Raw genomic sequence first — 55,834 nt, 5'->3', positions numbered from 1 at the left:
CTCCGGGTCGGACATCTGCCGCTCCAGCTCGGCGTACTCCGCCTTGAGCGTCTGAACCGCCTCGAACATTGCGCACTCCTCCTCTCGGGGAACTCCTGGACAGACAAACCGCGCGCCGGTCCACCCCCGTGAGGGCAGACCGGCGCGCGGTAGGACGCCTACTTCTTGGCGTAGCGCTTCTCGAAGCGAGCGACCCGGCCGCCGGTGTCGAGGATCTTCTGCTTGCCGGTGTAGAACGGGTGGCACTGCGAGCACACGTCGGAGTGGATCGCGCCGCTCTCCGCGGTGGAACGCGTCGTGAAGGACGCGCCGCAGGAACAGGTCACCTTGGTGTCCACGTAGGTCGGGTGGATGTCGCTCTTCAAGACAATCTCCTAGGAATCAGGTGCTCCGGGTCGTCCACGGCGTGAACGTGAACCGGAACCGACGTACCAGTTTGCCACTTTGCCGTGGCAAACCGGTAATCGGGGGCAAATATCAGTCGCCGTTGGTGGTGCTGTGGGTCGAACCGGCCGACGGGGTGGTCTTGTTGACCTGGAGCAGGAACTCGATGTTCGACTTGCTCTCCTTGAGCTTGCCGATCAGCAGCTCCAGGGCGGCCTGGCCGTCCAGGGCGGACAGCACCCGGCGCAGCTTCCAGACGACCTGGGTCTCGTCCTTCGACATCAGCAGCTCCTCGCGGCGGGTGCCGGAGGCGACGACGTCGATGGCCGGGAAGATCCGGCGGTCGGCGAACTCGCGGCGCAGCCGGAGCTCCATGTTGCCGGTGCCCTTGAACTCCTCGAAGATCACCTCGTCCATCTTCGAGCCGGTCTCGATCAGCGCGGTGGCGAGGATGGTCAGCGAGCCACCGTCCTCGATGTTGCGGGCCGCACCGAAGAACCGCTTCGGCGGGTAGAGCGCCGAGGAGTCGACACCGCCGGACAGGATCCGGCCGCTGGCCGGGGCCGCGATGTTGTACGCGCGGCCGAGCCGGGTGATCGAGTCGAGCAGCACGACCACGTCGTGGCCGAGCTCGACCAGCCGCTTGGCGCGCTCGATGGCCAGCTCGGCGACCGTGGTGTGGTCGTCGGCCGGACGGTCGAAGGTGGAGGCGATGACCTCACCCTTGACCGTGCGCTGCATGTCGGTGACCTCTTCGGGCCGCTCGTCCACCAGCACCACCATCAGGTGCACTTCGGGGTTGTTCGTGGTGATCGCGTTCGCCAGCGCCTGCAGAACCATCGTCTTACCGGCCTTCGGCGGCGAGACGATCAGGCCGCGCTGGCCCTTGCCGATCGGGCTGACGATGTCGACGATCCGGGTGGTCAGGACACCCGGCTCGGTCTCCAGCCGGAGCCGCTCGGTCGCGTACAGCGGGGTCAGCTTGTTGAAGTCCTGGCGCTGCTTGGCGATCTCCGGGTCCGACCCGTTCACGGTGTCGATCCGGACCAGCGGGTTGAACTTCTCCTTGCGCTCACCCTCCTGCGGCTGCTTCACCGCACCGGTGATCGCGTCACCCTTGCGGAGGCCGTACCGCTTGACCATCGAGAGGGCGACGTACACGTCGTTCGGGCCGGGCAGGTAGCCGCTGGTCCGGACGAACGCGTAGTTGTCCAGTACGTCGAGGATGCCGGCGGCCGGGACGAGCACGTCGTCCTCGCTGATCGTCGGCTCCGGGTCGAACCGCTCGCCGCGGCCGCGGTTGCGGCCGGAATCCCGGCCCGAGTCCCGACCGGTGTCGCGGCCCGAGTCACGCCCGGACGTGGCCGGCTGGCCGTCGCGGTTGCGGTCCCGGTCGCGGCCCCGGCGGCGACGACGACGGCTGTCGCCCTCTTCGCCGCTCTGCTCCTGCTGCCGGTCCTGCTGACGGTTGTCGCGGCCGGAATCCCGGTTCTGGTCCCGGTTCCCATCACGGTTGCCGTCGCGGTTCTGGTTGTTGCGGTCCCGGTCGCGGCCCTGGTTCTCGCGGTCGCCACCCCGGTTGTCCCGGTTGGAGTCGCGGTTCTGGTTGTCGCGCTGGGCGTCCCGGTTGCGGCCCTGGTTCTCGCGGTTGCGGTCCCGGCCCTCCCGGTTCTGCTCGCGGTCGGCCGGCTGCTCGGCGCGGGCCTCGACGGCCGTCCCGTTCTGCGCAGCCTGTACGGCGGGCGCCTCGGCGGCCGGAGTCTCCACGGCCCGGGGCGCGGCGGCCTGAGTCTCGACCGGCGCCTTGCGCTCGGCCGTCTTCGGGGCCTCGGCCACCGGAGTCTCCTCGGCCGTGGCCGCGGCGGCGGCGCGGGTCCGGCGGCTGCCGCCCTCACGCTTGGCCGGAGCCTGCTTCGCGGCGGGCGCCTCAGCCCCCTCGATGGTCGACTCAGTCAGGGTCGGCTGGGTCGCCTTCGCCCTGGAAGAGCCGCCCGTCTGGGCGGCCTTGATCGCCTCGATCAGCTGGCCCTTGCGCAGTGCGCCGGTGCCCTTGATGCCGAGCGTCCCGGCGAGCTGCTTGAGCTCGGGGAGCAGCATGCCCTCGAGGCCGCCACCAGCCTTGCGGCGACGCGTCGCGGTACCAGCCGCGGCGTCGGAGCTGGAGGCTTCAACAGTTTCTGTCACGTGAGGTCCTTCCCACACGGATCGTCGAGGTGCGACAGCACCATCGACCGTTTCATCGCCCACGACCGAACGAATTGGCACGTGGGGTTCAAGAGGCTCTCGCTCGATCTGAGTCCCCCCGGACATCCCCGGCGCAGGCGGCGCAAGATCACGTTCACAGGGGGTCGCCACACAACACAGGGTGCCGGGAGCACAGCCCGGATCGTGACGAGAGTTCGCCGATCGCCTGGAGGGGATCGGGTGAGTCGAGACTAGCACCCCGCAGGGTCGTCCGCCTGACTCGAGGGGTACAACGCGTGTCAGTTCCTCGCTATTCCCTGCCTCACCCGGCCTCCATCGACCAGACCTGTACGCCCACTGGATCGACGCGCAGGTCGTGCCGCTCCCAGCCGTCCGGCGGTACCGGACAGGTCCGCTCAGGGCCGCCCACTACCAGGACCGTCGGCCCGGCCCCGCTGATGATCGCGGCCAGCCCACTCCCCCGCAGCTTGTGCACGAGCGCCAGACTCTCCGGCATCGCCGGCTCCCGGAACTCCTGGTGCAGCCGGTCCTCGGTCGCCGTCAGCAGCAGATCCGGCCGCTGCGTCAGCGCGACGACGAGCAACGCGGCCTTGCCAGCATTCGCAGCTGCATCTCCATGCGGTACGGCGCTCGGCAGCAACCCACGCGCTTCTTTCGTCAACACGCGGTTCGCCGGAACGTACGCGACCGCGCCAAGACCGTCCGAAGGGTCAAGCCGGACTGCCCGACCGCCTGCTTGATCAGACACAGTCCCATCGAGCCAGGCAACGGTGAATCCGCCGTACACGGCCGCAGCCACGTTGTCCGGATGGCCTTCGATCTCGTTCGCCAACCGGAGCAACCGCTCCCGATCCACCGGCTCACCAGCCAGCCCGTACGCCGCGGCCAGTCCACCGACGATCGCGGCCGACGACGACCCGAGCCCACGCCCGTGCGGAATCCGGTTCTCACACCGCAACGTGAATCCGGGGACCTGCACTCCGAGCGCGTCGAGACCAGCCCGGATCGACCGCACCACAAGGTGCGACTCGTCCCGCGGTACGTCGTCCGCCCCTTCCCCGGTCACGTGGACCGTCACCCCGGATCCGCCCGGCGTCACGACCAGTTCGTCGTACAAGCTGAGGGCGAGCCCAAAGGCGTCGAACCCCGGCCCGAGGTTGGCACTCGTAGCAGGAACCCGCACCCGCACCTGGTCACAGGGACGGCCACCTTCACCCATGTCAGACGAGTCCCGCGACGCGGGCGACCGCATCGGTGTCCGGTGGTGTGACTGGAGTCTCGTTCACCTTGGCGTGGTCGAGGGCGGTGTCGATGTCCTTCAGGCCGTGGCCGGTGACGGTGATCACTACGGTTGAGCCGCCGGGCAGCCAGCCTTGGGCCTTCGCGTGCAGGAGACCGGCGACTCCGGCCGCCGACGCCGGCTCGACGAAGACGCCCTCGTTGGCGGCGAGTTCACCTTGCGCAGTGAGGATCTGGTGGTCGGTGAGCATCTCGATCCGGCCGCCGGACTCGTCGCGAGCGGCTTCGGCGAGCGTCCAGGAGGCCGGGTTGCCGACGCGGATCGCGGTCGCCACGGTGTCCGGCTTCTCGACGATCGCGCCGCGCACGATCGGCGCCGCGCCCTCGGCCTGGAAACCCCACATCTGCGGCTTCTTCGTGGCCAGCTTGTCCTTCGCGTACTCCTGGTAACCCTTCCAGTAGGCCGCGATGTTGCCCGCGTTGCCCACCGGCAGCAGGTGCAGATCCGGAGCGTCGCCGAGCGCGTCACAGACCTCGAATGCCGCGGTCTTCTGACCCTCCAGGCGAACCGGGTTCACCGAGTTCACCAGAGCGACCGGGTAGTGCTTGCCGAGCTCACGCACGATCCGCAGGCAGTCGTCGAAGCTGCCGTCGATCGAGACCAGCTTCGCCCCGTGGACGACAGCCTGGGCCAGCTTCCCCTTGGCGATCCGGCCGGCCGGGATCAGCACCAGCGGCAGCATTCCAGCCCGGACGGCGTACGCCGCGGCTGACGCCGAGGTGTTGCCCGTCGAGGCGCAGACGACCGCCTTGTCGCCGGCCTGCGCGGCCAGCGAGATGGCCATCGTCATCCCGCGGTCCTTGAACGAGCCGGTCGGGTTGTTCCCCTCGACCTTGAGCCAGACCTCGCAGTTCGTCCGCTCGCTCAGCCACTGCGCGGCCACCAGCGGCGTACCGCCCTCGCCGAGCGTGACCACCGGAGTGTCCGTCGAGACCGGCAAACGGTCGCGGTATTCCTCGATCACGCCACGCCACTGGTGGGCCATTGTTCTACTCGCCTTCTACCCGCATCACACTGCTGACTTCACGAACGATGTCCATGTCGCGCAGGGCCTCCACGGTCGCGGACAACGCGGCGTCGGTCGCGCGGTGCGTGACGACGACCAGTTCGGCGTCGCTGCCCCGGCCCTCTTGGCGGACGGTCTGGATCGACACGTCGTGCTCCGCGAAGGCCTGGGCCACTGCCGCGAGGACACCGGCCTTGTCGGCCACGTCCAGGGACACGTGGTAGCGGGTCACCGCTTCGCCCACCGGGCGCACGGCCCGCTGGGTGTACGACGACTCGCCGACCCCCGGCACACCCTTGAGCCGGTTGCGCGCGGCGGACACGAGATCCCCGAGGACAGCACTGGCCGTCGGGGCGCCGCCGGCACCACGACCATAGAACATCAGCTCGCCGGCCGCTTTGGATTCCACGAAAACGGCGTTGTACGCATCGCGAACACTGGCCAACGGGTGGGTGAGCGGAATCATCGCCGGGTAGACCCGGGCGCTGACCGAGTCGGTCAGCTCGTCCAGCTCGCAGATCGCCAGCGACTTCACCACGCAGCCCATCTCGCGGGCCGAGGCGATATCGGTCGCGGTCACCTCGGTGATGCCCTCGCGGTGTACGTCGGCGATCGAAACCCTGGTGTGGAAGGCCAGGCTGGCCAGCAGTGCCGCCTTGGCAGCCGCGTCGAAGCCCTCGATATCCGCGGTCGGGTCAGCCTCGGCGTACCCGAGGGCTTGTGCCTCTTCGAGCGCCTCGTCGAAGCCGGCGCCGGTCGACTCCATCTTGTCCAGGATGAAGTTCGTGGTGCCGTTGACGATGCCCATCACCCGGGTCACGTCGTCACCGGCCAGCGACTCGCGCAGCGGCCGCAGGATCGGGATCGCACCGGCGACGGCGGCCTCGAAGTACAGGTCGCGCTGGTACTTCTCGGCGGCCGCGAAGAGCGTCGGGCCGTCCTCGGCCAGCAACGCCTTGTTCGCCGTGACGACGGAGGCGCCGTGCTCGAGTGCGCTCAGGATGAGGCTGCGGGCGGGTTCGAGGCCGCCGATCACCTCGATCACCAGGTCCAGTTCGCCGCTCGAGACCAGCGCCTGGGCGTCAGTCGTGATCAGCGCCGGGTCGACCGCGATATCGCGCTCGCGGCCGGCCCGCCGTACCGCGATGCCGGCGATCTCCAGCCGGGTGCCGACGCGGGCCGCCAGATGATCCGCCTGCTCGGTCAGGATCCGCACCACCTCGGTGCCGACCACACCACAACCGAGCAGGCCCACCTTCAGTGGTTTCTCCGTCATCCTTCGACTCCCATGTCCAGCAGCAACAGGTCGTCCTCGGTCTCCCGGCGTACGACGACTCTCGTCTGACCGTCCTTGACCGCGATCACCGGTGGCCGCGGTACGTGGTTGTAGTTGCTCGCCATCGACCGGCAGTACGCGCCGGTTCCCGGTACGGCGACCAGGTCGCCCGGGCCGACGTCGCCCGGCAGGAACTCGTCCTTCACGACGATGTCACCGGACTCGCAGTGCTTGCCGACGACCCGGGCCAGCGTCGGCGGGGCGTCGGAGTACCGGTTCGCGAGCGTGCAGGAGTAGTCCGCGTCGTACAGCGCGGCGCGAATGTTGTCGCTCATCCCGCCGTCGACCGAGACGTAGGTGCGGGCCGCGCCGTTGTCGAGCGCGACCTCCTTGACCGTGCCGACCGAGTAGACCGTGCACATCGCCGGTCCGACGATCGCGCGGCCGGGCTCGATCGAGACCTTGGGGACGTCGACCTCGAAGGCACGGCACTCGTGCTCGACGATCTTGCCCATTTCGGTGGCGAGCTGCGCGGGGTCGGACGGGTCGTCCTGGGTGGTGTACGCGATCCCGAAACCACCGCCGAGGTCGAGGTCCGGCATGTCGACGCCGAGCTCCTCGGAAACCCTTGCGTGCAAGGCGATCACGCGCTTCGCGGCCACCTCGAACCCGGACGAGTCGAAGATCTGCGAACCGATGTGCGAGTGCAGGCCGAGCAGTTCCAGCTCGGGTGCTTCGTTGACCCGGGCAACGGCTTCGAAGGCTGCGCCGGAGGTGATCGAGAAGCCGAACTTCTGGTCCTCGTGCGCCGTCGCGATGTACTCGTGGGTGTGCGCCTCGACGCCCGCGGTGACCCGGACCATGACCGGCGCGGTGATGCCACGCTCGCGCGACAGCTCGATCAGGCGGTCGATCTCGTACAGCGAATCGGCGATGATCCGGCCGACCCCGGCGTCCAACGCGCGGGCCAGCTCGGCCTCGGACTTGTTGTTGCCGTGGAACCCCAACCGCTTCGGATCGGCACCAGCTCGCAGCGCGACCGCCAGCTCACCGCCGCTGCAGACATCGAGGTTCAGGCCCTCTTCCATCACCCAGCGGACGACCGTCGTACTGAGGAAGGCCTTGCCCGCGTAGTAGACGTCGAAGTCCTTGAACGCGTTCTTGAACGCGCGGGCGCGGCTCCGGAAGTCGTCCTCATCCAGCACGTACGCCGGACTGCCGTGCTCGGCGACCAGGTCGCGGACGTCGACACCGCCGACGACCAGCGAGCCCTCGGCGGTCTTCTTCGCCGTACCGGACCAGAGCTGCGGGACCAGGTCGTTGACATCACGCGGGGCGCTCAGCCAAGGCGGCGCGCGGTGGCCGGCCTGGGCGTGCAGCGCGCCCGCCTCGTGGGCCCTCACATCCGCTCCGGAGCGGAGACACCGAGCAGGTCGAGCCCGTTGGCGAGCACGGTCCGCGTCGCGGACACCAGGGTCAGGCGAGCCTTGTGCACCGGCTCCACCTCCTCGTCGCCACGGGGCAGCACCCGGCAGCTGTCGTAGAACTTGTGGAACGCCGAGGCGGTGTCCTCGAGGTACCGCGCGACCCGGTGCGGCTCGCGCAGCTCGGCCGAGGTCGCGACGATCCGCGGGAACTCGGCCAGCGCGCGGAGCAGGTCGCCCTCGCGCTCATGGCTGAGCAGACCGGGCTCGAACTCGTCCAGCTTGATGCCGAGCTCGTCGGCGTTCCGCAGGATCGAGGCCAGCCGGGCGTGCGCGTACTGCACGTAGTAGACCGGGTTCTCGCTGACCTGCTTGGTCATCTCCTCGATGTCCAGCGTCAGCGGCGAGTCGACCGGGTAGCGGCAGAGCGTGTAGCGCAGCGGGTCGACGCCGCCCTCCTCGACCAGCTCGGCCAGCGTGACGATGGTGCCGGCCCGCTTGGACAGCCGCATCTCCTCGCCGCCCTTGAGGATCTTCACCAGCTGGCCGATCAGGATCTCGATGTTGTGCTCGGGGTCGTCCCCGGCGCAGGCCGCGATCGCCTTCAGCCGGTTCACGTAGCCATGGTGGTCCGCACCGAGCAGGTACATGCAGACCTCGAAACCGCGCTCCCGCTTGTTCACGTAGTACGCGGCGTCGGAGGCGAAGTACGTCGGCTCACCGTTGGTCCGGATCAGCACCCGGTCCTTGTCGTCGGTGAAGTCCGTCGTCCGCATCCACAGTGCGTCGTCCGCGTCGTACAGGTGGCCCTGCTCGCGGAGCTTCTCGATCGCGTGGCCGACACCGTCCTGCTCGTGCAGGCTGCGCTCCGACATCCACACGTCGAACTTGGTCCGGAAGTGCTCCAGCTGGTCCTGCTGTTCCTTGAGCTGCCGCTCGTAACCGGCCTCCCGGAACGCGACGGACTGCTCGTCGACCGGCAGCTCCAGGATCCCGGGCACCTCGGCCACGATCCGCTGGGCCAGCTCGCCGATGTACTCACCGTGGTAGCCGTCCTCGGGGATCGGCTGGCCGTGCGCCGCCGCCTTCAGGCTCTCACCGAACTTGTCCATCTGGTTGCCGCGGTCGTTGATGTAGAACTCCCGCGTCACCTTCGCCCCGGCCGCGGTCAGCACCCGCGCCAGCGCGTCGCCGACCGCCGCCCACCGGGTGTGCCCCAGGTGCAGCGGCCCGGTCGGGTTCGCCGAGATGAACTCGAGGTTCACCGCGAGCCCATGCAGTGCGTCGGTCGACCCGTACGCCGGCCCGGCGTCCACGATCGACTGGGCGATCTTGCCCTGGGCATCGGCCGCCACCCGCAGGTTCAGGAAGCCCGGGCCCGCGATCGACACCTCGGTGATCGCCTCGTCGTCCTGCAGCTTCGCCGCCAGCAGCTCCGCGAACGCCCGCGGGTTCATCCCCGCGCGCTTGCCCAGCTGCATCGCCACGTTCGTCGCATAGTCCCCGTGCTCGGGGTTCTTGGGTCGCTCGACCTTCAGCTCGCCGGGCAGCCCGCCCTCGACGGCGATGGTGCCGTCGGCAGCGAGCGCGGCCAGGGCCTGCAGGATCTTCTCAGCGAGCTGTTCCGGAGTCACCGCCCCAGCCTAATGGCGAACCATCCAATGCCTGGAATCACCATCCAAGCCCCGGTACCGGGTTAGCGATCAGCACTCACTGTGATCTTCGCGCCACCCGTGAACGGGACGTCCCACGGTGCCGGCTGGCCGTCGACGGTGATCTTCAGGTTGCGGCAGGCGTCGGCGAGGCATTTTGCGTCGTACTTGAGGCCCCAGAGGGTGAAGAACTGGGCCAGCGTGGGCTTCTCTTCGGTGGTTTTGGCCTCTACGTAGATGAGGCCGTCGGTGGTGTGCGTGTGTACGGCGGCCTGTTCGGCGCGGACGCGGTCGACACCGATCCCGGCGGGGACCTGCACGGGGTTGCCGTCGACGGTGATTTTCAGGCGCAGTGTGTACGGCGCTGGGCCGGAGAAGTCGAGCGGGAGTCGCTCGAAGCCCGCCTTGTCGATATAGGAGACGGCGTCGCGGGGGGCGTCCCAGGGCGGGGCCGTGGTGCGGAGGTCGGCCGCGGCCGGCTTGGCGGGGCTCACCCCGCAGCCGGCCGCAGCAATGCTCAGCAGGAGCAGAGCGGTCGCCTTCACACCTGCTCTCATAAGGAGCCAGATTAGTACTTCTCGGCCGGCATCATGATCCAGAGTGCGATGTAGATCAGGAACTGCGGCCCGGGGATCAGACAGCTGACCAGGAAGATCAGCCGCATCGTGTTCGGGGTGGTGCCGAACCTACGGGCCAGTCCGGCGCAGACACCGCCGATCCAGCGACCGTGCGACGGGCGAACCAGAGAGCTAGCCATCAGAACCGACGTCCTTTCGTGGTTGGACTTACATCCACTATGACGGCAGCCGGCCCCGGTCCGATCCCGCCGCACCGGTCTTCCAGGGTCCCTTCAGGGAGAGCCCCTACGACTAATTGCTATTGCTGGAAGCGGTACGTCTTGCTGTCGGTGGTGATGCAGATGCTCGGCGACAGCACGATCACCCGCAGCGTCCCGTCCTGCTCGAAGTAGTCGATCCCCTCCACCTCGAAGCTCCCGGTGCAACCACTCTTGAGCGGCAACTGACCGAGCGACTTCACCTGCCCCGTCACATCGGCCGAACCGACCGGTCCGGACAGATCGACCTGCAGCAGCGGCTTCGTCGTACCGAACAGTGTCCCGGCCGGATCGTCGGACGCACACAGCAGCCGAGTCGCCGTCACGAAGTCACAGCCCTGTACGTCGCGCACCGGGCGATCCAGGTTGACCCTCGAAGCGAGCGGCAGGTTCTGCCCGGGGTTCGTCGCCCGCACACCCGGCATCGGGAAGACGAGCAGGCGGTCCATCGTGCCCCACTCCCCGTTCACCATCCACTGCGTGTCCGGCGACACCGCCGACCAGCTGTTGTTCGTCGCCTCCCACGACTCCAGTGCGTGCTTGTAGTTCGACCACGCACCCGTCGGCGACTGCACCCGGAACAGCTTCCCGCCCCGGTCGTCCCGCTGGTACGGCTCGACGTACCAGCCCTGTGCGGCCCCCGGATCACCCACGTGATTCCACCCGGCCACCAACAGGTCGAACGGGATGGTCGCACTCCCCGTGTACCGGTACTGCGTCGTGCTGCCACGAGTCACCGTGGCAAGCCCCTGACCTTCGTCGAGCGGCCGGGCGTTGTCCGACCCCACCAACCGCCAGCCATCCACTGCATGAGCCTGTGCCGGCCACATCACGGCGACAAGCATGACCACCAGAGCGATCCCCAGTTTGCGCATGCCCGGAGTTCTACCCCACACCGCGAGCCCCAATTCGGAGATGGCAGGAACATGCTGCTAATGTTCACCTCGTTCCTGAGCCCCCGTAGCTCAGGGGATAGAGCACCGCCCTCCGGAGGCGGGTGCGCAGGTTCGAATCCTGCCGGGGGCGCGCGATCGATCTGGGCGGTTCATGTCAACGGAGTGCGTTGACCTGGATCGCCCGCCGTGTTTTCTGGGGGCGGAGCCCCCAGCCCCCGCCCCGGGAGGGCTGCGCCCCCCGGACCCCCTGCTGCGCGGGGCTGGGGTCGGCTGGTTGGTGCCGGGTGTTGTGGCTGGGGAGTGGTGCCTGGGGAGTGGTGGCTGGCTGGGGCTGCTTGTGGTTTGGGGCTTCGCCCCTTGCCCCCTTGTTCGCCGGTTGCCACTTGGTGGGGTGGCGTTGGTTAGAGGGTTTTCAGGTCTGATTGGGCTTTGGTTAGTTGGTGGTTGAAGTCTGCTGCGGGGTCTTGCATCCAGTCTTGGATTGCTTGAGTGAAGAGGGCCATGCCTACTTGGGCGGCTAGGGCGGCTTGCCTGGGTGGTGTTCCGCGGGTGATCAGGGCTTCGGTGGCTGCTGTTTGGAGGGCGGCGCGTTTTGTGAGCTCTCGTTCGCGGAGGGCTGGGTTTGCTTCGATCACGTGAGCTCGGGGGAGCGCGAACGGGCGGTTTCTCAGCAGATGTGGCTCTAGGGCTCGGAAGGCTGCTGTCAGGATCTTGAGGGGCTTGGTGCCTGCGGCCTCGGCGATCGCCTGGCGCAGTGCTGGTGCCAGCTCCTGCTCGCCGCCGAAGAGGACCTCGCGTTTGTCGGGGAAGTGGCGGAAGAAGGTTCGTTCGGTGACGCCGGCGGCTGCTGCTATTTCGGCGGCGGTGACTGCTTCGTAGCCGTGCTGGGTGAACAGGGCCAGGGCTGTCTCTTGGAGGCGGCGGCGGACTGGTTCTGCATTGCGGGGCACCAGGACAGTTTACGTCAGTCACTGACTTTACGTGGTAGCGTCAGTGACTGACAGATTGGAGCCGCGGTGACTGACGTGGTGCTTTCTACGGGGCGCGGCGAGATGCCGGCGTATCTGGCGGTGCCTGCTGGGGCCGGGCCTTGGCCGGGGGTGGTGGTGATTCACGACATACTCGGGTGGACTGCCGATGCGCGGGAGCAGGCCGACTGGCTGGCCGGTGAGGGGTTTCTCGCGCTGGCGCCGAACCTCATGCACTGGGGTCGGCGGTTGACGTGTGTGCGGTCGATCTTTCGGGACGTGCGGGATCGGCGGGGGCGGTCGTTCGACGATGTCGAGGCTGCACGGCAGTGGCTTGCCGGGCGCGACGACTGCACCGAGCAGATCGGGGTGATCGGATTCTGCCTGGGTGGCGGATTCGCGTTGTTGCTGGCCAATGGGCACGGGTTCGATGCGTCGAGCGTGAACTACGGGACGGTGCCGAAGGATGCGGACGCCATCTTAAACGGAGCCTGTCCGGTCGTCGGTAGCTTCGGGGCCAAGGACCGCTCGCTCCGAGGCGCCGCTGCACGGCTCGACTCGGCCTTGAGCAGGAACGGCGTTGCCCACGACGTACAGGAGTATCCGCAGGCGGGGCACGGGTTCTTGAATCAGCACGACTCGGCCGAGGTCCCACTGGTCATCAGGGTGATGGGCCGGCTGGTTGGTGAGGGGTACGACGAGGATGTCGCCCAGCACGCTCGTGAGCGGATCAGCGGGTTCTTCGGGGAGCACCTCAAATGATCACCATCGCCGGGCGAACCGTGTCCCGCAAGGGCTTCGGGGCTATGCAGTTGCGCAGCGGGACCGAGCCCGAGGTGGCCGTGGCGGTACTGCGCAGGGCGGTCGAGCTCGGCGTTCGGGTGATCGACACCGCGTGGTTCTACGGCAACGACGTCGTCAACCGCTTCATCGCCGACGCCCTGCGGCCCTATCCAGCCGATCTCGTGCTGGCGACCAAGGCGGGTGCGCGGGTCGAGCACGACGGTCTGTGGCCGCAGCCGGACTACAGCCCGCACCAGCTCCGGGCAGGCAACGACCGCGACCGGATCGTGCTCGGCCTGGACACCGTGCCGCTCACCCACCTGCGGTGGCCAAACGCGGATGACTCGTACGACGGGGTGACCTTCGACCAGGCATTCGACACCATGCTCGAGATGCAGGCGGAAGGCCGGATCGAGCACGTCGGACTCTCGAACGTCACCCTCGATCAGGTACGCCGTGCGCATGCGCACGGCACCGTCGCCAGCGTGTCGAACCTGTTCAGCTACGGCAATCAGGCCGACGCACCAACGCTGGCGTTCTGCACCGAGCACGGCATTCCGTACCTGCCGTACGGGCCGCTTGGGTACGGCGCGAGCGGTACACCTCCCGCCGTACCGGGACAGACCTCTGCCCAGGCACAGCTCGCCTGGCTCCTCCACCGCTCACCCGTCACGGTACTGATCCCAGGTACCAGCAGCGTCAAGCATCTCGAGGAGAACCTCGCTTCCAGAGCTTAGGAAGGGATCCCGAGCCGGTGTGGTTTGCTGGGCTGCATGGCATCGGGGTCTGCTGGTCGGTGGGTGCTGCCGGTTGCGCTGGCAGTGATGATCGTGATTCCGGCCGGCGCTGTGCTGGTGCCGCACCTGGTGAAGCGGGTGACGGAGGACCTGTCGAAGGACCGGCGGACCTACTCGTTGTGTCCCCGCGATCGTGGGGACACCGACATACTACGGAAGTCGCAGATGGCCGAAGATTCGGCGCCCTATCGAGGGGCTGGGCCGCATCGGGTCGTGGTGGCCGGCGCGGGTGACCTGACACTGCGGTTGCCGAAGGAATGGGTACCTGCGCAGACCGGGGCCCCTGCCGAGTACCAGCTCGATCAGCTGGAGCTGGTGGCGTGTGGTTATCAGTACGCGGTCGGTGAGGAGGGGATCCTTCAGACCTGCAAGTACAAACCGCTTCAGGGCGGCGCGGAGTACACGGTGTCGCAGCAGAGCGCGAAGTACGACTATCGCGTGTATGAGGCGCGGACCGGGACGCCGCTGGGGAGCTTCACGCTCAAGGCGGTGCGTGGCGACTGCGCGGATTTCCGGAGCGTGTATGCGGGGGCGACTGGTACCGAGGTGACGGCCGATCCTGATGACAAGGAACTGCAGCGCGAGCTGCAGCCCTTTGTCATGGCGACGGTACCAGGCTAAGCGACTCCTGCTTCGAGGAGTTGTTTCCAGATTTCGGACTGGTCTACTACCTCTACCTCTAGTTTTTCTGCCTTGGTGATTTTGGCGGCTCCTACGTCGGCGCCGGTGATGAGGTAGTCGGTGCTGGCGGAGACTGAGGAGGCGATGGTGGCTCCGGCTTTCTCGCAGAGGCGTTGGAAGGCTGGTCTTGCGACCTTTTCGCCGGTGCGGGGGTCGGAGATGGAGCCGGTGACTACTACGGTTTTGCCGGCTAGGGGGGCTCCTGCTGCTACTACCGGTGGGAGGTCCTCTTCGCGGACGTCCAGGGAGACGCCGGCGGCTCGTAGGCGCTCCAGCTCTGGCTGGAGGCGGTTTAGGTGTTCTATGAGGGAGGCTGCGACCTTCGCGCCGATGTCGTCGACCGCGACTAGGCCTTCTTCGCCTGCTTCGATGATGGCTTCGATGGAGGGGAAGCCGGCTCGGCAGAGTCTTGCTGCGGTTCCTTCGGAGGCCATGGGGATGGCTAGGCCGATGAGGGCTCGGCGGAGGCCTACTTGTTTGCTGGTTTCGATGGAGTCGATCATGCGGGTGGCGGAGACTTCGCCGACGCGGTCGAACTCCAGGAGGCGGTCCTTGGTCAGGGCGTAGAAGTCGGAGGGGTTTTCGAGGTCGCCGGACTCGGCCAGGCGTTCGATCCACACGCCGCCGATGGCGTCGATGTCGGCGCCGGCGCGGGATGCCCAGTGGATGAGGCGGCGGACGGTTTGGGCGGGGCAGGAGGCGTTGGTGCAGAAGAGTTCTCGGCTGTTGCCCTGCTCGGTCAGGGGCTCGTCGCAGGACGGGCAATTGGTCGGAGGGACGATGTCCTGCTCAGTGCCGGTACGGCGGGATGCGTCGAGCACGCCGGCTACGAACGGGATCACGTCGCCGGCTCGTCGTACCAGGACGGTGTCACCGATCTTGATGCCTCGGGCCTTGATCACCTCTTGGTTGGCGAGCGTGGCACGGGTGACTGTCGTGCCGCCGACGAAGACTGGTTCGAGCCAGGCGACCGGGGCGATCTTGCCGGTCTTGCCGACGTCCCAGCGGACCTCCAGCAGAGTGGTGGTCTTCTCCTCGGCCGCGAATTTGAAGGCCAGTGCGCCACGCGGTGAGCTCGACCGGGTCCCGGCCGCGGCGTACGCGTCGCGATCGGCAAGGCGCAGTACGGCGCCGTCCAGGTCGTAGTCGAGCTCGTTGCGCTGCTGCTCGATCCCGGTGATCACCTCCTGCGCCGCCGCGGCGTCCGCGCAGTGCCGCATGTCGGCGGCGGTGAAGCCAAGTGTCTTCAGCGCACGCTCCAGATCGGCGTCGGTGCTGTCCGGATCGGTCTGCAAGTCGAACGCGAGGAACTGGAGCCGCCGCTCGGACACCGTGGCCGGGTCCTTCGCCCGCAGCGTGCCGGCGGCCGCGTTGCGCGGGTTGATCAGCGGCTTGTCCGGGTGCGCTGCGTTGTACGCCGCGAAGGTGGACCGCAGCATCACCGCCTCACCACGCACCTCCACCCGGCCCGGTGCGTCCAGCTTGTGCGGTACGCCGTCGGCCAGGGCCCGCACCAGCGGCGTCACGTCGTCACCGGTGGTCCCGTCGCCCCGGGTGATCGCCCGGGCGAACCGGCCGTCCTCGTAGACGAGCGCCAGCGACAGTCCGTCGAGCTTCGGCATCACCACGACGGGCTGTCCCGGGAACCGGCTGAAGAACGCCTCGACCTGCTCCGGCTTCGTCGCCTTCTCCAGTGACAGCATCGGGCGCGAGTGCCGGATCGGTGCGTGCAGCACGGCCGGTGCGCCCACCTGGTCCAGCGGGTTCGGCTCCGGCGTCAGCTCCGGGTTCGCGGCGATCAGGGTGCGCAGCTCGTCCTCGATCGCGTCGTACTCCGCGTCCGCGACCACCGGGGCTCCCTGGTAGTACGCGTCGCGCAGCTCGACGATCCGGCCGGCCAACTCCTGAATGCGTTCATCGACGTTCACACCACCGGACGTTACCGGTCGCCGGGGACAATCCCCGTACCATGAAGCGCGTGAATGACAGCGGCTTGGTGGAAGCAGCAGACGACGTTTTCTTCGTCCAAGGCTCGGCAGTGAACTGGGTGTTGCTCCGCGACGGGTCGAACCTGACGCTGATCGACGGTGGCTATCCGGGCGACCTCGAGGCCGTGGAGGCGTCGATCCGGGCGATCGGACGCCGGCCGGAGGATGTGCAGGCCGTTCTGCTCACGCATGCACACGTCGACCACATGGGTGCGGTGAACCCGTTCCACAGTCGCTACGGCACACCGACGTACGCCGATCCTGCTGAGGTCGGCCACGCGCATCGGGACTACCTGGACCAACTGGCTCCGGCCAAGCTGATCAGCAACCTGTGGCGGCCCGGTGTGCTGCCGTGGGCGGTCGGGATCATCCGGAACGGCGCTATGCAGGACGTGGCTGCTCCGCATGTCCAGGCGTTCCCGACGGAAGGTGCGCTCGACCTACCAGGGTCACCGGTGCCAGTGCCGACTCACGGGCACACTGCGGGCCACTCGGCGTACTTCATCCCGGCGGCGGGTGCGGTGATCACTGGGGACGCCCTGGTGACCGGGCACAAGATCGTGTCGGCCGTGGGTCCGCAGCTGATCCCACCGCTGTTCCAGCACGGCGACCCGACCGATCTGCTCGCGGCACTCAAACCGCTCGTCGATCTGGACGCGGACGTCGTACTGCCCGGGCACGGCGGACTGCACCGCGGTTCGATCCGCGAGGCAGTCGCCGCCGTACATGCCTAAGACTTTGGCTTGTTCTCGCGCCACTCGCGCTCGAACGGCAGCCGCCAGGCACGCGGCGCGATCAGTTGGTGAATGGCGTTCGGGCCCCAGGTGCCGGGCTGGTACGTCTTGACCGGCGGCGGGTCCTCCAGCAGGTGCGCCGACCGCTCCCAGAGTGACTCGATGCCCTCGGCGGTCGTGAAGAGCGTATGGTCACCGCGCATGGCGTCCAGGATCAGCCGCTCGTAGGCCTCCAGGACGTCACCGGCGCTCTTGGTCTCCTGCGTCGAGAACTGCATCGACAGCTTTTCCAGCCGCATCCCCGGCCCGGGCCGCTTGCCGTAGAACGACAGCGAGACCCGGGACGAATCCGCCAGGTCGAAGGTCAGGTGATCCGGACCCTCCGCCCCGAAACCGGTCGGGAACATCGTCTTCGGCGCCTCCTTGAAGGCGATCGAGATGATCCGCTGCCCCTGCGCCATCCGCTTGCCCGTGCGCAGGAAGAACGGCACGCCGGCCCAGCGCCAGTTGTCGATCTCGACCTTGAGGGCGATGAACGTCTCGGTGTCGGAGTCCGGCGCGACGCCGTCCTCGTTGCGGTACCCGGAGTACTGGCCGCGGACGACGTCGGTCGCCTGGATCGGCAGCATCGACCGGAAGACCTTGTTCTTCTCCTCCGAGATCGCCCGCGGTTCCAGGGCGGTCGGCGGCTCCATCGCGACGAACGACATCACCTGCATGAGGTGCGTGACCACCATGTCCTTGAACGCGCCGGTCGGCTCGTAGAAGGTGGCGCGCTGGTCGAGACCGAGCTCCTCGGGGATGTCGATCTGCACGTGGTCGATGTGGTTCCGGTTCCAGATCGGCTCGAACAGCCCGTTGGCGAACCGGAAGGCGAGGATGTTCAGCGCCGCTTCCTTGCCGAGGAAGTGGTCGATCCGGAAGACCTGCGCCTCGTCGAAGGTCTCGTGGACGAAGTCGTTCAGCTGGATGGCACTGGCCAGGTCGTCACCGAACGGCTTCTCCATCACCACTCGCGCCCGCTCGACCAGATCGGCGTCGCGCAGCATCGCGATCACCGCCTGCGCGGCCTTCGGCGGCACCGACAAGTAGTGCAGCCGGCAGGCGCCCGCACCCAGCAGGTCCTCGGCTGCCTTCACCGTGGCGGCCAGCGCCTCCGGTCCGGCCGACACCGACACGTAGTCGAGGCGGCTCGCGAACTGCGTCCACTCCTCGTCGCTCATCCGGTGCGTCCCGTACGTCTCCACCGCCTGGCGGGCGCGCTCCCGGAACTCGTCCACGGTCAGGTCCTCGGTCGCCGACCCGACGATCCGCACGTCGGGAGCGAACTTGGACTGCTGCAGGTACGCCAGACCGGGGAGCAGCTTGCGCTTGGCCAGGTCACCGGTGGCACCGAACAGCACGATGACGTGCGGTGCCAGGGGCTCCTCGTCCCGTCGTGACGGCCGCGATCCGGGTGCCGGGTACGCGATGGTCTGGGTACGGTCAGGCATAGACGCAGTGTAGGTCGTGTCTGTTTCCGATCAGGGTGTTCGTCGGTGAACTGTTCGGTGCGTTGGAGAGTCGGAGGAAGACTGTGAAGTACCTGCTGATGATCGCCGGTGACGAGAGCGCCGCAGAGCACGCCAACGACGGCTGTGGCGGCTGGTCCGAGGAGATGGAGGCGCGGGGTGTGGTCACCGGTGGAGCCGGTCTGCGGCCGCCCACCGAGGCAACCACTGTGCGGGTCCGCTCGGGCGAGCTGCTGCTCACTGACGGCCCGTTCGCGGAGACGAAGGAGCAGATCGGCGGCTTCGTGCTGATCGACTGCGCGGATCTGGACGAGGCGATCGAGATCGCCGCCAAGCACCCTGCCGCGAGCTACGGGACGATCGAGATCCGCCCGGTGTTGTGACGTACGCCGAGATCTTCCGGGCGGAGTGGGGCCAGGTGGTCGCCACGCTGATCCGGATGACCGGGAACTGGGAGCTGGCCGAGGAGTGCGCCCAAGAGGCGTGTGCCGCGGCTCTCGAGCGCTGGCCGCGTGACGGCGTACCGGACAAGCCAGGTGCCTGGCTGACGACCACTGCGCGCAACCGCGCGATCGACTGGTTCCGCCGCGAGGCGGTCGGGGCCGCGAAACTGCAGGAGGTCGCTGCGATGACCTACGAGCCCGAGGTGCCCGCGTACGACGTACCGGACGACCGGCTGCGGTTGATGTTCACCTGCTGCCATCCGGCGTTGGCGATGGAAGCGCGGGTCGCTCTGACGTTGCGGACGCTGGCTGGACTCAGTACGGCGGAGATCGCGCGCGCGTTCCTCGTCGGTGAGACCACCATGTCGAAGCGGCTCACCCGGGCCAAGCAGAAGATCCAGAACGCGGGTATCCCGTACCGCGTCCCACCGGCGCATCTCCTGCCCGAGCGGACTCCCGCCGTACTCGCGGTGTTGTACCTGCTCTTCAACGAGGGGTACTCCGATGTCACCCGCAGCACTCTGACCGAGGAGGGTATTCGGCTGGCCAGACTGCTCGTTCAGCTGATGCCGGATGAGCCAGAGGCGGCCGGACTGCTTGCGCTGATGCTCTTCCACGACTCCCGGCGGAACACTCGGCTCTCCCCCGACGGTGTCCTGATCACGCTCGACGAGCAGGACCGAACGCGCTGGGACAGCGAGCTGATCACCGAGGCCGAGCAGTTGCTCGACCAAACGCTGCAGCGCGGCAGTCCGGGCCCGTACCAGGTGCAGGCCGCCATCGCCGCGTGTCATGCGATCGCCCGAACCGCCGCGGACACCGACTGGCCGCAGATCGCAGGGCTCTACGCACAGCTCCCCCAAACCCCGGTTGTCGCGCTCAACCGCGCAGTGGCAATCGGTATGGCGGACGGACCTGCCGTCGGACTCGCACTGGTCGATCGACTCGGCGCAGGCTCCTTGGCCGGCTACCACCTGCTCCCCGCCGCGCGGGCGGACTTCCTGCGCCGACTCGACCGCCGTACCGAAGCAGCCGAGGCCTACCGAGAGGCCGCCGACCTGGCCACGACGGACGCTGACCGGAGATACCTGGAGAAGAGACTGGCCGAGGTGTCTGTCCAGAGCTGACCTGTTCGTCGGTGGGGTATGACAGACATTCGAGAGCTCGTTGCGGGTGAACGCAGTGATCTGGTCGAGGTACTGGCCGGACTGCCCGAGGAGGACTGGGACAAGCCGAGTCTGAGCGCCGGCTGGCGAGTACGTGAGGTAGTCGCCCACATCACCATGGCTTACCGCTACTCCACTCCCCGCGTTCTGCTGGGGATAGCGAAGGCAGGTGGCAGCTTCAACCGGTTCTCCGACCGCGCGGCGCGGGCCGACACCGCAGCACTGAGCAACGCCGAACTGCTCGGTTGTCTGCGGGACAACATCAACCACCCGTGGAAGCCGCCGGGTGGCGGCTACGAGGGCGCGTTGTCGCATGACGTGATTCACGGGCTCGACATGACCGTTGCGCTCGGCATCGATCGCCAGGTGCCGCTGGAGCGGCTGCGCGTGGTGCTGGGTGGTCTGGGGCCCAAGCACCTGAAGTACTTCGGTGTGGACCTGCCGAACACCGAATTGCGCGCTACCGACCTGGACTGGTCCTACGGTGCCGGTGAAGTGCTCACCGGCACCGCTCAGGAGTTGGTGTTGCTGGTTAGCGGACGGGACTCGTCAGTTCGGCGAGGCTCTTGAGCTGACGACCTGTGGCGCTCCGGGCGGCCGCAGTCTGGTGGCGGAAGAGGCGGCCGCCCAGGCGGAGGAAGGCAGGTTTGCCGTCGGAGCCTGGGATGAAGTTGGCGCGGGTGTGGGTCGGGGTGCCGTCGAGGGCGAGCATCAGCACGTAGTCGCGGCGGTAGAAGCCGAGGCGGAGTGCCTGCTGACCTTGGACCGACGCGAGGAGCTGACCCTGGTCGCCCGTCAGGTCGAGTTCGAGCGAGCTCTCCACGCCGTCGACGCCGACCTGGGTGGCCACGTACTTGCCCTCGTACGGCGCCAACTGCTTCGGCGTTAGCGGACGCTGTACGGCGGGCAGGTTGTGTACGCCGGCCAGTTCGGCCAGCGCCCAGTCGTCGGCAAACAGTTCGGCCGTCAGCTCCGGACCGCTCTCCGAGTTCGTGAGCACGGTGAGGGCGAAGTCGCGCTTCGGCACCATCAGGAAGCCGGAGTGCTGGCCGGGCCAGTCACCGCCGTGCTGGATCACCTTCACGCCCTCTGCGGTCGGACGGATCATCCAGCCGATGCCGACACCGTCCAGCTCGACGAACAGCGTGCCGCCCGGTCCTGGGTTGGACTGCATGGCCACGCGGGTCCGCTCACGCAGCAACCGCGGGAGCCCCGGGTGGCCGAGCTGGAAACGCGCGTAGCGCAGCTGGTCCTGCGCACTGGAGATCAGACCGCCGATCGCGTGCAGGCTGCGCGGCATCGGGTCGAACGACGGCTCGACGACCGGCTTCCCGTCGACGATGTTGTGGGACGCGGCCACGCTGAATCCGCCCAGTTCACTGCGGAAGAACCGGCTGTGCGCCAGACCGAGCGGGTCGATCAGCAGCTGCCGGGTAGCGGTCTCGTAGGGCTTCCCGGTGACGGCCTCGATGACCCGACCGGCCACACCGATCGCTGCGTTGTTGTACGAGAACACCTTGCCCAGCGGGGTTATCTGCGGTGCCGACGACAGCAAAGCGACGTACCGGGCCAGTCCGTCGTCGCCGTCACCGGTGTCGACGAACGTGTCACCTCGCCAGCCGGCGGAGTGGTTCAGGAGCTGCCGGACTGTCACCCGGGGACCGACTGTGGGGTCAGCGGTGGCGAAATCAGGCAGGTACGTGCGGACCGGCCGGTCAAGGTCGACCAGCCCTCGGTCGACGAGCTGCATCATCACGGTGGCGGTGAACGTCTTGCTGGTGGAGCCGATCCGGAACACGGTGTCCGCGGTCACCGGTGCCGGGTTGTCGACGTTGGTGACCCCGAAACCGCGCACGTACTCACGGCCGCGGTACCAGACGCCCAGACCGACACCAGGGATCGCGTACTTCGCCATCCCGGCCTCGACCTTGTCGAACAGCCTCCCGACCGCGAGCGGCGTCGTACGGGATGGTTTGGTGGCGACGGGCGCCGCAGTGGCGTTCGTGGTGGTCAGAGCACCGACAGGTACGGCGGCTGCCGCGGCGGCGAGCACGGTGCGCCGCGAGAGGCCTGAGCGTTTCGAACTTGCGGGCTGCTGGTGGAGCGACACGGCAGTCTCCTCGGTCGAAGGCGGATTGATACCACAAAGGATATTATTCCCATACTTGGAATCAATAGGGGAAGACCATGACCCAACCCTCAAAGACCCAGCCCTCGACACCGATGGCCGACCTGCTGCTGCACCCGATCCGCTTCCGGATCGTCCAGCGCGTGCTCGGCCGCGAGGTGACCACCACGGATCTGAAGCAGGATCTGCCCGACGTCCCGGCGACGACGCTCTACCGGCACGTGGCCGCACTGATCGAGGGCGGCATGCTGACAGTCGTCCGCGAGCGGCGCATTCGCGGCGCGATCGAGCGCACCCTGACCCTCGACCAGGCCACGACCGGCCGGATCGGCATCGACGAGGCGCGGGCGATGACGCCGGACCAGCACCGCAGCGCATTCCTGCTGGTGCTCACCCAACTGATCGCCGACTTCGACCGGATGGTCGAGCGCGGCGACCTGGACACCAGGCTCGAGCAGTTCGGCCTCAACCAGGCCTCGCTGTATGTGGACGCCGCCGACCTGGACTCCCTCCGGGAGGGGATCAGCGCCCTGATCGAGCCCTACCTCCAGACCCAGCCGGGCAAGGACCGGATCACCTGGTCGATCATCTCCCTGCCTGATACCTAAGCAGATGATCACGAATTAGATAGTCTGTTACGGAACTATCTGCTACGGTCTTGCTCATGCCGATCGAGACCGAAGTTCGCCCGGCCGGACGCCTCAAGGCGCTGGTCGTGCTGTGCGTGATGCAGCTGATGATCATCCTCGACGGGACCGTGGTGACGGTCGCGTTGCCGACGCTCCAGCGCGACCTGGGCTTCTCGCCCGCCGGTCTGGCCTGGGTGATGAACTCCTACCTGATTGCCTTCGCCGCTCTGCTCCTGCTGGCCGGCCGGCTCGGCGACCTGATCGGCGGCAAGCGGGTGTTCGTCGCGGGTCTCGGACTGTTCACTGCAGCCTCCCTGCTGTGCGGGATCGCCAACAGCGCCGAGGTGCTGATCGCCGGACGGTTCCTGCAGGGCGTCGGCGGCGCACTGGCCTCCGCAGTCATCATCGGGATGATCGTCGGACTCTTCCCGGCACCTGGCGAGCAGGCACGAGCCATGGGCATCTACAGCTTCACCTCTGCCAGCGGCGCGTCCATCGGCCTGATCTTCGGTGGACTCATCACCGAGACCATCGGCTGGCACTGGGCCTTCCTGATCAACGTCCCGATCGGACTCATCGCCCTGCTGTTCGCCCAGCGCCTGCTCACGCGTGAACAGGGTCTCGGACTGGGCAAGGGTGCCGACGTGCTGCGTGCTGCCCTGGTAGCCGTCCTGCGGATGTTCCGCAGCCGGCAGATGACGGCGGCCAACCTCGTGGTCATGCTGCTGTTCGCGGCCGGGTACGGCTTCCAGTTCATGACTGCGCTCTATCTGCAGCGTGTGCTCGGCTATGACTCACTCGCCACCGGTCTGGCGTTTCTGCCGGCCCCCATCATGAACGCGGTGATGTCGCTGTCCATCGCACCCCGACTGACCGTCCGGTACGGCGCCCGCCGGATGCTGATCGTCGGCCTCGCCATGTTCGCCCTGGCACTGCTATGGCTCAGCCAGGCCCCGGTGGACGGCTCGTACGTCGTCAATGTCGCGCCTGCGCTCGCAGTGATGGGCGCCGGGATCGGGCTGGCCATTCCGGCCGCGATCATGCTGGCCATGGGAGCTGCGGATCCGACCGATGCCGGACTGGCCTCGGGACTCAACAACACTGCCCAGCAGGCCGGTGCGGCAATCGGCACCGCCGTACTGGCCACTCTGGCCGCAGCCACCACGTCACAACGCCTGTCCGATGGTGCGGGCGAGCTGCTGGCGCTCCGGGACGGGTACGGCGTCGCCTGGCTCGCTGCCGCCGGTTTCGTTGCCACAGGCCTCGTCTTGGCGCTGGGGTTGATCCGTCGGCGCTAGGGTGTCGGCCGTGAGTAAGACGAGGAATCCGGATCGCTTGGTCCTGTTCACCGACGCAGTGGTGGCGATCGCGCTGACCCTGCTGATCCTGCCGCTGGTCGAGGTGGTGACGGAGTCCAGGACCGAGGGACTGACCGCGCTCGAGGTCGTCACCGAGCACAAGCCGGAGATCTACTCGTTCCTGCTGAGCTTCGCGGTGATCGCGAACTTCTGGCTGGGTCACCACCGGGTCTTCGAGCACGTGCGGGCCTACACGCCGAGGCTGATCCGGCTGAACCTGATCTGGCTGCTGGCGATCGTGATCCTGCCGTTCCCGACCGAGATCGTCGGCACCTTCGAGAGCTCACGGTTCACCGCCGGGTTCTACAGCGGGACGATCCTCGCGCTCAGCCTCAGCCAGACAGCCCTCACCTGGCTGATCCGGGGACACCGGGAGATCGAGAACCCGGACAACCCGGTCAGCCGCCGGGAGCTCGAAACCTCCCTCGTGCTGACCGGGCTCACGCTGCTCGCCTTCGTGCTGGCAGCGTTCGTTCCGGGCGTCCGCTTCTATGCACTGCTGTTGTTGCTGCTCTCACCGGTCATCATGCGCGTGGGTGACCTGGTGCGGCGGCCTGCTACTTAAGACCGGCCCAGAAGTTGCAGTGGTGCTCGGTACTGAGGTTGACCGGGTGAATGCCGGACTGGTCCGTCGGAGCCAGTGAGAGTCCCGTGACCGCACGCTGGCCGGTCGGCGACCAGTCCGGGCGGCCGGGGCCGTTCGGGTTGCCGGTGCGGACGAAGGACGTCCAGTAGTCGATCATCTGGTTCGACAACTGCTGCTGCGTCGCGGAGAGCGGCCAGTCGAAGCCACCCGGGCGGAACAGGTACACCAGCTCCGCAGCGTGCGCAGCGCCCTGTCCGGGCTGCACGAGTGGCGAGTGCTTGTCGGCGAACTCGTACGCGTAGACCGGCACCTTGCGAGCCGCCTGCTCACTAGTGGTGACCTGAGTGCACGACCAGATCCGGTCGGTGGTGACCGCGGCCCACGCAGCGGCTGGCGACTCGTACCGGCTGAGCGGGTACTCCCGCAGTACCTGAGCTGCCTGCTTCGCACCGACCATGTCGGTCACGAGCTTCGGGTAGTCCTTGATCTCTCCGAACGCCGGTAGCCACGAAGCGGCTTCGTCATGGTTGTTGCCGGAGACAATCGGCACCCGGTGGAACAGCCCGGCCTGCAACGCCTTGGCCGGGCTCAACGGCAGGACGGCGCTCCCGCCGTACCCGACCTGGGTGAACTGCAAGGTGTCCTCAAGCAGTACGTCGGACTTCGCCACCTGAGCGCAGTCGAGGAGGGACTGGCCGGGCTTGCAGCCCAGCTCTGCCTTCTTGCTCTCCACCCATTCCTTGCCGGTCGCCTGGACATCGCGGACCGGACGCCACGGCGAACCGGCTGCCTGGTTGGGGTACTGGCTGTTGTCGGCCCAGTTGAACGCACACGAGCCGCTCTGCATGATCGCCTTGCTGAACAGGCCGGCCGAGGTCGGTGAGGTGAGCTGCGTGCACACGCTCATGCCACCGGCGGACTCCCCCGAGACCGTCACATTGCGCGGGTCTCCCCCGAACGCGCTTGCATTGCGCTGCACCCAGCGCAAGGCGGCCTGCTGATCCTGCAGCCCGAACGTGCCGGAGCCGGGCAGGCCTGGGTAGCCGAAGAGGCCATAGATGCCCAGCCGGTAGTTAACAGTCACTACGACCACATCACCGCGGGCAGCGAGCTTCGACGCCTCATAGCTGTTGCCGGCGCCCTCGAAGAACCCGCCGCCAGGAATCCACACCATGACGGCCCGTGGCTTCGCGGAGGCCTTGGCCGGGACAGTGACGTTCAGATAGAGGCAGTCCTCGAGCGATGAGCCCTTGGGTACTTCGGAATTGGCCTGTTGCGGACAGGGGTTGCCGAGCGTCGACTCACGGACGCCGTTCCAGGGCTGCACCGGTTGCGGCGCCTTCCAGCGCAATGCGCCGACCGGTGGCGCGGCGTACGGGATGCCGTCGAAGACACGTGCCTCCCCGACTGTCTTGCTGCGAACGGCACCCGAGTCGGTTTGTACGACGTCCGACGCGGCTGCCGGGCCGGGGATGGCGAGCGGGGCCAACGCTGCGGTCAGCAGTGCCAAGAGTTTCTTCGTCATACCAGCAGCTTCGGCCGGACTGGTCACCTGTCGCTTCGGCCGGACGGCCAGGGCGCCACCACCTTTGGTCTAGGGGCGACGCAGCAGGTAGGTGTCCATGATCCAGCCCTTGCGCTCGCGGGCCTCGGCTCGCACCTTCTCGATCTCCGCAGCGACCTCACGGACCGGACCGGCGATCAGCAGCTCGTCCGGCGTACCGAGGTAAGCGCCCCAGTAGATGGTGGCGTCCTGGTCGAGGTGTGCGGTGAAGGCAGTCTGCGCGTCGAGCATCACGACCACGTCGTCCACACCATCCGGCCACTCCTTGGCCAGCCGCCGACCGGTGGTGATCTGCACCGGACGTCCCACCTGGTTGAGCGGGACGCGGTGCCGGGCAGCCAGCGTGGAGACGCTGCTGATGCCGGGGACCACCTCGATCTCGAAGGACAGCTCACCGCGGGCCTGGATGTCGTCGAGGATCGCCAGCGTGCTGTCGTAGAGCGACGGGTCGCCCCAGACCAGGAACGCGCCCACCTGGTCCGCACCGAGGTTCGCTGCGATCAGCTCCGCGCACACATCCGCCCGGCGGCGCCGCCAGTCGTCGACAGCCTCGACGTACGCCGTAGTGGACCGGTCCCGCTCGGGGTCGCGGCCGACGACGACCTGGTACCCGGTCGCGTGCCGCTGCAGGATCTCGGTGCGCAGATCGACCAGCTCCTGCTTGACGTCACCCTTGTCCAGCACGAAGAACACGTCGACCCGGTTCAACGCCGCGACCGCCTGCAGCGTGAGCTGCTCCGGATCGCCTGCGCCGATACCGATCACCAGGATCTGCATGCGGGCAGACTAAGGCATCCACCCCCTGTGACTGCCGGCTGACTCCTGGTGCGGATTGCCCGATCGCGAAGGCGTCACGGCCCTGGCGGCGGCCTGGACGCGACTGTTGCCAGAGGCATCTGATTTTCACAATCGACGACATGGACCTGAAGAACAGAGCACTTAAGGTGGGGAAGTCGCGTGCCGTCGCGGCTGTGCTGGGGGCAACGGTGGCACTCGGTGCCAGCACCGTACTGGTCGCCTCGGCGGCCGAGCCGGCGCCGGTCACGATCAACGCGTGCGTCGGCCGAAGCTTCGGCGACGTGCGGATCATCGACCCGGCCAAGGGCGACGCCTGCCTCTTCTACGAGACTCCGACGTCGTGGAACCAGAAGGGCCCGAAGGGCGACCTCGGACCGGCCGGTGCGGCCGGACCGCAGGGTGCCGCCGGCCCGCAGGGTGTCCCGGGGCCGGCCGGACCGGCTGGGCCCGTGGGCCCGCAGGGGCCGAAGGGTGACGCAGCGGGCTTCGTCGTCAACCCGCCGACCATCTTTCGGAAGACCATCCAGGACGGCGGCTGGGCGCAGTGGGAAGCCAGCTGCCCCACCGGTCAGGTCGTCGTGACCGGCGGGACCGGCGGTGGCACCAACAACGGCCGCGGACTGACCTTCTTCCAGTCCGAGCCGAGCTACGACGGCCACCGCTGGTTCTTCGGAGCGCGCTTCAGCAGGGCTGACGGTGGCGTCAACGACAGCATCGAGGCCTACGGCTTCATCGTCTGCACGCCGGGCAAGAGCAACGGCTGAGCAGCACGCGTCAGCTCGTCCGCTGCCTTCCGCGGCGGACGGGCTGTGCCTCCACCGGCGTGGCCAGGTGGTCGTCGACCAGGGTCTGCAAGGCCTCGACGAACGGCGTCCGCCGGTCGGCCGCCAGCGCGTCCAGGGTCTCCCGATGCACGCGGTCGACGATCGCCTGGCCTTCGCGCGCGATCTTCGCGCCGGCCGGGGTGACCGAGACGATCCGCGCCCGGCGGTCGGTGGCCGACGCCTTGCGCTCGGCGTACCCGGCCTTCTCCAGCGCGTCGACCGTGACGACCATGGTGGTCTTGTCCAGGTACGACAGTTCGGCGAGCTGGATCTGCGTCCGCTCGGCCTCCAGGGCATGACCCAGCACGCATTGCATGCGCGTCGTCAGCCCGATTTCGGCCAGGGCGGCGTGCAACTGCGTCTCCAGCACGTGACCGGCATGGTTCAGGTAGCCGGTGAGGTCGGGAACGGTCCGCGTGATCGCCATGATTCGAGTCTAGCTCGGGATTATCTGCCGCCAGATGATCCCGCTCCGGATCACTCCCCCGTGGCCCCGTCGATCAGCTCGCGCACGATGTCCAGGTGGCCGAGATGCCGGGCCGACTCCTGCAGCACGTCGGCGACGAACCGCTCGATCCGGACAGGCCCGTGGTACCCGGTCACGAACGCCGACCAGTCGACCTTCGCCAGCGTCTGCTGCGACAGCGCCCACTCGGCGTCGTACGCCGCGATGACCGTCTCGACCGTCTCGTCCGGACCTATTCGGAACTCGTAGTCGTGGTCGTCGGACCGCCAGAGCGACGGCAGGTCCTGACCGCCGATCGTGCGCTGGATGTGTTGCCGCTGAACCGCGGTCAGGTGTTTGACCAGCCCCAGCGGGTTCATCACCGGTGACGTCGGGAGCGGTGTCGCCCGCGCCTGCTCCTCGGTCAGCCCGTCCAGCTTGTTCACGACGGTGGTGTGGACGAACTGGAAGTACCCGACCACAGACTCCTGCAAGGTCAGATCGTCGTCCGGCCACGGCCGGTCTCGCAATGCCATGACCCGAACCCTGCCAGGTGCTTCCGACAATCCGCGGATATGCGACATCTCGGTCGCCCTTCGCCTCACCGTCGCAATTCCGCGAGTCTCCCGCGCCCGCGCTCGGTTGGCTGGATGGCATGACACTCGAGATGACTCGGACTCAGACCAACCATCGGCTCGGTGTGGCCGCACTGACGCTCGGCATCTTCACCATCGTCACCACCGAGATCCTTCCGGTCGGTCTGCTCACTCCGATCGGCACTGACTTCGGTCTGACCGCGGGCCGGACGGGTTGGCTGATGACCATGCCCGGGCTGGTCGCCGCCGTCGCCGCACCGGTCATCACGGTGACCACGGCGCGACTGGACCGCCGGCTGATGCTGTGCGCGCTGATGGGGCTGTTGGCCGTCTCCGGGTTCCTAGCGGCCGCCGCACCCTCGTATCACCTCGAACTGCTCGCCCGCCTCCTCGTGGGCCTCACCATCGGCGGCTTCTGGTCGATCGGTGCCGGACTGGCCGAGCGGCTCGTCACCGAGCAGTGGACGGCCCGGGCGACCGCGGTGATCTTCTCCGCGGTTCCACTCGGCACACTCCTCGGCGTACCGGGAGGGACCTTTCTCGGTGAGCTGCTCGGCTGGCGTGCGTCGTTCGCAGCACTCGGCGGCCTGTCGCTGGTGGTGATGATCGCCCTCTACGTGACTGTGCCTCCGCTGCCGCCGCTGCAAGTCACCCGGCTGTCCGTCCTGCGGGGCGCACTCCGAGGCAGCAACCTGGCGTTGCTCGCCACCTGTCTGGTCGTGACCGGCCATTTCGCCGCCTACACCTATGTGACGCCGTTCCTGCGGCCCTTCGTGCAGTCCGACCTGATCAGTCTGCTTCTGCTCGTCTACGGCGGCGCTGGCCTGGTCGGCAACCTCGTCGCGGGTACGGCGGCCGCCCGGAACCTGCGGCTGACCTTCGCCACCTGCGCCGGTCTGATGGCCGCAGCGATGCTGCTGCTCCCCCTGCTCGGGCGCAGTACGCCAGGAGCCGTTGTCCTGCTGGTGGTGTGGGGACTCGGGTACGGCGGCGTACCGGTCTGCACCATGACCATGTTCGCTGCGGCGGCTCCGCAGGCACGAGAGTCCGCGACTGTGCTGTTCACGTCGTCGTTCCAGGCGGTGCTTTCGATGGGCGCGTTGCTGGGCGGCCTGGTCGTGGATGCTTGGTCAGTGCATACGGCGATGACGCTGGGTGGCGTGTGCGCTGCACTGACGGTCGGAGTCGTGACGTGGTCCAGGACACAGGAGGCTGGCACGTAGCATCACCGGTGTGGTGCGGACTTCGACAGACAGGTGCCCCGGTGTGCTGGCAGTGCATCAGGCGGCTGACGGCGGGCTGGCTCGGATCCGCGTGCCTGGTGGGTTGCTGAGCGTCACGCAACTCGACGTACTGCGCACTGCGTCGCTGGACCTCGGTGACGGTCGGCTCGAGCTCACCTCCCGCGGGAACCTGCAGATCCGCGCCCTGCGGCCGGACGGACCACGAGAACTGTCAGACCGCCTCTACCGGGCTGGGCTACTCCCCTCGTTGACACACGAGCGGGTCCGCAACATCCTCGTCTCGCCGCTATCCGGTCTGGACGGCCGGTACGACGTACTGCCGCTCGCGGCTGCGCTGGACCGGGCGCTGTGCGCGGATCCTGGTTTGGCCGACCTGCCGGGGCGGTTCCTCTTCGCACTGGATGACGGACGTGGTGATCTGGTCGCCTCCGGCGCGGATGTGCTGGTCCAGGCAGTCGATGCCCGTGAGGCGCTGCTGACCCTCGGTACGCGCGGTGTGCGCGTCGGCTGGGGTGACGTGGTCGAGCTGATGCTGGCGGCCGCGGCGACGTTCCTGGAGGTGCGGGACGCTGCGGAGTGGCGGATCGCCGAGGTGGTGGACGGAGAGAGCCGGATTTTAGAGCCGCTGAACCTGCAGGCGACTGATGAGCTGCCGACGGCTGGTGCGCCGGTTGAGGCTGGTCCGCACGGGTCAGCGCTGGCAGTCACCGTTCCGCTCGGGAGTCTGACGCAGGAGCAGGCGGTGCTGCTCACCGAGGTTGCGGAGTGGATCCGGGTGACGCCCTGGCGTTCGGTCGTGGTCCCTGCGATGGCCAGTGCGCCGTTGGAGGCTGTCGGGTTGATCACAACACCTGACTCGATGTGGAGCGGTGTGACAGCGTGTGCGGGCCGCCCCGGCTGCGCCAAGGCGCTGGCCGACGTCCGCGGTGACGCACAACGGATCGCACCACAGATGGTGCGGGACGGACGCCGGGTGCACTGGTCAGGCTGTGAGCGCCGGTGCGGGAAACCGGCAGGTGACTTTGTCGACATACTTGCCGTCGGCAACGGGTATCTGGTCGACGGTGCTGTGGTCGACTATCTAGGGAGGGAGACGTGGTGAGCGGGTTCGAGTACGTGCGGGACGGCGCGGAGATCTACCGGCGGTCGTTCGCGACGATCCGGTCCGAGGCCGCGCTCGACCACCTGCCGGCCGACGTGGCCCAGGTCGCGGTGCGGATGATCCACGCCTGTGGCATGACCGATCTGGTCTCCGACCTGGCCTGGTCGCCCAACGTGGTCAAGAACGCGCGCGCCGCTCTTCAGGACGGCGCGCCGATCCTGTGTGACGCACAGATGGTGGCTGCCGGAATCACTCGGCGACGGCTGCCGGCCGACAACGAGGTGATCTGCACACTCGGCTCCCCCGGCGTGCCTGAGCTGGCCGCGCAACTCGAGACGACTCGGAGTGCGGCCGCGGTGGACCTTTGGGCCGACCATCTGGCCGGAGCGGTGGTCGCGGTGGGCAATGCGCCTACCACGTTGTTCCGGTTGCTCGAGGTGATCGCAGCGGGCGGTCCGCGGCCGGCCGCCGTACTGGGGATTCCGGTCGGGTTCATCGGTGCTGCCGAGTCCAAAGAGGCGTTGGCGGCGAACACGCTCGGTCTGGAGTACCTGGTGGTGCGGGGACGGCGTGGTGGCAGTGCGATCACCGCTGCCGCTGTGAATGCGATTGCGAGCGAGGAAGAGTGACCGGACAGCTGTGGGGCGTAGGACTCGGGCCGGGTGACCCTGAACTGGTCACCGTGAAGGCTGCGCGCTTGATCGGTGCTGCGGACGTGATCGCGTTCCACAGTGCGCGGCACGGGCGGAGTATCGCGCGCTCGGTCGCGGCGCCGTACCTGCGGAACGGGCAGATCGAGGAGCACCTGGTCTACCCGCTCACCACCGAGACCACTGACCACCCTGGCGGCTATCAGGGCGCCATGGACGAGTTCTACGCCGAGTGCGCCGCTCGGCTCGCTGCTCATCTCGAGGCGGGCCGCGATGTCGTCGTACTGGCCGAAGGCGATCCGTTGTTCTACGGGTCCTACATGCACATGCACAAGCGGCTGGCTGACCGGTACCCGTGTGAGGTGGTTCCGGGAGTGACGTCGGTGAGCGGGGCGGCCGCCGTACTCGGCCGGCCGTTGTGCGAGCGCGATGAGGTCCTCACTGTGCTGCCTGGCACGCTGCCGCCGGATGTGCTGGCCGAGCGACTGCGGAACACGGACGCCGCCGCGGTGATGAAGCTGGGGCGCACTTTCAGTAACGTCCGCGAGGCTTTCGAGCTGGCCGGCCGCGCTGACGAGGCCTGGTACGTCGAACGCGCCACCACCGCGGACCAGCGGATCGCACCGCTGTCAGAGGTCGATCCGGACGCGGTTCCGTACTTCTCGCTCGCACTGCTGCCCAGTCCGATCAACAACACCTTCAGTACGCCGGTAGTGCGCACTGAACGCGAAGGCTCGGTGACAGTGGTCGGACTCGGTCCTGCTGGACCGGACTGGATGACACCCGAGGTACGGGCGGCGATTGCCGGAGCCGACGACCTGATCGGCTACGGCCCGTACGTCGACCGTCTGCCGGACCGGGCTCGTCAGCGCAAGCACGGGTCGGACAACCGGGTTGAGTCGGAGCGGGCTGCGTTCGCACTGGACCTGGCGCGTAAGGGGTCCGCGGTGGTCGTGGTGTCGTCCGGTGATCCGGGTGTGTTTGCCATGGCCAGTGCGGTCACGGAGGTCGCGTCGGAACCGGAGTACGCGGACATCGCCGTACAGGTGTTGCCAGGGATGACTGCGGCGCAAGCTGTGGCCAGTCGGGTCGGTGCGCCGCTGGGACACGACTTCTGCGTGCTGTCGCTGTCGGATCGGCTCAAGCCGTGGGAGGTCATTGCGCAGCGACTGAGCGCCGCTGCGGCTGCTGACCTGGCGATCGCGATCTACAACCCCGCTTCGAAGTCCCGCACCTGGCAGGTGGCCGCCACGCGGGACCTGCTGCTGGAACACCGTTCCGCGGACACACCGGTAGTGGTGGGGCGTGACGTCGGTGGAGCTAGTGAAAGCGTCACTGTGACCACGCTGGGTGAGCTGGACCCTTCGATCGTCGACATGCGGTGTCTTCTGCTCATCGGCTCCTCCCAGACACGAAGTGTTTCCCGGCCCGCCGGACCGCTGGTCTTCACACCACGTCGCTATCCAGGTTAAATCCTGAGCGCAACCGGTGTTGGCACGGAGCCAGGGGGGTACTGGTCGTAAGAAGCTCACTGTGAGGAGAAACGGACGATGAGCAACGTGACGACCGTCCCGGACCGGCCCGTGGCCGCTGCTCCGGATCGCCAGCCGGCCGCCGACGCGGCACTGCTGGTCTATCGGGGATTCAAGTTCGGCGCCGCCTTCTTCGGCTGGCTGATCGCGATCTCCATGGCGGTTCTGCTGTCCGCCGCGGTCTCCGCAGTGGCCCTGCTGACCGCTGAGATCCTGGACTACAACCGCAGTGACGCCGAATCCGCCCCCGCCGCCGCAGGGCTCACCGCCTCGGTGATGGGCATCGTCGTGATCGCAGTCGCCTTCTACAGCGGCGGCTACGTCGCTGGCCGGCTCGCCCGCTTCGACGGCGCCCGGAACGGCTTCGGAGTCTGGATGGTGGCGGTCCTCGTCGCCGTGCTCACCGCGGGTGCTGGCGCGCTGCTGAATAGCCAGTACGACTGGCTGGGCGACGTACAACGTCCTGACATCGCACTGTCCACCGAGACGCTGGCCACGGGCGGTGTGATTGCCGCGGTCGCCCTGATCGTGGTCACCCTGCTGTCCGCGATCGTCGGCGGCAAGAGCGGGCAGCGCTACCACGAGAAGATCGACCGCCTGATCGCCTCCGAGGACTGAGCCTGCTGGGAAGACGCGGGGGTAGTCCCGCGTTGTCCCTGGTGTGCAACAGGTTGTGGTGATCGGCGCCGGGCAGGCGGGACTGTCGGCTGCATACCACCTCGTGCGGATGGGATTCACGCCGTACGAGGAGGTCGTCGTACTGGACCGCAATCCGGAACCAGGCGGTGCGTGGCAGCACCGGTGGGACTCGCTGACCATGCACGACGTGCACGGGATCGCGAACTTGCCCGGCGTACCGGTGCCTGCGAGTGCTGGGTCTGAGCGGGCCAACGTGTTTGTGCCGTCGTATTTTGCATCGTACGAGAAGCGTTTCGGGCTGCCGGTGGTGCGGCCGGTGGCGGTCGAGAGCGTGCAGCGGGTTGACGGTGGGTTCGACGTGGTGACGGACCAGTCGACGTACCGGACGGCTGCGCTGGTGAATGCGACCGGCACGTGGAACCGGCCGTTCATCCCGTGGTACCCAGGCATCGAGACCTTCCAGGGGCGCCAACTGCACACCGCTGACTACCGCGGCGCGGCTGAGCTCGCCGGCCAGCAGGTGCTCGTGGTCGGCGGCGGTGCGTCCGCCGTACAACTCCTGGCCGAGATCTCCGAGGTGGCAACCACCACCTGGGTCACGCGGCGCCCGCCCGAGTGGCGCACCGGCGAAGAGTTCGGCCCCGAGCTAGGCCGCCAGGTCGTCGCCAAGGTCGAAGAACGCGTCCGCGCCGGCCTCCCACCCCGCAGCGTCGTCAGCGTCACCGGCCTCCACCTACGCCCCCAAGAACAACCCGCCTGGGACCGCGGCGTCTACACCCGCCTCCCCATGTTCGACCGCCTGACCCCCGACGGCCCCACCTGGCCCGACGGCCACCACCAACACATCGACACCATCCTCTGGGCCACCGGCTTCCGAGCCGACCTGGCCCACCTGTCGCCCCTCCACCTCCGCGAACCCTCCGGCGGCATCCGCATGCAAGGCACCCAAACCGCCCAAGACCCCCACATCCACCTAGTCGGCTACGGCCCCTCCGCCAGCACCATAGGCGCCAACCGAGCCGGCTTCACCGCCGCCCGCTCCCTCCGAACCCTCCTCAAACCCGAGGTGACGTCAAGTCGATCGTGATGGGTGGGTCGCCGTACGGGGAGAACTGGGTGACTGTGGGGCCCAGGCGGAGGTTGGGGCCGGTCTGGACTTGGTGCTCCAGCTGGTCTTCGGCTGTTGCGTCTCCGGCGTCGGCGGCTAGTAGTAGGTGGGCGAGGTTGTCGGCGTCGGCGTCGGTGATTCCGTCGGCCACGCCGTCCCAGAGGAGGGTTTCTTGGCCGTGGCGGTGGAGGGCTTCCATGATCACGTAGAGGCGGATGAAGCCGGGGCCGGACAGGGGTGAGCCGGCCGCCACGCCGTAGCGGGCGGGGTCTAGACGGCCGGCGCGGTAGCCGGTCCAGACTTCTGCGGCGGTTTCGAACGGGGAGCCTTCGCCGGTTGGGAAGTCGCGGATGTTGAAGGGGCGGGTGCCGGGGCGGAGTTCGGGGTCGAAGCGTTGCCAGCGGGTGCCGTTCCAGTGTTCTGCGACGACGTGGTCGCCGCAGAAGTCGGGGGCGTAGGTGAAGCCGACGCGGGTTCGGGCTGGGGTTCCCTGCTCGCGGAGGGCGGCGACCGCGAGTAGCGCGTGGTCTCGGCAGCAGCCGGCGACTCGATCGCCGGGCGGGCGGGAGTTGAGCAGTGGGCCGGGATTCCGTGACTGGTCGAGGTCAAGGATGGTGGAGATCCAGCGGGCGTTGATCTCGTCACGACGGTCGTCGCGGAGGAGGTGGGCCTCGGCGCGGTAGTGGAGGACGAGGTTGGTGGTGATCGCGCAAATCTCCTCGATCCCGGAGAGCTCACGGAGCAGCCCGCCGTGTCGGCCCGGGTCGGAGAAGGCGGAGTGCCGTGCTCGCCGTTCCAAAGTGTCCATCCGACGAGCCTGCCTGGATTTTGGCGACTTTTCAGCCAATTACGTGCGCTCGGGATGGTTAAGCAGATACTTGACTTTCACCACGGCTCCGATGATAGTTAAGGACATGCCTAACCAATCTGGGGTTGACGCGATCGGTCGGGTTTTTCATGCGCTCGCCGATCCGTCGCGGCGGGCGGTTGTGGAGCGGTTGGTTCGGGGACCGGCTGCGGTGAAGGAGCTGGCGGAGCCGCTGGCGATGTCACTGCCTGCGGTGATGCAGCACTTGAAGGTGCTGGAGGACGCGGGCGTCATCGTCAGCGAGAAGGTCGGCCGCGTCCGCAGCTGCCGGATCGAACCGCAGACCCTGCGCGACGCGGAGCGTTGGCTGTCCGGCCAGCGCACCGAATGGGAACGGCAACTGGATCAACTCGACGACTATCTGAAGGGAAACTGATCATGTCTGTCACGCACTCGACCTACACCCTCGAACGCCGCTACCCGGTCCCGATCGAGCGAGTCTTCGACGCCTGGGCCACCCCGGAAGCACGCAAGCGCTGGATGGCCCAAGGAGCCGAGCACTCCCAGGACTTCCGAGTCGGCGGCCACGAAACAGCCAAAGGCTTCGACGGCGAAGGACGCCCGCTGACCTACGAGGCCGAGTACACCGAGATCATCCCGAACGAACGCATCCTCACCACCTCCACGCTCCGCACCGGCGACGTACTCTCCACCGTCTCCGTCACCAGCGTCGAGTTCCACGCCGAAGACGGCGAAACCCTTCTCGTAGTAACCGAACACGGCATGTACCTCCCCGGCCAAGAGAAGCCCGAGTGGCGCGAACAGGGAGCCGCCCAACAACTCGACACCCTCGCCAAAGAGTTCACACCCACATCATCTGAGGATGAGGGTTAGGAGGTGGGGGCCTAGGGATTGGAGGGTTGATTCGTTGAGGTGGTAGGTGACGAAGCGGCCTTGGCGTTCGGCGGTTACGAGGTTGGCTCGGGTGAGGGCTTTGAGGTGGCGGGTTACTTGGGTGGGGTGGAGGTTCCAGAGGGCGGCTATTTCGCCGGCGGTGCGGGGTTCGCTGGCTACAGCTCGGCAGACTTGGAGGCGGTCGGGGGCGGCTAGGGCCTCCAGGCGGGCCTTGACTTGCTGGGCGGTGGGGACGGCGGGGCCGCGGCCGGTGGCGGGGTAGATGACGGTGAGGGGTGCGCCGGGGATCTCGCCCAGGAAGAGGTGGGGGGCGATGTGGTTGCTGGGGATGAGCAGCAGGGAGCGGTCGGACAGGTCGATGCGTTTGTTCTGGACCTTCTGTACGACGGCGCTGTCGCTGTCGCGGATATCAATGGAGCTGTCCAGCGACTGCAGCATCGCCAGTACGCCGTCTCGCACGGCCAGATCGCGGTCTTGGCGGCCACGGGCGGCTAGTGCGTCGCGGGACGAGTCCCACACCTCGTGGAACCAGGTGGACCAGCAAGCGTCCAGTAGGTCGAGGAAACGTCGTACCGGCTCGGCAGGTGCGTCCAGCAACGACTCAACGAGTGAGGCGACCGCACGGCCACGCGAACGCGACCAGTGCCGTACGGCGTCGAGGTCGACCTCGCGACTGCTCAGTGGACGACCCCGCAGCGGGCGCACTAGCTCAGCGGCCAGGTCTTCGGGAGCACGTGCACGCAGCGCCGCGATCTCGTCGGACCACGACGGCACTCCGGTCGCGGACGAGGTAGCGAAGAAGCGAGCCCGCACAGCACGCACGGTCCACGTCCACTGGGACAGCTCGTCGCGCAACGCAGCGGGCAGCGGTACGGCGACAGCCCAGTCCACCCGACTGTGGTGCCGGGGCTCGGCCAGCACGTGGAGGGCGCAGCCGAGCTCGATGAGGGGTGAGGCGACGTGCCGGATGCGTTCTGGTGCGAGCCGGCTGGCACCTGCGAGGACTGTGGGCACTACTTGAGCTTGAACTGCAGCTCGGTGTCCCAGTCCGCCATGTCCGGCACCTCACGCGGATCGGACAGGTAGATCTCCAGCCGCGACACCCACTTGTCGCCGTGAGCGTCCCACTCGACCCCCTCAGCCTCGCCCCAGGCGAGCAGGTCGCGCGTAGCGTCCAGCAGACCATCCGGGTGACCATGGTGCGACACAGTGGCGTACCGCCCGGCCGGAAGCACGCCAGTGACGATTTCGCCCTCACCGGCATGCAGATCGTCCACCGGGAAGCCGATCTCCATCACGAGACCGGCTTCCATGTCGACCACGTCGTACTTGAAGAACGGTGCGTCGTTCGGCGCGATCTCTCGCGCTGCGAGCCAGCGGATCACCTCGTGCAGCCGGTCCGCGAACGCACTGATGCCGTCCATCGGCACGGTCCCCCGCAGCGCGACGTACGGCCGCTCTGCCAGCTCGACGATCTCCGGCATCACACAGTCCTCCCACTCGCCAATGCGCTCAGACTCAACCTAACGCTTGGAGGATGGCATAGGTGTTCTGATACTCACGCCAGCCCGCGATGAGCCCGTCCCGCACCCGCAGTACGCCGACGAATCGCGCCGCGGCTCGCTCACCAGTCACCGGGTGCGGGCCCGCCAGCTCGTACTCCACCACGGCGACCTCCGGATCCGTCGTCTCGTGCAGGGTCAAGACCGTGAACTGGTCGAGCTGCACCGGGAAAGCCGCCCGCGCAGGCACCGCGTGCGCGAGCCAGGCCTCGCGACCGTCCCAGCGCGTCGGTCCGCCCGCCGCGAACGGCGACTCGATCACCACATCCTCGGCGAGCAGCGAGTCCATCGCCGCCGGATCACCGGTCCAGCCCTGGCCGAGACTCTCGACGATCGTTCGCAGATCAGACATCGCAACCTCCAAAGATGAGTGGTGGCTCAGGTTGCCTCGACTATAGTGAGTGTCCACTCATATTCCAAGGGGGAGACAGGATGGCATTGCGAGCGGACGCAGCACGCAACCGGGCCGCCATCCTGGCCGCCGCGTCCGAAGCGTTCGCCGAGCACGGGCCGAAGGCGACCACCGAACAGGTCGCCCAGCAGGCCGGAGTAGCCATCGGAACTGTGTTCCGGCACTTCGCGACCAAGGACGACCTGCTGGTCGCGATCATGAAGGAGTCACTGAAGCGACTCGCTACCCTGGCGGACGAATCCACGTTGGCCGAGTTCTTCACAGCAGTGGTCGACGAAGCCGCCCGGACCAGGATGGTCGTCACCGCACTGGGCGAGTCACGCCTCGACATCGGCGACGCCCTGCGCGGACTCACCGACAGCGTCAGCCGGCTGCTCGAGCAGGCGAAGGCCGCCGGTGAGGCCCGGTCCACCGTTCAGGTGGACGAGGTGATGGCGCTCCTCACGGCGGCGACCTACGCAGCTCGGCAATCTTCTTGGACGACGGACCTTCGGCAGCGGACGCTGGCCGTCATCCTCCGAGGCCTGCGTTAGCGAGACCACGGCGGCTGGACGGTGCTGCCGTCAGCCATGGTGCCGGTGAAGCCGGCGGTGATGACGACCTGGATCTCGGCGTGCCCCTCGCCCAGGTTGGTGATGCCGATGGGCTCACCGGCCGGGACGATCAGGGAGTCACCGGCGGTGAGCTTCTCCCCGTCCGGGGTGATCTGGACAGTGCCGCTGAGGACGACGAAGACCTCGTCCGCGTCCAGGGTGTGCGGTGCGTCGACCACGAACCCGGGATCGACCCGCAACCGCCAGGTGCAGACGCTGGGCGAACCGAGGCTCGGCGCGGCCTGCACGGTGAACTCGAGTCCGGGTGCCTGCATTTTCGGCGCGTCGGCCGCACGTACGACTGGCATGGAATCCCCTCCGATATTTAGTCAAGTCAGCTTGACCAAGCTGACTTGACTATCATGACCGGTATGACGGATTTGGGCAAGCTTGATTTCGGGATCCTGCTGTTGCTGGCCGAGCAGGAGTTCGTCCGCGGGCTGCGCGCCTCGACCGCGGAGCAGGGATTCACCGACCAGGGCAGGTCGGACGGCTTCGTACTGCGCACACTCGGCGAGGGGCCGACGACGATCAGCGCGATGGCGGAGCGCCTGGAGATCACCAAGCAGGGCGCGAGTCAGCTCGCGGACGACATGGAGCGGCGTGGGTACGTCGAACGCCGCCCCGACCCGTCGGACGCCCGGGTGCGGCTCCTGCACCTGACCGATCGCGGTGAGGCGGCGCTGAAGGCGGCCCGGAAGTACCACCAGGCCTACGAACGCCGGCTGCGCACGCGCTTCGGCGACCAGGCCGTCGACGGACTACGCGACGTACTGGCCGCCATGGCGGGTGAAGCCGAGGTCATCACCCCGCACTTCCGAGCGCTGATGTTCTAGCTGAAGTACTGCTCTAGCTGAAGTACTGGGGGAACAGGTCGTTCGTCGGCCAGGTCCGGACGCCGTTGGCGGCTTTCCACATGGCTGCGTCGATATCGCCGTACGACTTGCCGGACGCGTCGTCGCGCCGGTTGAACAGCACTGCCCAGCTCATGCCGTTGTACGTGCGCACCAGCAGTGTGGACGTGCCCGGCATGCTCCCGGTGTGCCAGGTGTTGCGACCGGTACCACCTGTCGTGACCGGACGCACGTGCCACCCCAGGCCGTAGTACCAGCCACCGGGATCCATACCGGTCTCCGGCTTCGACCAGACCCGACCCAGCGACGTACTGTTCAGCACTGCGCTCGGTGCGTCGAACATCTTCGCCCACCGGACCAGATCCGGCGCACTGGCGATCCAGCCGCCGTTGGCATCCTGCGTGCGCATGCTGAACGTCCCGTACGGCGCTGCGACCGTCGAGCCGGTGTTGTTGAGCACCGTCTTGCCGGTGTACTGCGATTCGTACGACATCTCACCGGTGTGCTTGGCAATGCTCCAGCCGAGCGCCATCCGCTTGATCTTGAGCGGGGCCAGCAGCTTCTGCTTGACGTAGGCCTCGTAGCTCAGCCCGGACACCTTCTCGATCACGCGGCCGGCCAGCAGGTACCCGAAGTTCGAGTACGAGTACTTCGTCCCCGGTGCGACGTCGAGCTTCTGGCTCTTCATGTACTTGATGACGTCCGCGTGCTTCAGCTCCATCGGTACGCCGAGCGCCTGCGCGATCGCCGCGTCCTTGAAGTTCGGGTCACCGGAGACAGCGCGGTCCCAACCGCCCAGGTGCTGCAGCAGCCGCCAGAGGGTGATGTTCGACCAGCGCGGATCGACGGGCGCGGTGATGCCGAGGATGTCGACGACCTTCGAGGCGAGCTTCAGCTTGCCGTCCTGCTCGAGGCGCAGGATCGCGGCGGCCGTCAACGACTTCGACAGGCTCGCGATCCGGAACAGCGACGTCGGCTGGACGACGGTCGCGTTCGCACTGTAGCCGCGGGCAAGCACCAACCGGCCCTTGTAGGTAACGGCGAGCTGACCGGCCGTCACCCCACGCGCCTGCATGAACGTCTTCATCTGGTTGTCGAACCCGGCCAGTGCAGGGACCGCGGTCCCGGTCACCTTCCAGGTCGCGGCGTCGGCCGCGACCCCTACCGCGACTCCGATCCCGGCGGCCGCTCCGGTCGCGACAGTGAGTTTCCCGAGATTCCGGCGGGACAGTTCCACAGAGGTGACTCCTTCAATGGCAGGCGGATGCCATCGAACCCTATAAACCCGTCGGTCCATTAGCGTGCAGAGGGTGAAGAAGACAGCCACCGCCTTCGCTGCAGCCGTCGCCCTAGCCTTGCTGTCCGCCGTCCAGCCAGCACAAGCCGGTACGCCGGACGCCGGGCTGGCGCGCGATTCGGTGCGGACCGGGCTGTCCGGGGTGCCGTTCTACATGGTGATGATCGACCGGTTCGCGAACGGTGATCCGGGCAACGACCGCGGCGGCGTACCGGGTGATCGGCTGGTGAACGGCTTCGACCCGACCGACAAGCAGTTCTTCCACGGTGGCGACCTGAACGGGTTGACAGGCAAGGTGGATTACCTGGCCGGGCTCGGGGTGAAGGCGGTCTGGGTCAATCCCCCGTTCCGCAATCGCTGGGTGGTCGACTTCGGCGCGGCTGGCGCCTTCGCGGCGTACCACGGGTATGCGATCACCGACTTCACCAGCTTCGATCCGCACTTCGGGACGGCGGCGGAGATGCGAGAGTTCGTCGACAAGGCGCATACCCGCGGGATCAGGGTGTTCTTCGACATCACCGCGGGCTACACCGCCGACGAGATCACCTTCGACGGGGCGCATCCGTACAAGACGCTCGCGGAGACGCCGTACCGGGATGCCAACGGCAAGCCCTTCGACATCAAGGCAGTCGCGGGCCGGCCGGACTTCCCGAAGCTCTCGGCCGAGACTTCCTTTCCGTACAAGCCGATCGTCAACCACCCGACACTGAAGAAGCCGGACTGGCTGAACGATCCGACGCTCTACCACAACCGCGGCGAGGCGGCCGTGTTCGAAGGTGAGCAACTCGAGTACGGCGACTTCTTCGGACTCGACGACCTGATGACCGAGCACCCGCGCGTGGTCGCCGGGATGGAGCAGATCTACTCGTCATGGATCGACACGATGAACATCGACGGGTACCGGGTCGACACCACCAAGCATGTGAACGACGAGTTCTGGCAGGCGTTCGCGCCGGCGATCCAGCGGCATGCCGTTGCCCAGGGCAAGAAAGACTTCTTCGTCTTCGGTGAGGTCTACAGCGGCGACCCGCTGCTCACGTCGCACTACACGACGGACGCGAAGATGCCCGCCGTACTGGACTTTCCGTTCCAGGGTGCGGCTCGGTCGTTCCTCGCGGGGAAGGGTGCGGCAGACCTCGGTCGGGTCGCGGACGCCGACGATCTGTACACCGATGCGGACTCGAATGCGTACTCGTTGACCACGTTCGTCGGGAACCACGACATGGGCCGGTTGTCGACGATGCTGAAACAGGATCGGCCGGGGATGACCGAGCAGGAGTGGCTGGCGCGCGTGAAGCTCGGGAACGAACTGCTGTACCTGTGGCGCGGGAATCCGGTCGTGTACTACGGCGACGAGCAGGGTTTCGCCGGGGTCGCGGGTGATGCGGAGGCGCGGCAGGACATGTTCCCGTCGAAGGTGCCGGACTTCGTCGACCAGGACCAGGTCGGGACCGACCGGACACCAGGTGACGGCAACTTCGACCCGAATCACCCGCTGTACAAGCAGTTGGCCGACCTCGCGCACTTCACCGCCGCCGACCCGGTCTGGAAACGCGGCAACCAGGTACTGCGACTGGGCGATGGTGACGTGGTCGCGTTCAGCCGGATCGATCGCGAGTCCGGTCGCGAGTACGTCGTCGCCGCCAACGCATCCACGGTCGCGGAAACAGTCGCCGTACCGGTGGGGGCAGCCGGACGATACGACCGCATCCGCCCGAGCGTCGACCAAGCATTCAGCTCAGCAGTCGGAGACCGCAAACTCCAGCTGACGATCCCACCCCTCAGCACAGTCGTCTACCGCAGCAGCAAGCCGCTACCGCCGGCCCCCACCGGCCCTCGACCAACGCTTGCCCTTGGCAACAACACGACCGACGGTCGCACCGCACTGATCGCCAGCGTGCCCGATCAGCCTTACGCCCAAGCCACGTTCGCGGCCCGCGTCAACGGCCGGTGGCAGATCCTCGGCACCGACGACGCAGCGCCGTACCGGGTCTACGCCAAGACCAAAGCCACGCAGTACCGCGTCGTGGTGAAGGATCGCCAGGGCCGGATCGGCTCGGCGGACCTACGCCCCTGATTCCGGGCGCAGTCCGTCCAGGATCAGCGCGAGCATCCGCGGCGACCGCTCGTCGGACGCCCGCCAGAGCGCGGCGGTCAGCGCGAGGAAATCGCCCGCGTCGGCATCGGCGCGGATCGTCCCGTCGCGCTGCCCGGCCTCGAGGAGTGTGGTGATCGCGCCGATCACCGGCTCGTACGTCTGCTCGGTGATCGCCTGCCGCGTGGCCGGGCCGAGCGCGTCACCCAGGCCGTGCTTCCGGCGCATCGCGTCGACCAGCCCGGTGGTCCACTGCCGGAGCGCTTCCAGCGGCGGCAACTCAGCCAACAACTCCGGCACCGCATCGAGAATGCGCTCCACCTCGTCCTGATAGACGGCGAACACCAGCGCCTCCCGAGTCGGGAAGTTCCGGTACAGCGTGCCGGCCCCGACCCCGGCGCGCTGGGCGACCTGGTTCATCGAGGTGGACCCGTCGTCGAGGAAGGCCGCGCGAGCCGCCGCGAGGATGCGTTCCCGGTTCTCCCGAGCGTCCGAACGAACCACAAGACTCCTCGCCTTGATAAGTGGAGAGCTCTCCACTACCGTATCTGGAGAACTCTCCACATAGCTTAGAGGAGCATCATGAGGACGGACAAGGTTTTGGTGACCGGCGGGTCGGGGTTCATCGCCGGCTGGTGTGTGCTGGCCCTGCTGGAGGCCGGGTACGACGTCCGGACGACGGTACGACGTCTCGACCGCGCGACCGCATTGCGCGCTCAGCTGCATGCGGCGACCGACTTCGAGGACGCGCGACTGAGCGTCGTACAGGCGGATCTGCAGAGCGATGACGGCTGGGCGGACGCGGTGGCCGGCTGTGAGTACGTCCTGCACGTCGCCTCGCCGACCCTGCGCAGCACGCCGGAGAGCGAGGAGTCGATGGTCTCGGCGGCTCGGGACGGCGTACTGCGGGTCCTGCGGGCCGCTCGCGACGCGGGGGTCCGCCGGGTGGTGCTGACCAGCGCGTTCGGTGCGATCGGCTACGGGTATCCGCGGCGGCCGACGCCGTTCACCGAGGCGGACTGGTCGAACGTCGACGCCGGCATCCCGCCGTACCAGAAGTCGAAGACGCTCGCCGAGCGGGCGGCCTGGCAGTTCATCGAGGAGCAGGGCAACGGTCTCGAACTGGCGGCCGTGCATCCGACCGCCGTGCTCGGCCCGGTCCTCGGCCCGGACGATCCGCCCTCGTTGCGGACGATCCGCGCCATGCTCGAAGGCGCCTTGCCGGCCTGCCCGCCGTTCGCGACCAGCTGGGTCGACGTCCGCGACGTGGCGGACCTGCACCTGCGCGCGATGACCGACCCGGCCGCGGCGGGCGAACGCTGGCTTGCCTCCGCCGGTCCCAGCCTGCGCATCGTCGAGGTCGCCCGCATCCTGCGCTCGCGGCTCGGGGACCGCGCGGCGCAGGCTCCGAGCCGCGAGCTGCCACTCCCGCTCGCGCGCGTACTCGCCCGGTTCGGCGGCCCGCTGCGCGCGCTGCGGCCGCAGCTCGGTCAGGACTTCAACGCCACCAGTGCCAAGGCGGAGCGGCTCCTGGGCTGGCGGTCACGCCCGATCGAGGACACGATCGCCGAGACCGCCGAAAGCCTGCTCAGCCACGGAATCGGTCAGGACTCGTCGACCACCGCGGCGTAGGCGATGACACCACGGCGGATCTGCTCGACGACCTGGCGTGCCGTGTGGCGAAGCGGGGTGTCGCCGGCCGCGTCGGCCACCTGTTCGGTGAGGTCGATCAGCTGCTTGGTCCAGCGGACGAAGTCACCGGCGGCCAGGTCCGACTCGTAGAGGACCTCGGCGAGCGAGGCACCGGCCGACCAGCGGAAGGCCGGCCAGCAGAAGCCGAGGTCCATCGAGCGCAGGAAGTCGACGCGCATGTCCCGCTCCAGCGCCGACAGCTCGCGCCAGATCTGGCCCATCTTCTCCAGCGCCGGGCGGACGTCGCCGCGCGGCAGGCGCGGTGAGGTTGGCTCGTCCTTGGAACGTGACTCGTAGACGAGCGCAGCCAATGCCGCCGCCAGCTCGGGCACGGTGAGGTCGTCGAAAACACCCTGCCGCAGGCACTCGGCTGCGACCAGGTCGAGCTCGGTGTAGATCCGGGCCAACCGGTCGCCGGCCTCGGTTGTCTTGTCGCCGTCGAGGTAGTGCAGGGCGTCGAGCACCTGGCAGACCCGGTCGAACTGGCGGGCGATCGTGTTCGTCCGCTGCTCGATCTTGCGCTGGACGTCACGGTTCTCCCGGTCGAGCCGGAAGTACCGCTCGGCCCAGCGGGCGTGGTCCTCGCGGTCGGAGCAGCCGTGGCACGGGTGTGCGCGCAGCTGCGCCCGCATCTCCTGCAGCTCCGGGTCGTCCGCGTGGCTGACGACATCGCGGCCGCGGGTGCGCGACGGCGGTCCGTCCTCGCCGAGCATGTCGGTCCGAACCCGCAGCACCTGCGCCAGCTCACGCCGCTGCTGCGGATTGCGGGCGTTGAACTTCTTCGGGATCCGCAGTGAACTGATCGCCTCGACCGGGGTCGGGAAGTCGATCATCGACAGCTTCCGCACCTGCCGGTCCAGCGTCAGCACGGTCGGCCGCGGTCCTTCGCGCTCCGATCGCATGCCCGCGTCGAGGACCAGCGCCCAGCCCGCACTGCGGCCGGCCGGGATCCGGATCACGTCGCCCATCTTCAGCTTCTCGATCGACTCCTGCGCCTCGACCCGGCGGTCCTGCTTGCGCGCCTTGGACCCCGAGGACTCGCGATCCCCGATCCGGCGGCGGAGAGCGGCGTACTCGAGGAAGTCGCCGAGGTGGCAGTCGATCGACTCCTTGTAGCCCTCGAGCGCCTCGGTGTTGCGCTGCACCTGGCGCGCGAGCCCGACCACGGCCTGGTCGGACTGGAACTGCGCGAACGACAGCTCGAGCATGTCGCGCGCACGCGTCCGCCCGACCTGGCGGACCAGGTTCACGGCCATGTTGTACGACGGGGAGAACGACGACCGCAGTGGATACGTACGAGTGGATGCGAGCCCGGCCACCGCCCGCGGATCGAACCCGGGCTGCCACAGCACGACCGCATGTCCTTCGACATCGATCCCGCGCCGCCCGGCCCGCCCGGTGAGCTGCGTGTACTCCCCCGGGGTGATGTCGACGTGCGCCTCACCGTTCCACTTGCTCAGCTTCTCCAGTACGACGGTGCGCGCCGGCATGTTGATGCCCAGGGCAAGCGTCTCGGTCGCGAACACGACCTTGATCAGCCCGCGCGCGAACAGCTCCTCGACGACCTCCTTGAACGCCGCCAGCATGCCCGCGTGGTGCGCCGCGATCCCGCGGCTGAGCGCCTCGGAGAAGTCGTGGTACCCGAGCACGCCGAGGTCCTCGTCCGGCAGGTCGACGGTGCGCTCGGCCAGCACCCGCTTGATCTCGTCGCGCTCGGCCGGTTTGGTCAGTCGTAGGCCGGAGCGCAGGCACTGCAGCATCGCGTCCTCGCAGCCCTTGCGCGAGAAGATGAAGAAGATCGCCGGCAGCAGCGCGCCCGCGTCCAGCTCCTCGACCACATCGGACCGGTACGGCGTGAAGTGCGAGCGCTGCGGGCGATTCTTCGGCAGGTCGCGACGCCGGCGCGGTTTACGCGAGTCGTCGCGGAAGATCCGGTTGTCGTCGCGGGCGATCTTGACCAGCTGCGGATTCACCAGATCACGCAGATCGGTGGCAGTGCCCTGCCCCGCGGCCTTGGCCGGGTTCCCCGAGCGATTCGGACGACCGGCCGACGGACCGAATTGCGCTTGCACGCCGGCCCCAACCGTCGGCGTCTCACCGGCGAACAGGTCGTGCAGCCGCTTCCCGACCATCACATGCTGGAACAGCGGCACCGGCCGCTTCTCCTCCAGCACGACGACCGTGTTACCGCGGACGGTCGCCAGCCAGTCGCCGAACTCCTCGGCATTGCTGACGGTCGCGGACAGCGACACCACCGACACCGAGTCCGGCAGGTGGATGATCACTTCCTCCCAGACCGCCCCGCGAGCCCGGTCGGCCAGGTAGTGCACCTCGTCCATCACCACGTACGACAGGCCGAGCAGTGTCCGAGAACCGGCGTACAGCATGTTCCTGAGGACCTCGGTGGTCATCACGACGATCGGGGCCTCGGAGTTGACCGAGTTGTCCCCGGTCAGCAGTCCGACCTGATCCGCGCCGTACCGGCTGACGAGATCGGCGTACTTCTGGTTGCTCAGGGCCTTGATCGGTGTCGTGTAGAAGCACTTCTGACCCCGCTGGAGCGCCAGGTGCACGGCGAACTCGCCGACCAGAGTCTTCCCGGACCCGGTCGGCGCGGCCACCAGGACCTGGTGGCCGTCCTCCAACGCTGCGCAGGCGCGGAGCTGGAACTCGTCCAGTGCGAAGTCATACAGCCCGCGGAACTCCTTCACCGCAGGATGCTCCTGGTCCGAGCGGAAAGTTGCGTACTTCTCGGACGGGGTGCTCATGGCTACACACTATTCGACCGCTCCCCCAAAAACCCACGCCCATCAAACCAGGCACGGTCCCTGCGGTCAGCCGATGTGGTAGCTGTCGCCGTAGACCTTCCAGTCCAGCGGGGTGTTGAGGTCGAGGTTGCCGTTGCGGAGCCAGACGCGCTGCGCGGTATCGACGCGGCTGGTGTCGCTGTGTGCCTCTTCCTGCTTCATGGCCCAGACCCGGGCGTCCAGGAAGGCGTTCAGCCAGGTGGTCTCGTTACCACCCTGCGCCGGCGGCTTCGCCTTGCCGAGAGCGCGCTTGCGGATGTTCCGGAAGCTGGTCGAGTCGCCGCCGTCGCCGTGCATGACGATGGCGTCGTAGTACGCGAACTGACCGAGGGCGCGAACGCCGTCGGACTTGCCCTGGGAGACGGCCGGCCGGAAGTAGACCCGGTCGCGCTCGTCGTTCTGGCACTGCTGGAAGACGGTGTCCTTGGCGGCCGTCGCCCAGTCCCTGGTGTAGTTCGGGTCGAGCCCGTCGTGCGAGTCGCTGCCGTCCACCTCGCGGAGCGCCGGGAGGTACTTCTGCAGGATGTTGCCGGACTTGCGCTGCGAGTACAGCTCGACCAGCTCGAGCATGTCGTGGGTGCCCGAGCAGAACCCGATGATGCCCGCGGTGTAGCCACGGCCGTCGTCGATGTCCTCGATGTACTTGTAGTAGTTCTTCCAGTTCAGCGACGAGTTCTCCGCGCTGCAGACGACCTTCATCGCGATCTCCTTCTTCGCGGGATCGTCGAGGTTGACAGCCTGCACGGCGGCGTCGGCCGAGGATGCGTAGCGGGTGACCAGAGCGGTGGCCGGGACGGCGGCGAGGCCGAGACCGAGCAGCAGAGTGCTCCGGCGAGTGGGGCGGTACTCCATGTCTTCCTCCGAGGGGGCGTCCGGAAGTGAACTTAACTGATAGGAAGCTTTACTATCAGATGGAGTGCAGAGCTGAAAACACTTCAGCTCCAAATAGTTTTTCGATCAGGCGCAGTTCGGTCAGGCGAAGACCGACAGCGCGCCCGGCGCGATCGTGACGTCGACCGGGAGCGGGCCCAGCGGCTCACCATCGGCGTACGCCGTGATGCCGGGCGACTCGATCCGCACCGAGCGGCCGCGGAGTGCGCGGACCATCGGGTGCCCGACGTGGGTGCCCTTGGACAGCTTCGGGAACAGCTGCAGCAACGTCAGCCGCGACACCGGCTGGATGATCGTGATGTCGAGCAGCCCGTCGTCGATGACCGCCCCGGCGCAGATCTGCAGTCCCCCGCCGTACGTCGGGCCGGTGCCGACCGCGACCAGCATCGCCGACGTCTCGATCACCTCGTCGTCGACCGTGACGACGTACTGGAGGGGTTTGAAGGTGCGCAGCTCGGCCAGTGTGGCGACTGTGTAGCGGGAGTTGCCCTTGGGCCACGTCATCGCGTTGGCGCGCTTGTTCACCAGCGAGTCGAAGCCGCCGGCCACGACGGTGGTGATGAATTCGTCCTTCGCGACGGCCAGATCGACCGTGCGGGTGTTGCCGGCCACGATCAGGTCGGCCGCCGCGGTCGGGTCCTTCAACGGCAGGCCGAGGCCGCGGGCGAAGTCGTTGCCGGTCCCGGCCGGGATCACGCCGAACGGCATCCCCGACTTGGCCAGCACCTGAGCCCCGAGGTGGATCGTGCCGTCACCACCGACCAGCGCGACCGCGTCCGCACCGGAGGCGATCACCTCGGCCGAGATCCGGCCGACATCCTCGGCGCAGGTCGTCTGGTAGCTCTCGACGGTCAGACCGGCCGATTCCAGCCGCGCCTGGACCACCGGAGCCACCCGGGCACCCAGTCCTCTGCCGCTGGTGGGGTTCACCACCAGCGCGATCTTGCGGGCCATCAGGCTTCCAGCAGTTCGTCGTTCTTGCGTCGCCGGCGGCGGTCGTTCAGCCGGGCGACGATCTCGGCGCCGAAGAACAGCAGACACATCGGCACGGCCAGGAACATCAGCGAGAACGGGTCACCCGACGGGGTCGCGATCGCACCGAAGAGGAAGATCGACAAGATGATGTACGGCCGGAACTTCGCCAGCGCCGTCGCGGGGACGATGCCGAGGATGTTCAGCAGCACCACCACCAGCGGCAGCAGGAACGCGATCCCGAACACCAGCATCGTGCGCAGCACGAAGTCCAGGTACTCCGGCAGGGTGATCAGGTTCTGGGCGAAGCTCGGGGTGAAGCCGATCAGGATCTCGATGCCCTTGGGCAGTGTCCAGTAGGCGACCCAGATGCCGGCCGCGAACAGCGGGGTGGCGATCGCGGCGAACAGGTACGCCCACTTCTTCTCACTGCGGTGCAGCCCGGGCGCGATGAACGCCCACAGCTGGTACAGCCAGACCGGGCTGGACAGGATCAGGCCGAACACCATCGAGATCTTGATCTGGAAGGTGAACGGCGAGGTCACCGAGTTGAAGGTGAGCTCCGGCCGCTTACCGCCGTTGTTACTGGCGATCAGGTCGGCGACGCCTTCGTCGAAGGGCTTCTTCAGGAACGCCAGCGCGTGGTCGTAGAAGATGTAGCCGAGGATCGACATCAGCACGATCGCGAGCACCGCGATGGCCAGCCGGTTGCGGAGCTCGGTGATGTGCTCGCGCAGGGTCATCCGACCCTCTTCGTCCTTCGGGCGGCGCTCCTTCTTCTCCTTGCGTCGCCCGAACCTCACCATCGACAAGACGTACTACTCGGCTCAGTTGGCCGTGTGCGGCGGCAGGCCTTCACCGGGCGCCTGGCCGTTGGCCTGGTTCGGCTGGGCCTGGGCCTGGGCCTGCGGGGCCGCCTGCTGCTGCACAGGGGTCTGGGCCGGCGGCGTGCTCGCCTCTCCGGTCAGCTCCGCGTCCTTCTTGCGGGGGCCGACCTCTTCCTCCCAGATCTTCTTCGACTTGCCCAGCTGGCGGACCAGGGCGGGCAGCTTGGTCGATCCGAAGAGCAGGACGACGATCGCGAGGACGACCAGCCACTCTGCGCCCGAGGGCATCGTGATGAGCGGGTTCATGTCGGTCTCCCTTTCACAGAACTTCTACTCGTGGCTCACGCCGGAGAATTCGAGACGGATACTACGCCCGGACCCGGTCCTCCGACATTGCAGCGTCCAGCTTGGACTGAGCGGCGCCCAACTCTCGCAGCAGCGCCTTGGACTTGCCCCACAACTTCTTCGCCAGCAGAGCGAGGACCAGGAGCCACACCGCCACCACCGCAAGGAAGAGCAAGAGCCAGTACATACCAAGGAGCCTAGCCGGTTCCCGGGCACCGCCCACGTCGCCCGGGGCGTCCCGCCCGACAACGGTGTCGGAACGTGATGGTAAAACCAGGTGTCCGGCAGGCAGGTGAGGGGACGGAATGCGGCAGATCGGGGTCGAGGAGCGGCGGGCACGGATTGGGCGCCGGCACCGGCTGGCAGCGTCAAGCCAGGCGGCGAACGCGGCGGAGGCGGCCGCGGCGATGGTCGCGTTGCACGCCACCGACCCGGCCACCGTGCACCTGTCCGTCGCCGCCAGAGTGCCCGGCAGTGACGTCGCCGCTACAGAGCGTGCCTTGTACGACGAGCGGTCGCTGATCCGGATGCTCGGGATGCGCCGGACGGTGTTCGTCGTACCGACGTCGTTCGGGCCGATCGTTCAAGCGGCCTGTGCGGACGACATCGCGGTCAAACAGCGCAAGCTGCTGGTCAAACACCTCACCGAGGCCGGAGTGGCCGGTGACGCGGAGTCCTGCGGCACGTGGCTGCGGGCGGTCGAGGAGTCCACTGCGACCGCGCTGGCGCTGCGTGGCTCAGCCACCGCTCAAGAGTTGTCAGCCGACGAGCCCCGGCTGCGGACCCGGCTCAGCATGGCGGAGGGCAAGGCGTATGCCGCAGCGCCGTACGTGACCAGTCGGGTGCTGTTCCAGCTAGCTGTCGAAGGCCGGATCGTGCGCGGCCGACCACTCGGCACCTGGCTGAGCAGCCAGCACCAGTGGTCTCCTGCGGAGGACTGGCTGGCAGGCGGCCTAGGCGACAAGCCGGTTGCCGAGGAGGCACGAGTAGCCCTGGCACGAGCGTGGCTGACGTCGTTCGGGCCGGGGACGGCTGCTGACCTGCAGTGGTGGGCCGGGTGGACAGGTGGTCAGACGAAGAAGGCCCTGGCTGCGGTGGAGGCAGTGGCGGTCGATCTGGACGGCCAGGTCGGCTATGTCCTGCCCGGTGACGAGGAGCCTGAGGTCCCGGTCGAGCCGTGGGTGGCGTTCCTGCCTGCACTCGACCCGACGCCGATGGGCTGGAAGGACCGCGGCTGGTACCTCGGTGCGCACAAGGCGAGGCTCTTCGACACCACCGGCAACATCGGCCCGACAGTCTGGGCGGACGGCCGGATCATCGGCGGCTGGGGCCAGCCGGAGTCAGGTGAGGTGCGTTTCCAGCTCCTCGAGGACGTCAGCGACGAGACCGAGGCGCTGGTCGAGGCGGAGGCAGCCCGGTGGACCACTTGGCTGGCCGGAGTCCGTGTGACACCGCGTTTCCGGGTCCCCCTGGAGCGACAGCTCAGCCAGGGCTAGACGTCGTACGCCGACAGTGCTTCGCGGGCCGTCTCAGCGATCTGACTGCTCAGGTCGGGCGGATCGAGCACAGTCGCCGCACCGCCGAGTCGGAGCACCAGACGCTGCAACCAAGCGATGTCGGCGACCCGCAGCTTGACGACGAGTGAGCCTTCGGGGCCCTCCTCGACCGACTCGTTCGGGTAGTACTCCGCGACCCAGCGGGCCGGGGGCGCGAGCCGGATCGTGGCCAGCAGGTCCCGCTCGGACGGCTGGAACATGCCGTTCGACAGGTCGCGCGGAGTCGCCTCCGGCGGCGGCTCACTCGGCAGGTCGAGCAGTTTGACGGCAGCGATCCGGTCCAGCCGGAACAGCCGGACGTCCTCGGCCAGCCGGCACCACGCCTCCAGGTAGCTGCGCCCGTCCGACACAACCAGCCGCATCGGGTCCACATCCCGCTCAGTGGTCTCGTCCCGCGACGGTACGTCGTACGTGAGGTGCAGGCGGCGTTTCCCGGCCAGGCCCCGGTTCACCGTCTCAGCGATCTCCGGTGCGGCCGGCTCGACATGCACATGCGCGGCAGAGCCCTCATGGGCCGCCGCAGCCTCACCAGCGGCACGCTCCAGCTTGGCGATCGCCCGGTCGACCGCATCCCGGTCCTGACCGGCAGTCACCTCGCGCAGCGTCCGCAGCGCGGTCAGCAGTGCGAGCGCCTCGTCGGCTGCCAGCCGCAGCGGCCGTGCCAGGTAGTCGGCGTTGTTGATGTGAATGACGCCTTCGCCCTCGGCGGACTCGATGTCGATCTCGATCAGATCGCCCATCTGCGCACCGGGCAGACCGCAGAACCACAACACCTTCAGGTCCGCGAGGATCTGCTTCGGCCGGACGCCGAACTCCTTCGCGACGTCGTCGACACGGGCTCCGTCGTTCTCCCGCAGGTACGGCACGAGGGCGAGCAGGCGCTGCACCTGATCACGTGCGTTAGACACCGGCCACCGTCCGGAGTCTCCACAGCACACCGTCCAGCACGTCACCAGGGCCCTCGACCACGGCATCCGGACCGTACGACGCAATCTCCTCGGCCAGTACGGCAGAGTCGGCGTACGGGACGTGGAGCAGGTCCCAGCCCTCTTCGTACGGCTCGATGGCGTTGGCGCGGCGACGCAGGCTCACACACGAACCGGTGCGCGCCCGGACCTTCGCCTCCGACGTCGGACGCGGCGGAGCGAGCTCTGCGACGAGGGACCGCAGATCGGTGCCCTCTGGGACTGTGAACGCCCCTGGGTTGCCGACGGTCTTCACGTCGCCGCCGATACGGGACAGCCGGAACATGCGGGTCGCCTCGCGATCACGGTCGCGACCGACGACGTACCAACGGCCGTGCCAGGACACGATGCCCCAGGGCTCCAGCGTCCGCGTCATGGCCTCGGTAGCGCCACTGCGCAGGAACTGGAACCGCACTGCGGTCCGGCTGACGACAGCCGACCAGACGGTGTCGAACGCAGGCTCCGACGCCCCGACATGCGGCTCGATCGCGCTCAGTGCGGACTGGTCGGTCTGGATGCCGGCCGCCTTCAGCTTGAGCACGGCCGAGGTAGTGGCCTCGGACAGCCCCGCGTGCTGCCAGACCCGCGCGGCTACGCCGAGTACGGCGGCCTCGTCCGGCTCCAGCTGCACCTCGGGCAGCTCGAAGACATCCCGGCGGATCCGGTAGCCGACGTCGTCGGAGAAGAACTTGTCGATCGTGCCCATCTCGATCGGGATGCCGAGGTCGCGCAGCTCGTCCTTGTCCCGCTCGAACATCTTCTCGAAGGCGTCGTCGGTCTGGCCCGCGTACCCCTCGACGGCCTCGCGGATGCGCTCCTTGGTCACGTACGTGCGCGCGACAAGCAAGCAGATGACCACGTTGAGCAGTCGCTCACTCTTCCGCGCCGACACCCGTCCACCTTACGGCCTCACAGCGTCAAACCACGCCTCCCCCACCGAACAGGTGTTCGGACGGACTAAGGTCGCCGTGTGATTCGGTGGCGTAGTGGTGTGGTGACGCAGGTCGGGCGAAGCTGGGCGGGCGCGGTCGAAGTGACCGCACTGGTGGGTGAGCAGCCGGTGCGCGCTCTGGCCTACCCAGACCTGGTCGGTACGCCGGTCGCCGGTGACCGCGTGCTGCTGAACGTCGGTGCGCTCGACAAGGGCCTTGGGACCGGCGGCTACGCCCTGGTGGTGGCTCTGCCGGACCGCCTCCCGGAGGACCCGCCTGAGGGCGGCCACCTGGTGAAGGCGCGCTACACACCGCTTCAGGCGATGGTCATGGGCGCGGACGACCAGGAGTCACCGGACCACGACGTACTGCGAGATGCGGACGACCTCTTCGGTACGCCGGTCGTCGTGGCGGACCTGCACTCCGCACTGCCGGCCGTACTGGCCGGGGTGTACGAGGCGCGGCCGAACACTCGGGTCGTCTACGTGATGACGGACGGCGGGGCGCTGCCGATCGCGTTCTCGCGGACTGTGGCCGCGCTGCGCGAGAGTGGCTGGCTGAGCGGCACAGTGACGGTCGGGCAGGCGTACGGCGGTGATCGGGAGGCGGTGACGGTTCACACCGGGCTGCTGACCGCAGTGCACGTGATGGCGGCGGAGGTCGTCGTACTGACACAGGGGCCGGGCAATCTCGGGACTGGGACGCGCTGGGGGTTCAGCGGGGTGCAGTCCGGTGAGGCGGTCAACGCGGTCGAGACCCTCGGTGGGCGAGCAGTCGCGTCACTGCGGATCTCCGAGGCCGATCCGCGTCCGCGACACCGCGGGATCTCGCATCACAGCCTCACCGCGTACGGCCGGGTCGCACTGCAGCCGGCGGACGTCGTCGTACCGGATCTGGACGGCGACTTCGGCGATGCGGTCCGTGACGCCGCCGAACCGCTCAAGGCCCGGCACCGCGTCGTACGGATCGGTGTGGACGGCCTGTACGACGCAATGCAGGCCGCACCGGTCAAGCTGTCCACCATGGGCCGCTCACTCGACGAGGACCGCGCGTACTTCG

At 67.8% G+C, this 55,834-nt stretch carries 59 protein-coding genes and 1 tRNA gene (1 of these 60 cut by a window edge); 26 read left to right on the top strand and 34 right to left on the bottom strand.

Annotated elements, in window-relative coordinates:
• The 11 genes from prfA to ABD231_RS21425 all read right to left on the bottom strand — a co-directional run.
• Positions 1-69: the 5' end (the start) of a peptide chain release factor 1 gene (gene prfA, locus ABD231_RS21475; RefSeq protein ID WP_344154677.1), read on the bottom strand. 1,008 nt of this gene lie to the left of the window's left edge; only the first 69 of its 1,077 coding nucleotides appear in the window; the start codon lies at positions 67-69; the stop codon falls past the left edge of the window.
• Positions 70-158: 89 nt separating this feature from the next.
• Complete coding sequence (gene rpmE / locus ABD231_RS21470) at positions 159-365, bottom strand: 50S ribosomal protein L31 (RefSeq protein ID WP_344154674.1); 207 nt, start codon at positions 363-365, stop codon at positions 159-161.
• Between the two features lie 112 nt (positions 366-477).
• The gene (rho, locus tag ABD231_RS21465; protein WP_344154671.1) at positions 478-2,568 is read right to left on the bottom strand and encodes a transcription termination factor Rho; all 2,091 of its coding nucleotides are present in this window, start codon (positions 2,566-2,568) and stop codon (positions 478-480) included.
• Between the two features lie 322 nt (positions 2,569-2,890).
• The gene (gene thrB / locus ABD231_RS21460) at positions 2,891-3,808 is read right to left on the bottom strand and encodes a homoserine kinase (protein ID WP_344154668.1); all 918 of its coding nucleotides are present in this window, start codon (positions 3,806-3,808) and stop codon (positions 2,891-2,893) included.
• Position 3,809: 1 nt separating this feature from the next.
• Positions 3,810-4,874 (bottom strand): threonine synthase, encoded by a 1,065-nt coding sequence (thrC, locus tag ABD231_RS21455; protein ID WP_344154665.1) that lies wholly within the window; start codon positions 4,872-4,874, stop codon positions 3,810-3,812.
• 4 nt (positions 4,875-4,878) lie between these two features.
• A complete protein-coding gene (locus ABD231_RS21450) occupies positions 4,879-6,171 on the bottom strand; it encodes a homoserine dehydrogenase (protein ID WP_344154662.1) in 1,293 nt (430 codons plus the stop codon).
• Positions 6,168-7,574 carry a diaminopimelate decarboxylase gene (lysA, locus tag ABD231_RS21445; protein ID WP_344154659.1) on the bottom strand — a complete coding sequence of 469 codons (1,407 nt, stop codon included), beginning with the start codon at positions 7,572-7,574 and terminating at the stop codon, positions 6,168-6,170. Before lysA ends, ABD231_RS21450 begins: the two co-directional genes overlap by 4 nt.
• The gene (gene argS, locus ABD231_RS21440) at positions 7,571-9,229 is read right to left on the bottom strand and encodes an arginine--tRNA ligase (RefSeq protein ID WP_344154656.1); all 1,659 of its coding nucleotides are present in this window, start codon (positions 9,227-9,229) and stop codon (positions 7,571-7,573) included. Before argS ends, lysA begins: the two co-directional genes overlap by 4 nt.
• Before the next feature lie 62 nt (positions 9,230-9,291).
• The gene (locus ABD231_RS21435) at positions 9,292-9,804 is read right to left on the bottom strand and encodes a hypothetical protein (RefSeq protein WP_344154653.1); all 513 of its coding nucleotides are present in this window, start codon (positions 9,802-9,804) and stop codon (positions 9,292-9,294) included.
• A gap of 11 nt (positions 9,805-9,815) precedes the next feature.
• Positions 9,816-10,004, bottom strand: coding sequence for a PspC domain-containing protein (locus ABD231_RS21430; protein ID WP_344154646.1), 189 nt, complete (start codon positions 10,002-10,004; stop codon positions 9,816-9,818).
• A 119-nt stretch (positions 10,005-10,123) separates the two neighbouring features.
• Positions 10,124-10,957 carry a hypothetical protein gene (locus ABD231_RS21425; RefSeq protein WP_344154644.1) on the bottom strand — a complete coding sequence of 278 codons (834 nt, stop codon included), beginning with the start codon at positions 10,955-10,957 and terminating at the stop codon, positions 10,124-10,126.
• A 79-nt stretch (positions 10,958-11,036) separates the two neighbouring features.
• Here ABD231_RS21425 and ABD231_RS21420 point away from each other — a divergent pair.
• Positions 11,037-11,108 (top strand) — tRNA-Arg (locus ABD231_RS21420).
• A gap of 271 nt (positions 11,109-11,379) precedes the next feature.
• On the opposite strand, the gene ABD231_RS21415 is transcribed toward ABD231_RS21420, so the two are convergent.
• On the bottom strand, positions 11,380-11,928 hold the full coding sequence (locus ABD231_RS21415; protein ID WP_344154641.1) for a TetR/AcrR family transcriptional regulator: 549 nt from the start codon (positions 11,926-11,928) through the stop codon (positions 11,380-11,382).
• 66 nt (positions 11,929-11,994) lie between these two features.
• Between ABD231_RS21415 and ABD231_RS21410 the strand changes: the two genes are divergently transcribed.
• Genes ABD231_RS21410 through ABD231_RS21400 form a run of 3 tightly spaced genes read left to right on the top strand, consistent with a single transcriptional unit; the run spans position 11,995 to position 14,147 of the window.
• A complete protein-coding gene (locus ABD231_RS21410; RefSeq protein WP_344154639.1) occupies positions 11,995-12,708 on the top strand; it encodes a dienelactone hydrolase family protein in 714 nt (237 codons plus the stop codon).
• The gene (locus tag ABD231_RS21405; protein ID WP_344154635.1) at positions 12,705-13,466 is read left to right on the top strand and encodes an aldo/keto reductase; all 762 of its coding nucleotides are present in this window, start codon (positions 12,705-12,707) and stop codon (positions 13,464-13,466) included. Before ABD231_RS21410 ends, ABD231_RS21405 begins: the two co-directional genes overlap by 4 nt.
• Positions 13,467-13,502: 36 nt before the next feature.
• Entirely contained in the window at positions 13,503-14,147 is a 645-nt protein-coding gene (locus ABD231_RS21400; RefSeq protein ID WP_344154632.1) for a hypothetical protein, read from the top strand.
• Here the strand turns inward: ABD231_RS21400 and ligA are convergent.
• Entirely contained in the window at positions 14,144-16,135 is a 1,992-nt protein-coding gene (gene ligA, locus ABD231_RS21395; protein ID WP_344154629.1) for an NAD-dependent DNA ligase LigA, read from the bottom strand. The two genes, ABD231_RS21400 and ligA, sit on opposite strands and share 4 nt — an antisense overlap.
• Before the next feature lie 50 nt (positions 16,136-16,185).
• Between ligA and ABD231_RS21390 the strand changes: the two genes are divergently transcribed.
• Complete coding sequence (locus ABD231_RS21390; protein ID WP_344154626.1) at positions 16,186-16,929, top strand: MBL fold metallo-hydrolase; 744 nt, start codon at positions 16,186-16,188, stop codon at positions 16,927-16,929.
• Here ABD231_RS21390 and zwf read toward each other — a convergent pair.
• Positions 16,926-18,422 (bottom strand): glucose-6-phosphate dehydrogenase, encoded by a 1,497-nt coding sequence (gene zwf / locus ABD231_RS21385; RefSeq protein ID WP_344154623.1) that lies wholly within the window; start codon positions 18,420-18,422, stop codon positions 16,926-16,928. The genes ABD231_RS21390 and zwf overlap by 4 nt on opposite strands.
• 83 nt (positions 18,423-18,505) lie before the next feature.
• On the opposite strand from zwf, the gene ABD231_RS21380 reads away from it, so the two are divergent.
• From ABD231_RS21380 to ABD231_RS21370, 3 genes are read left to right on the top strand one after another with little or no spacing between them, the layout of a single operon-like run.
• Positions 18,506-18,823: a YciI family protein gene (locus ABD231_RS21380; protein WP_344154620.1), complete on the top strand. Its 318-nt coding sequence runs from the start codon at positions 18,506-18,508 to the stop codon at positions 18,821-18,823.
• On the top strand, positions 18,820-20,010 hold the full coding sequence (locus ABD231_RS21375; RefSeq protein ID WP_344154617.1) for an RNA polymerase sigma factor: 1,191 nt from the start codon (positions 18,820-18,822) through the stop codon (positions 20,008-20,010). The genes ABD231_RS21380 and ABD231_RS21375 overlap by 4 nt, the downstream gene beginning before the upstream one ends.
• An 18-nt stretch (positions 20,011-20,028) precedes the next feature.
• Positions 20,029-20,619, top strand: a complete 591-nt coding sequence (locus ABD231_RS21370; protein ID WP_344154614.1) for a maleylpyruvate isomerase family mycothiol-dependent enzyme — start codon at positions 20,029-20,031, stop codon at positions 20,617-20,619.
• On the opposite strand, the gene ABD231_RS21365 is transcribed toward ABD231_RS21370, so the two are convergent.
• Complete coding sequence (locus tag ABD231_RS21365) at positions 20,582-22,159, bottom strand: serine hydrolase domain-containing protein (RefSeq protein ID WP_344154611.1); 1,578 nt, start codon at positions 22,157-22,159, stop codon at positions 20,582-20,584. The genes ABD231_RS21370 and ABD231_RS21365 overlap by 38 nt on opposite strands.
• 77 nt (positions 22,160-22,236) lie before the next feature.
• On the opposite strand from ABD231_RS21365, the gene ABD231_RS21360 reads away from it, so the two are divergent.
• Genes ABD231_RS21360 through ABD231_RS21350 form a run of 3 tightly spaced genes read left to right on the top strand, consistent with a single transcriptional unit; the run spans position 22,237 to position 24,729 of the window.
• Complete coding sequence (locus tag ABD231_RS21360; protein WP_344154608.1) at positions 22,237-22,785, top strand: helix-turn-helix domain-containing protein; 549 nt, start codon at positions 22,237-22,239, stop codon at positions 22,783-22,785.
• A gap of 56 nt (positions 22,786-22,841) precedes the next feature.
• Positions 22,842-24,104, top strand: a complete 1,263-nt coding sequence (locus ABD231_RS21355) for an MFS transporter (protein WP_344154605.1) — start codon at positions 22,842-22,844, stop codon at positions 24,102-24,104.
• A gap of 10 nt (positions 24,105-24,114) precedes the next feature.
• Entirely contained in the window at positions 24,115-24,729 is a 615-nt protein-coding gene (locus ABD231_RS21350; protein WP_344154602.1) for a TMEM175 family protein, read from the top strand.
• On the opposite strand, the gene ABD231_RS21345 is transcribed toward ABD231_RS21350, so the two are convergent.
• On the bottom strand, positions 24,722-26,275 hold the full coding sequence (locus ABD231_RS21345) for a carboxylesterase/lipase family protein (RefSeq protein ID WP_344154599.1): 1,554 nt from the start codon (positions 26,273-26,275) through the stop codon (positions 24,722-24,724). The two genes, ABD231_RS21350 and ABD231_RS21345, sit on opposite strands and share 8 nt — an antisense overlap.
• 69 nt (positions 26,276-26,344) lie before the next feature.
• Positions 26,345-27,091 carry a precorrin-6A synthase (deacetylating) gene (gene cobF, locus ABD231_RS21340; RefSeq protein ID WP_344154596.1) on the bottom strand — a complete coding sequence of 249 codons (747 nt, stop codon included), beginning with the start codon at positions 27,089-27,091 and terminating at the stop codon, positions 26,345-26,347.
• Positions 27,092-27,231: 140 nt separating this feature from the next.
• Here cobF and ABD231_RS21335 point away from each other — a divergent pair, with 140 nt between their 5' ends.
• Entirely contained in the window at positions 27,232-27,876 is a 645-nt protein-coding gene (locus ABD231_RS21335; protein ID WP_344154593.1) for a hypothetical protein, read from the top strand.
• Positions 27,877-27,886: 10 nt separating this feature from the next.
• Here ABD231_RS21335 and ABD231_RS21330 read toward each other — a convergent pair whose 3' ends face one another.
• Together ABD231_RS21330 and ABD231_RS21325 are read right to left on the bottom strand one after the other, a co-directional pair.
• The gene (locus ABD231_RS21330; protein WP_344154590.1) at positions 27,887-28,363 is read right to left on the bottom strand and encodes a MarR family winged helix-turn-helix transcriptional regulator; all 477 of its coding nucleotides are present in this window, start codon (positions 28,361-28,363) and stop codon (positions 27,887-27,889) included.
• Between the two features lie 50 nt (positions 28,364-28,413).
• Entirely contained in the window at positions 28,414-28,917 is a 504-nt protein-coding gene (locus tag ABD231_RS21325; protein WP_344154587.1) for a DinB family protein, read from the bottom strand.
• A 119-nt stretch (positions 28,918-29,036) separates the two neighbouring features.
• On the opposite strand from ABD231_RS21325, the gene ABD231_RS21320 reads away from it, so the two are divergent.
• From ABD231_RS21320 to ABD231_RS21295, 6 genes are all read left to right on the top strand, one after another.
• Positions 29,037-30,200 (top strand): MFS transporter, encoded by a 1,164-nt coding sequence (locus ABD231_RS21320; RefSeq protein WP_344154584.1) that lies wholly within the window; start codon positions 29,037-29,039, stop codon positions 30,198-30,200.
• Positions 30,201-30,243: 43 nt separating this feature from the next.
• Positions 30,244-31,323 (top strand): precorrin-3B synthase, encoded by a 1,080-nt coding sequence (locus ABD231_RS21315; RefSeq protein WP_344154580.1) that lies wholly within the window; start codon positions 30,244-30,246, stop codon positions 31,321-31,323.
• Entirely contained in the window at positions 31,317-31,952 is a 636-nt protein-coding gene (locus ABD231_RS21310) for a precorrin-8X methylmutase (protein WP_344154577.1), read from the top strand. The genes ABD231_RS21315 and ABD231_RS21310 overlap by 7 nt, the downstream gene beginning before the upstream one ends.
• Positions 31,949-33,445, top strand: a complete 1,497-nt coding sequence (locus ABD231_RS21305) for a precorrin-2 C(20)-methyltransferase (RefSeq protein WP_344154574.1) — start codon at positions 31,949-31,951, stop codon at positions 33,443-33,445. Before ABD231_RS21310 ends, ABD231_RS21305 begins: the two co-directional genes overlap by 4 nt.
• A gap of 78 nt (positions 33,446-33,523) precedes the next feature.
• On the top strand, positions 33,524-34,123 hold the full coding sequence (locus ABD231_RS21300) for a hypothetical protein (protein ID WP_344154571.1): 600 nt from the start codon (positions 33,524-33,526) through the stop codon (positions 34,121-34,123).
• A gap of 43 nt (positions 34,124-34,166) precedes the next feature.
• The gene (locus tag ABD231_RS21295) at positions 34,167-35,231 is read left to right on the top strand and encodes an FAD-dependent oxidoreductase (RefSeq protein WP_344154568.1); all 1,065 of its coding nucleotides are present in this window, start codon (positions 34,167-34,169) and stop codon (positions 35,229-35,231) included.
• Here ABD231_RS21295 and ABD231_RS21290 read toward each other — a convergent pair.
• A complete protein-coding gene (locus ABD231_RS21290; RefSeq protein WP_344154565.1) occupies positions 35,200-36,060 on the bottom strand; it encodes a transglutaminase-like domain-containing protein in 861 nt (286 codons plus the stop codon). The genes ABD231_RS21295 and ABD231_RS21290 overlap by 32 nt on opposite strands.
• 106 nt (positions 36,061-36,166) lie before the next feature.
• Between ABD231_RS21290 and ABD231_RS21285 the strand changes: the two genes are divergently transcribed.
• Positions 36,167-36,496: an ArsR/SmtB family transcription factor gene (locus tag ABD231_RS21285; protein WP_344154562.1), complete on the top strand. Its 330-nt coding sequence runs from the start codon at positions 36,167-36,169 to the stop codon at positions 36,494-36,496.
• Positions 36,497-36,498: 2 nt separating this feature from the next.
• A complete protein-coding gene (locus tag ABD231_RS21280; protein WP_344154560.1) occupies positions 36,499-36,954 on the top strand; it encodes an SRPBCC family protein in 456 nt (151 codons plus the stop codon).
• On the opposite strand, the gene ABD231_RS21275 is transcribed toward ABD231_RS21280, so the two are convergent.
• Genes ABD231_RS21275 through ABD231_RS21265 form a run of 3 tightly spaced genes read right to left on the bottom strand, consistent with a single transcriptional unit; the run spans position 36,934 to position 38,889 of the window.
• Complete coding sequence (locus ABD231_RS21275; protein ID WP_344154557.1) at positions 36,934-37,989, bottom strand: ArsR/SmtB family transcription factor; 1,056 nt, start codon at positions 37,987-37,989, stop codon at positions 36,934-36,936. The two genes, ABD231_RS21280 and ABD231_RS21275, sit on opposite strands and share 21 nt — an antisense overlap.
• Positions 37,989-38,459 carry a GyrI-like domain-containing protein gene (locus tag ABD231_RS21270; protein ID WP_344154554.1) on the bottom strand — a complete coding sequence of 157 codons (471 nt, stop codon included), beginning with the start codon at positions 38,457-38,459 and terminating at the stop codon, positions 37,989-37,991. The genes ABD231_RS21275 and ABD231_RS21270 overlap by 1 nt, the downstream gene beginning before the upstream one ends.
• A gap of 34 nt (positions 38,460-38,493) precedes the next feature.
• On the bottom strand, positions 38,494-38,889 hold the full coding sequence (locus tag ABD231_RS21265; protein WP_344154551.1) for a nuclear transport factor 2 family protein: 396 nt from the start codon (positions 38,887-38,889) through the stop codon (positions 38,494-38,496).
• An 80-nt stretch (positions 38,890-38,969) separates the two neighbouring features.
• On the opposite strand from ABD231_RS21265, the gene ABD231_RS21260 reads away from it, so the two are divergent.
• The gene (locus tag ABD231_RS21260; RefSeq protein ID WP_344154548.1) at positions 38,970-39,482 is read left to right on the top strand and encodes a TetR/AcrR family transcriptional regulator; all 513 of its coding nucleotides are present in this window, start codon (positions 38,970-38,972) and stop codon (positions 39,480-39,482) included.
• On the opposite strand, the gene ABD231_RS21255 is transcribed toward ABD231_RS21260, so the two are convergent.
• Positions 39,479-39,850 (bottom strand): cupin domain-containing protein, encoded by a 372-nt coding sequence (locus ABD231_RS21255; protein WP_344154545.1) that lies wholly within the window; start codon positions 39,848-39,850, stop codon positions 39,479-39,481. The genes ABD231_RS21260 and ABD231_RS21255 overlap by 4 nt on opposite strands.
• A gap of 63 nt (positions 39,851-39,913) precedes the next feature.
• On the opposite strand from ABD231_RS21255, the gene ABD231_RS21250 reads away from it, so the two are divergent.
• Positions 39,914-40,378: a MarR family winged helix-turn-helix transcriptional regulator gene (locus tag ABD231_RS21250; RefSeq protein WP_344154542.1), complete on the top strand. Its 465-nt coding sequence runs from the start codon at positions 39,914-39,916 to the stop codon at positions 40,376-40,378.
• A 13-nt stretch (positions 40,379-40,391) separates the two neighbouring features.
• On the opposite strand, the gene ABD231_RS21245 is transcribed toward ABD231_RS21250, so the two are convergent.
• On the bottom strand, positions 40,392-41,633 hold the full coding sequence (locus ABD231_RS21245) for a serine hydrolase domain-containing protein (RefSeq protein ID WP_344154540.1): 1,242 nt from the start codon (positions 41,631-41,633) through the stop codon (positions 40,392-40,394).
• 73 nt (positions 41,634-41,706) lie between these two features.
• Between ABD231_RS21245 and ABD231_RS21240 the strand changes: the two genes are divergently transcribed.
• Entirely contained in the window at positions 41,707-43,770 is a 2,064-nt protein-coding gene (locus tag ABD231_RS21240; protein ID WP_344154538.1) for an alpha-amylase family glycosyl hydrolase, read from the top strand.
• On the opposite strand, the gene ABD231_RS21235 is transcribed toward ABD231_RS21240, so the two are convergent.
• Complete coding sequence (locus ABD231_RS21235) at positions 43,759-44,292, bottom strand: TetR/AcrR family transcriptional regulator (protein WP_344154535.1); 534 nt, start codon at positions 44,290-44,292, stop codon at positions 43,759-43,761. The genes ABD231_RS21240 and ABD231_RS21235 overlap by 12 nt on opposite strands.
• Before the next feature lie 78 nt (positions 44,293-44,370).
• Between ABD231_RS21235 and ABD231_RS21230 the strand changes: the two genes are divergently transcribed.
• A complete protein-coding gene (locus ABD231_RS21230; protein ID WP_344154532.1) occupies positions 44,371-45,420 on the top strand; it encodes an SDR family oxidoreductase in 1,050 nt (349 codons plus the stop codon).
• Here ABD231_RS21230 and ABD231_RS21225 read toward each other — a convergent pair.
• The 6 genes from ABD231_RS21225 to ABD231_RS21200 form a co-directional block, all read right to left on the bottom strand.
• Complete coding sequence (locus ABD231_RS21225) at positions 45,393-48,248, bottom strand: DEAD/DEAH box helicase (protein ID WP_344154529.1); 2,856 nt, start codon at positions 48,246-48,248, stop codon at positions 45,393-45,395. The two genes, ABD231_RS21230 and ABD231_RS21225, sit on opposite strands and share 28 nt — an antisense overlap.
• Positions 48,249-48,314: 66 nt before the next feature.
• A complete protein-coding gene (locus tag ABD231_RS21220) occupies positions 48,315-49,139 on the bottom strand; it encodes a chitosanase (RefSeq protein ID WP_344154526.1) in 825 nt (274 codons plus the stop codon).
• A 120-nt stretch (positions 49,140-49,259) separates the two neighbouring features.
• The gene (locus tag ABD231_RS21215) at positions 49,260-50,132 is read right to left on the bottom strand and encodes a diacylglycerol/lipid kinase family protein (protein WP_344154523.1); all 873 of its coding nucleotides are present in this window, start codon (positions 50,130-50,132) and stop codon (positions 49,260-49,262) included.
• Entirely contained in the window at positions 50,132-50,956 is an 825-nt protein-coding gene (tatC, locus tag ABD231_RS21210) for a twin-arginine translocase subunit TatC (protein WP_344154521.1), read from the bottom strand. Before tatC ends, ABD231_RS21215 begins: the two co-directional genes overlap by 1 nt.
• A gap of 21 nt (positions 50,957-50,977) precedes the next feature.
• A complete protein-coding gene (locus ABD231_RS21205) occupies positions 50,978-51,283 on the bottom strand; it encodes a twin-arginine translocase TatA/TatE family subunit (protein WP_344154518.1) in 306 nt (101 codons plus the stop codon).
• A gap of 61 nt (positions 51,284-51,344) precedes the next feature.
• On the bottom strand, positions 51,345-51,509 hold the full coding sequence (locus ABD231_RS21200) for a hypothetical protein (protein WP_165952621.1): 165 nt from the start codon (positions 51,507-51,509) through the stop codon (positions 51,345-51,347).
• 118 nt (positions 51,510-51,627) lie between these two features.
• Between ABD231_RS21200 and ABD231_RS21195 the strand changes: the two genes are divergently transcribed.
• Positions 51,628-52,818 (top strand): winged helix DNA-binding domain-containing protein, encoded by a 1,191-nt coding sequence (locus tag ABD231_RS21195; protein ID WP_344154515.1) that lies wholly within the window; start codon positions 51,628-51,630, stop codon positions 52,816-52,818.
• Here ABD231_RS21195 and ABD231_RS21190 read toward each other — a convergent pair.
• Together ABD231_RS21190 and ABD231_RS21185 are read right to left on the bottom strand one after the other, a co-directional pair.
• Complete coding sequence (locus ABD231_RS21190) at positions 52,815-53,786, bottom strand: helix-turn-helix transcriptional regulator (RefSeq protein ID WP_344154513.1); 972 nt, start codon at positions 53,784-53,786, stop codon at positions 52,815-52,817. The genes ABD231_RS21195 and ABD231_RS21190 overlap by 4 nt on opposite strands.
• Positions 53,779-54,735 (bottom strand): helix-turn-helix transcriptional regulator, encoded by a 957-nt coding sequence (locus ABD231_RS21185; RefSeq protein WP_344154511.1) that lies wholly within the window; start codon positions 54,733-54,735, stop codon positions 53,779-53,781. The genes ABD231_RS21190 and ABD231_RS21185 overlap by 8 nt, the downstream gene beginning before the upstream one ends.
• A 78-nt stretch (positions 54,736-54,813) precedes the next feature.
• Between ABD231_RS21185 and ABD231_RS21180 the strand changes: the two genes are divergently transcribed.
• A partial coding sequence (locus ABD231_RS21180; RefSeq protein WP_344154508.1) for a DUF3866 family protein occupies positions 54,814-55,834 on the top strand: 1,021 nt, incomplete at its 3' end.

The organism is Kribbella yunnanensis (genome assembly GCF_039529655.1).
Taxonomy (GTDB): Bacteria; Actinomycetota; Actinomycetes; order Propionibacteriales; family Kribbellaceae; genus Kribbella; species Kribbella yunnanensis.
This window is presented reverse-complemented; position numbering and strand designations above follow the sequence as displayed.

Coding starts and splice junctions, on each gene's coding strand:
- thrB (WP_344154668.1), bottom strand. CDS start 3,808: ATGGGTGAAGGTGGCCGTCCCTGTGACCAGGTGCGGGTGCGGGTTCCT.
- thrC (WP_344154665.1), bottom strand. CDS start 4,874: ATGGCCCACCAGTGGCGTGGCGTGATCGAGGAATACCGCGACCGTTTG.
- ABD231_RS21450 (WP_344154662.1), bottom strand. CDS start 6,171: ATGACGGAGAAACCACTGAAGGTGGGCCTGCTCGGTTGTGGTGTGGTC.
- ABD231_RS21435 (WP_344154653.1), bottom strand. CDS start 9,804: ATGAGAGCAGGTGTGAAGGCGACCGCTCTGCTCCTGCTGAGCATTGCT.
- ABD231_RS21430 (WP_344154646.1), bottom strand. CDS start 10,004: ATGGCTAGCTCTCTGGTTCGCCCGTCGCACGGTCGCTGGATCGGCGGT.
- ABD231_RS21425 (WP_344154644.1), bottom strand. CDS start 10,957: ATGCGCAAACTGGGGATCGCTCTGGTGGTCATGCTTGTCGCCGTGATG.
- ABD231_RS21405 (WP_344154635.1), top strand. CDS start 12,705: ATGATCACCATCGCCGGGCGAACCGTGTCCCGCAAGGGCTTCGGGGCT.
- ABD231_RS21400 (WP_344154632.1), top strand. CDS start 13,503: ATGGCATCGGGGTCTGCTGGTCGGTGGGTGCTGCCGGTTGCGCTGGCA.
- zwf (WP_344154623.1), bottom strand. CDS start 18,422: ATGCCTGACCGTACCCAGACCATCGCGTACCCGGCACCCGGATCGCGG.
- ABD231_RS21370 (WP_344154614.1), top strand. CDS start 20,029: ATGACAGACATTCGAGAGCTCGTTGCGGGTGAACGCAGTGATCTGGTC.
- ABD231_RS21360 (WP_344154608.1), top strand. CDS start 22,237: ATGACCCAACCCTCAAAGACCCAGCCCTCGACACCGATGGCCGACCTG.
- ABD231_RS21355 (WP_344154605.1), top strand. CDS start 22,842: ATGCCGATCGAGACCGAAGTTCGCCCGGCCGGACGCCTCAAGGCGCTG.
- ABD231_RS21345 (WP_344154599.1), bottom strand. CDS start 26,275: ATGACGAAGAAACTCTTGGCACTGCTGACCGCAGCGTTGGCCCCGCTC.
- cobF (WP_344154596.1), bottom strand. CDS start 27,091: ATGCAGATCCTGGTGATCGGTATCGGCGCAGGCGATCCGGAGCAGCTC.
- ABD231_RS21335 (WP_344154593.1), top strand. CDS start 27,232: ATGGACCTGAAGAACAGAGCACTTAAGGTGGGGAAGTCGCGTGCCGTC.
- ABD231_RS21330 (WP_344154590.1), bottom strand. CDS start 28,363: ATGGCGATCACGCGGACCGTTCCCGACCTCACCGGCTACCTGAACCAT.
- ABD231_RS21325 (WP_344154587.1), bottom strand. CDS start 28,917: ATGGCATTGCGAGACCGGCCGTGGCCGGACGACGATCTGACCTTGCAG.
- ABD231_RS21320 (WP_344154584.1), top strand. CDS start 29,037: ATGACACTCGAGATGACTCGGACTCAGACCAACCATCGGCTCGGTGTG.
- ABD231_RS21300 (WP_344154571.1), top strand. CDS start 33,524: ATGAGCAACGTGACGACCGTCCCGGACCGGCCCGTGGCCGCTGCTCCG.
- ABD231_RS21290 (WP_344154565.1), bottom strand. CDS start 36,060: ATGGACACTTTGGAACGGCGAGCACGGCACTCCGCCTTCTCCGACCCG.
- ABD231_RS21285 (WP_344154562.1), top strand. CDS start 36,167: ATGCCTAACCAATCTGGGGTTGACGCGATCGGTCGGGTTTTTCATGCG.
- ABD231_RS21280 (WP_344154560.1), top strand. CDS start 36,499: ATGTCTGTCACGCACTCGACCTACACCCTCGAACGCCGCTACCCGGTC.
- ABD231_RS21270 (WP_344154554.1), bottom strand. CDS start 38,459: ATGCCGGAGATCGTCGAGCTGGCAGAGCGGCCGTACGTCGCGCTGCGG.
- ABD231_RS21265 (WP_344154551.1), bottom strand. CDS start 38,889: ATGTCTGATCTGCGAACGATCGTCGAGAGTCTCGGCCAGGGCTGGACC.
- ABD231_RS21260 (WP_344154548.1), top strand. CDS start 38,970: ATGGCATTGCGAGCGGACGCAGCACGCAACCGGGCCGCCATCCTGGCC.
- ABD231_RS21255 (WP_344154545.1), bottom strand. CDS start 39,850: ATGCCAGTCGTACGTGCGGCCGACGCGCCGAAAATGCAGGCACCCGGA.
- ABD231_RS21250 (WP_344154542.1), top strand. CDS start 39,914: ATGACGGATTTGGGCAAGCTTGATTTCGGGATCCTGCTGTTGCTGGCC.
- ABD231_RS21230 (WP_344154532.1), top strand. CDS start 44,371: ATGAGGACGGACAAGGTTTTGGTGACCGGCGGGTCGGGGTTCATCGCC.
- ABD231_RS21225 (WP_344154529.1), bottom strand. CDS start 48,248: ATGAGCACCCCGTCCGAGAAGTACGCAACTTTCCGCTCGGACCAGGAG.
- ABD231_RS21220 (WP_344154526.1), bottom strand. CDS start 49,139: ATGGAGTACCGCCCCACTCGCCGGAGCACTCTGCTGCTCGGTCTCGGC.
- ABD231_RS21215 (WP_344154523.1), bottom strand. CDS start 50,132: ATGGCCCGCAAGATCGCGCTGGTGGTGAACCCCACCAGCGGCAGAGGA.
- tatC (WP_344154521.1), bottom strand. CDS start 50,956: ATGGTGAGGTTCGGGCGACGCAAGGAGAAGAAGGAGCGCCGCCCGAAG.
- ABD231_RS21205 (WP_344154518.1), bottom strand. CDS start 51,283: ATGAACCCGCTCATCACGATGCCCTCGGGCGCAGAGTGGCTGGTCGTC.
- ABD231_RS21200 (WP_165952621.1), bottom strand. CDS start 51,509: ATGTACTGGCTCTTGCTCTTCCTTGCGGTGGTGGCGGTGTGGCTCCTG.
- ABD231_RS21195 (WP_344154515.1), top strand. CDS start 51,628: ATGCGGCAGATCGGGGTCGAGGAGCGGCGGGCACGGATTGGGCGCCGG.